Annotated in this window: 54 protein-coding genes and 2 pseudogenes (2 of these 56 only partly in view); 36 read left to right on the top strand and 20 right to left on the bottom strand. The window is 44.7% G+C overall.

Annotated features, from left to right (window positions below; translation table 11 throughout):
* Positions 1 to 393: the final stretch of a coniferyl aldehyde dehydrogenase gene (locus ACZ5ZC_RS08095; RefSeq protein WP_464931589.1), read on the top strand. The gene continues 1,020 nt to the left of window position 1, outside the view; only the last 393 of its 1,413 coding nucleotides appear in the window; its start codon lies beyond the left edge, outside the window; it ends in the stop codon at positions 391 to 393.
* A 169-nt stretch (positions 394 to 562) separates the two neighbouring features.
* On the opposite strand, the gene ACZ5ZC_RS08090 is transcribed toward ACZ5ZC_RS08095, so the two are convergent.
* Complete coding sequence (locus tag ACZ5ZC_RS08090; RefSeq protein ID WP_006742302.1) at positions 563 to 1,042, bottom strand: aminoacyl-tRNA deacylase; 480 nt, start codon at positions 1,040 to 1,042, stop codon at positions 563 to 565.
* Positions 1,043 to 1,199: 157 nt separating this feature from the next.
* Between ACZ5ZC_RS08090 and ACZ5ZC_RS08085 the strand changes: the two genes are divergently transcribed.
* The 4 genes from ACZ5ZC_RS08085 (at position 1,200) to ACZ5ZC_RS08070 (ending at position 6,188) form a co-directional block, all read left to right on the top strand.
* Positions 1,200 to 2,741, top strand: coding sequence for a glutamate synthase-related protein (locus tag ACZ5ZC_RS08085; protein WP_464931588.1), 1,542 nt, complete (start codon positions 1,200 to 1,202; stop codon positions 2,739 to 2,741).
* Positions 2,742 to 2,926: 185 nt separating this feature from the next.
* Positions 2,927 to 5,098 (top strand): catalase/peroxidase HPI, encoded by a 2,172-nt coding sequence (katG, locus tag ACZ5ZC_RS08080; RefSeq protein ID WP_464931587.1) that lies wholly within the window; start codon positions 2,927 to 2,929, stop codon positions 5,096 to 5,098.
* A gap of 165 nt (positions 5,099 to 5,263) precedes the next feature.
* On the top strand, positions 5,264 to 5,716 hold the full coding sequence (gene parS / locus ACZ5ZC_RS08075; protein ID WP_006742299.1) for a type II RES/Xre toxin-antitoxin system antitoxin: 453 nt from the start codon (positions 5,264 to 5,266) through the stop codon (positions 5,714 to 5,716).
* 1 nt (position 5,717) lies between these two features.
* Complete coding sequence (locus ACZ5ZC_RS08070; protein WP_005376497.1) at positions 5,718 to 6,188, top strand: RES family NAD+ phosphorylase; 471 nt, start codon at positions 5,718 to 5,720, stop codon at positions 6,186 to 6,188.
* Between the two features lie 80 nt (positions 6,189 to 6,268).
* Here the strand turns inward: ACZ5ZC_RS08070 and ACZ5ZC_RS08065 are convergent, their stop codons facing one another.
* A complete protein-coding gene (locus ACZ5ZC_RS08065; RefSeq protein WP_464931586.1) occupies positions 6,269 to 8,119 on the bottom strand; it encodes an acyltransferase family protein in 1,851 nt (616 codons plus the stop codon).
* Positions 8,120 to 8,360: 241 nt separating this feature from the next.
* Here ACZ5ZC_RS08065 and nifW point away from each other — a divergent pair, with 241 nt between their 5' ends.
* Positions 8,361 to 8,636, top strand: coding sequence for a nitrogenase-stabilizing/protective NifW family protein (gene nifW / locus ACZ5ZC_RS08060; RefSeq protein ID WP_203342543.1), 276 nt, complete (start codon positions 8,361 to 8,363; stop codon positions 8,634 to 8,636).
* Between the two features lie 118 nt (positions 8,637 to 8,754).
* On the opposite strand, the gene ACZ5ZC_RS08055 is transcribed toward nifW, so the two are convergent.
* The gene (locus ACZ5ZC_RS08055; protein ID WP_054867398.1) at positions 8,755 to 9,855 is read right to left on the bottom strand and encodes an alkene reductase; all 1,101 of its coding nucleotides are present in this window, start codon (positions 9,853 to 9,855) and stop codon (positions 8,755 to 8,757) included.
* Positions 9,856 to 9,866: 11 nt separating this feature from the next.
* Positions 9,867 to 10,253, bottom strand: a complete 387-nt coding sequence (gloA, locus tag ACZ5ZC_RS08050) for a lactoylglutathione lyase (protein ID WP_464931585.1) — start codon at positions 10,251 to 10,253, stop codon at positions 9,867 to 9,869.
* Between the two features lie 210 nt (positions 10,254 to 10,463).
* Here gloA and ACZ5ZC_RS08045 point away from each other — a divergent pair, with 210 nt between their 5' ends.
* A complete protein-coding gene (locus ACZ5ZC_RS08045; RefSeq protein WP_140339621.1) occupies positions 10,464 to 10,892 on the top strand; it encodes a PaaI family thioesterase in 429 nt (142 codons plus the stop codon).
* Between the two features lie 26 nt (positions 10,893 to 10,918).
* Positions 10,919 to 11,308 carry a MazG nucleotide pyrophosphohydrolase domain-containing protein gene (locus ACZ5ZC_RS08040; protein ID WP_005395204.1) on the top strand — a complete coding sequence of 130 codons (390 nt, stop codon included), beginning with the start codon at positions 10,919 to 10,921 and terminating at the stop codon, positions 11,306 to 11,308.
* A 45-nt stretch (positions 11,309 to 11,353) separates the two neighbouring features.
* On the opposite strand, the gene ACZ5ZC_RS08035 is transcribed toward ACZ5ZC_RS08040, so the two are convergent.
* Positions 11,354 to 12,229, bottom strand: a complete 876-nt coding sequence (locus ACZ5ZC_RS08035) for a universal stress protein (RefSeq protein ID WP_140323690.1) — start codon at positions 12,227 to 12,229, stop codon at positions 11,354 to 11,356.
* A gap of 211 nt (positions 12,230 to 12,440) precedes the next feature.
* On the opposite strand from ACZ5ZC_RS08035, the gene ACZ5ZC_RS08030 reads away from it, so the two are divergent.
* The 7 genes from ACZ5ZC_RS08030 (at position 12,441) to def (ending at position 18,392) form a co-directional block, all read left to right on the top strand.
* Positions 12,441 to 13,787 carry a magnesium transporter gene (locus tag ACZ5ZC_RS08030; RefSeq protein WP_180760761.1) on the top strand — a complete coding sequence of 449 codons (1,347 nt, stop codon included), beginning with the start codon at positions 12,441 to 12,443 and terminating at the stop codon, positions 13,785 to 13,787.
* Between the two features lie 294 nt (positions 13,788 to 14,081).
* Positions 14,082 to 14,618, top strand: coding sequence for an AAA family ATPase (locus ACZ5ZC_RS08025; protein ID WP_054867395.1), 537 nt, complete (start codon positions 14,082 to 14,084; stop codon positions 14,616 to 14,618).
* 113 nt (positions 14,619 to 14,731) lie between these two features.
* Positions 14,732 to 16,177, top strand: coding sequence for an AGE family epimerase/isomerase (locus tag ACZ5ZC_RS08020; RefSeq protein WP_464931584.1), 1,446 nt, complete (start codon positions 14,732 to 14,734; stop codon positions 16,175 to 16,177).
* A 100-nt stretch (positions 16,178 to 16,277) separates the two neighbouring features.
* Positions 16,278 to 16,529, top strand: coding sequence for a DUF2999 family protein (locus tag ACZ5ZC_RS08015; protein WP_005395194.1), 252 nt, complete (start codon positions 16,278 to 16,280; stop codon positions 16,527 to 16,529).
* A gap of 316 nt (positions 16,530 to 16,845) precedes the next feature.
* Positions 16,846 to 17,175, top strand: coding sequence for a YceK/YidQ family lipoprotein (locus tag ACZ5ZC_RS08010; RefSeq protein WP_080253353.1), 330 nt, complete (start codon positions 16,846 to 16,848; stop codon positions 17,173 to 17,175).
* Positions 17,176 to 17,206: 31 nt separating this feature from the next.
* Positions 17,207 to 17,665: an ABZJ_00895 family protein gene (locus ACZ5ZC_RS08005; protein ID WP_054867394.1), complete on the top strand. Its 459-nt coding sequence runs from the start codon at positions 17,207 to 17,209 to the stop codon at positions 17,663 to 17,665.
* 220 nt (positions 17,666 to 17,885) lie between these two features.
* The gene (def, locus tag ACZ5ZC_RS08000; protein WP_005395192.1) at positions 17,886 to 18,392 is read left to right on the top strand and encodes a peptide deformylase; all 507 of its coding nucleotides are present in this window, start codon (positions 17,886 to 17,888) and stop codon (positions 18,390 to 18,392) included.
* A gap of 64 nt (positions 18,393 to 18,456) precedes the next feature.
* On the opposite strand, the gene ACZ5ZC_RS07995 is transcribed toward def, so the two are convergent.
* Positions 18,457 to 18,864 (bottom strand): helix-turn-helix domain-containing protein, encoded by a 408-nt coding sequence (locus tag ACZ5ZC_RS07995; RefSeq protein ID WP_024701298.1) that lies wholly within the window; start codon positions 18,862 to 18,864, stop codon positions 18,457 to 18,459.
* An 84-nt stretch (positions 18,865 to 18,948) separates the two neighbouring features.
* Here ACZ5ZC_RS07995 and ACZ5ZC_RS07990 point away from each other — a divergent pair, with 84 nt between their 5' ends.
* The 4 genes from ACZ5ZC_RS07990 to ACZ5ZC_RS07975 all read left to right on the top strand — a co-directional run bounded on the left by ACZ5ZC_RS07990 (position 18,949) and on the right by ACZ5ZC_RS07975 (position 22,604).
* Entirely contained in the window at positions 18,949 to 19,452 is a 504-nt protein-coding gene (locus ACZ5ZC_RS07990; protein ID WP_258587379.1) for a DUF2938 domain-containing protein, read from the top strand.
* 232 nt (positions 19,453 to 19,684) lie between these two features.
* The gene (locus ACZ5ZC_RS07985) at positions 19,685 to 20,713 is read left to right on the top strand and encodes a phospholipase A (RefSeq protein ID WP_006742284.1); all 1,029 of its coding nucleotides are present in this window, start codon (positions 19,685 to 19,687) and stop codon (positions 20,711 to 20,713) included.
* A 94-nt stretch (positions 20,714 to 20,807) separates the two neighbouring features.
* On the top strand, positions 20,808 to 21,266 hold the full coding sequence (locus ACZ5ZC_RS07980; protein WP_054867392.1) for a hypothetical protein: 459 nt from the start codon (positions 20,808 to 20,810) through the stop codon (positions 21,264 to 21,266).
* A gap of 333 nt (positions 21,267 to 21,599) precedes the next feature.
* Positions 21,600 to 22,604, top strand: coding sequence for a metal-dependent hydrolase (locus ACZ5ZC_RS07975; protein ID WP_395207962.1), 1,005 nt, complete (start codon positions 21,600 to 21,602; stop codon positions 22,602 to 22,604).
* 39 nt (positions 22,605 to 22,643) lie between these two features.
* On the opposite strand, the gene ACZ5ZC_RS07970 is transcribed toward ACZ5ZC_RS07975, so the two are convergent.
* The 3 genes from ACZ5ZC_RS07970 to ACZ5ZC_RS07960 all read right to left on the bottom strand — a co-directional run bounded on the left by ACZ5ZC_RS07970 (position 22,644) and on the right by ACZ5ZC_RS07960 (position 26,085).
* On the bottom strand, positions 22,644 to 23,036 hold the full coding sequence (locus tag ACZ5ZC_RS07970) for a hypothetical protein (RefSeq protein WP_395207961.1): 393 nt from the start codon (positions 23,034 to 23,036) through the stop codon (positions 22,644 to 22,646).
* Between the two features lie 500 nt (positions 23,037 to 23,536).
* Positions 23,537 to 25,297 (bottom strand): ABC transporter ATP-binding protein/permease, encoded by a 1,761-nt coding sequence (locus ACZ5ZC_RS07965; protein WP_054867390.1) that lies wholly within the window; start codon positions 25,295 to 25,297, stop codon positions 23,537 to 23,539.
* Between the two features lie 173 nt (positions 25,298 to 25,470).
* Positions 25,471 to 26,085, bottom strand: a complete 615-nt coding sequence (locus ACZ5ZC_RS07960) for a 3'-5' exonuclease (RefSeq protein ID WP_054867389.1) — start codon at positions 26,083 to 26,085, stop codon at positions 25,471 to 25,473.
* Between the two features lie 356 nt (positions 26,086 to 26,441).
* On the opposite strand from ACZ5ZC_RS07960, the gene ACZ5ZC_RS07955 reads away from it, so the two are divergent.
* From ACZ5ZC_RS07955 to ACZ5ZC_RS07925, 7 genes and pseudogenes are all read left to right on the top strand, one after another.
* Positions 26,442 to 27,302, top strand: coding sequence for an immunity 49 family protein (locus ACZ5ZC_RS07955; RefSeq protein WP_432584127.1), 861 nt, complete (start codon positions 26,442 to 26,444; stop codon positions 27,300 to 27,302).
* Positions 27,303 to 27,410 (top strand): annotated as a pseudogene (locus ACZ5ZC_RS07950) (threonine aldolase); the annotation flags it as partial.
* A 283-nt stretch (positions 27,411 to 27,693) separates the two neighbouring features.
* A complete protein-coding gene (locus ACZ5ZC_RS07945) occupies positions 27,694 to 28,554 on the top strand; it encodes an immunity 49 family protein (protein WP_432584128.1) in 861 nt (286 codons plus the stop codon).
* Positions 28,555 to 28,662: pseudogene (locus ACZ5ZC_RS07940) on the top strand (threonine aldolase); the annotation flags it as partial.
* A gap of 283 nt (positions 28,663 to 28,945) precedes the next feature.
* Positions 28,946 to 29,806 carry an immunity 49 family protein gene (locus tag ACZ5ZC_RS07935; RefSeq protein ID WP_464931583.1) on the top strand — a complete coding sequence of 287 codons (861 nt, stop codon included), beginning with the start codon at positions 28,946 to 28,948 and terminating at the stop codon, positions 29,804 to 29,806.
* A gap of 194 nt (positions 29,807 to 30,000) precedes the next feature.
* Positions 30,001 to 30,261: a DUF5062 family protein gene (locus tag ACZ5ZC_RS07930; protein ID WP_005376453.1), complete on the top strand. Its 261-nt coding sequence runs from the start codon at positions 30,001 to 30,003 to the stop codon at positions 30,259 to 30,261.
* A gap of 240 nt (positions 30,262 to 30,501) precedes the next feature.
* The gene (locus ACZ5ZC_RS07925) at positions 30,502 to 30,996 is read left to right on the top strand and encodes a YcxB family protein (protein WP_268853379.1); all 495 of its coding nucleotides are present in this window, start codon (positions 30,502 to 30,504) and stop codon (positions 30,994 to 30,996) included.
* A gap of 119 nt (positions 30,997 to 31,115) precedes the next feature.
* Here the strand turns inward: ACZ5ZC_RS07925 and ACZ5ZC_RS07920 are convergent, their stop codons facing one another.
* The 3 genes from ACZ5ZC_RS07920 to ACZ5ZC_RS07910 all read right to left on the bottom strand — a co-directional run bounded on the left by ACZ5ZC_RS07920 (position 31,116) and on the right by ACZ5ZC_RS07910 (position 33,530).
* Positions 31,116 to 31,856: a helix-turn-helix domain-containing protein gene (locus ACZ5ZC_RS07920; protein WP_170901721.1), complete on the bottom strand. Its 741-nt coding sequence runs from the start codon at positions 31,854 to 31,856 to the stop codon at positions 31,116 to 31,118.
* Positions 31,857 to 31,961: 105 nt separating this feature from the next.
* Positions 31,962 to 32,423 (bottom strand): carboxymuconolactone decarboxylase family protein, encoded by a 462-nt coding sequence (locus ACZ5ZC_RS07915; RefSeq protein ID WP_054867575.1) that lies wholly within the window; start codon positions 32,421 to 32,423, stop codon positions 31,962 to 31,964.
* Positions 32,424 to 32,618: 195 nt separating this feature from the next.
* On the bottom strand, positions 32,619 to 33,530 hold the full coding sequence (locus ACZ5ZC_RS07910; RefSeq protein WP_432584130.1) for a DMT family transporter: 912 nt from the start codon (positions 33,528 to 33,530) through the stop codon (positions 32,619 to 32,621).
* A gap of 93 nt (positions 33,531 to 33,623) precedes the next feature.
* Between ACZ5ZC_RS07910 and ACZ5ZC_RS07905 the strand changes: the two genes are divergently transcribed.
* From ACZ5ZC_RS07905 to ACZ5ZC_RS07895, 3 genes are all read left to right on the top strand, one after another.
* Entirely contained in the window at positions 33,624 to 34,529 is a 906-nt protein-coding gene (locus ACZ5ZC_RS07905; protein WP_005376440.1) for a LysR family transcriptional regulator, read from the top strand.
* 266 nt (positions 34,530 to 34,795) lie between these two features.
* Positions 34,796 to 35,623 carry an MBL fold metallo-hydrolase gene (locus tag ACZ5ZC_RS07900; protein WP_225452537.1) on the top strand — a complete coding sequence of 276 codons (828 nt, stop codon included), beginning with the start codon at positions 34,796 to 34,798 and terminating at the stop codon, positions 35,621 to 35,623.
* A 250-nt stretch (positions 35,624 to 35,873) separates the two neighbouring features.
* Positions 35,874 to 36,275 (top strand): VOC family protein, encoded by a 402-nt coding sequence (locus tag ACZ5ZC_RS07895; RefSeq protein ID WP_006742276.1) that lies wholly within the window; start codon positions 35,874 to 35,876, stop codon positions 36,273 to 36,275.
* A 242-nt stretch (positions 36,276 to 36,517) separates the two neighbouring features.
* On the opposite strand, the gene gcvP is transcribed toward ACZ5ZC_RS07895, so the two are convergent.
* From gcvP to ACZ5ZC_RS07880, 3 genes are all read right to left on the bottom strand, one after another.
* Positions 36,518 to 39,382, bottom strand: a complete 2,865-nt coding sequence (gene gcvP / locus ACZ5ZC_RS07890; protein ID WP_464931582.1) for an aminomethyl-transferring glycine dehydrogenase — start codon at positions 39,380 to 39,382, stop codon at positions 36,518 to 36,520.
* Between the two features lie 128 nt (positions 39,383 to 39,510).
* Entirely contained in the window at positions 39,511 to 39,891 is a 381-nt protein-coding gene (gene gcvH, locus ACZ5ZC_RS07885) for a glycine cleavage system protein GcvH (protein ID WP_046876056.1), read from the bottom strand.
* A gap of 53 nt (positions 39,892 to 39,944) precedes the next feature.
* The gene (locus tag ACZ5ZC_RS07880) at positions 39,945 to 41,240 is read right to left on the bottom strand and encodes a serine hydroxymethyltransferase (RefSeq protein WP_005395177.1); all 1,296 of its coding nucleotides are present in this window, start codon (positions 41,238 to 41,240) and stop codon (positions 39,945 to 39,947) included.
* A 377-nt stretch (positions 41,241 to 41,617) separates the two neighbouring features.
* Between ACZ5ZC_RS07880 and ACZ5ZC_RS07875 the strand changes: the two genes are divergently transcribed.
* Together ACZ5ZC_RS07875 and gcvT are read left to right on the top strand one after the other, a co-directional pair.
* Positions 41,618 to 42,241 (top strand): helix-turn-helix domain-containing protein, encoded by a 624-nt coding sequence (locus ACZ5ZC_RS07875; RefSeq protein WP_005395176.1) that lies wholly within the window; start codon positions 41,618 to 41,620, stop codon positions 42,239 to 42,241.
* 260 nt (positions 42,242 to 42,501) lie between these two features.
* Positions 42,502 to 43,620 (top strand): glycine cleavage system aminomethyltransferase GcvT, encoded by a 1,119-nt coding sequence (gcvT, locus tag ACZ5ZC_RS07870; protein ID WP_167427466.1) that lies wholly within the window; start codon positions 42,502 to 42,504, stop codon positions 43,618 to 43,620.
* A 133-nt stretch (positions 43,621 to 43,753) separates the two neighbouring features.
* On the opposite strand, the gene vdeR is transcribed toward gcvT, so the two are convergent.
* The gene (gene vdeR / locus ACZ5ZC_RS07865; protein WP_006742273.1) at positions 43,754 to 44,482 is read right to left on the bottom strand and encodes an efflux transporter transcriptional repressor VdeR; all 729 of its coding nucleotides are present in this window, start codon (positions 44,480 to 44,482) and stop codon (positions 43,754 to 43,756) included.
* Positions 44,483 to 44,643: 161 nt separating this feature from the next.
* On the opposite strand from vdeR, the gene ACZ5ZC_RS07860 reads away from it, so the two are divergent.
* The 4 genes from ACZ5ZC_RS07860 (at position 44,644) to ACZ5ZC_RS07845 (ending at position 50,726) form a co-directional block, all read left to right on the top strand.
* Positions 44,644 to 45,717 (top strand): efflux RND transporter periplasmic adaptor subunit, encoded by a 1,074-nt coding sequence (locus tag ACZ5ZC_RS07860; RefSeq protein ID WP_167427467.1) that lies wholly within the window; start codon positions 44,644 to 44,646, stop codon positions 45,715 to 45,717.
* Entirely contained in the window at positions 45,717 to 46,778 is a 1,062-nt protein-coding gene (locus tag ACZ5ZC_RS07855) for an efflux RND transporter periplasmic adaptor subunit (protein ID WP_167427468.1), read from the top strand. The genes ACZ5ZC_RS07860 and ACZ5ZC_RS07855 overlap by 1 nt, the downstream gene beginning before the upstream one ends.
* Entirely contained in the window at positions 46,778 to 49,837 is a 3,060-nt protein-coding gene (locus ACZ5ZC_RS07850) for an efflux RND transporter permease subunit (protein WP_167427469.1), read from the top strand. Before ACZ5ZC_RS07855 ends, ACZ5ZC_RS07850 begins: the two co-directional genes overlap by 1 nt.
* 175 nt (positions 49,838 to 50,012) lie before the next feature.
* Complete coding sequence (locus ACZ5ZC_RS07845) at positions 50,013 to 50,726, top strand: hypothetical protein (RefSeq protein WP_464931817.1); 714 nt, start codon at positions 50,013 to 50,015, stop codon at positions 50,724 to 50,726.
* An 82-nt stretch (positions 50,727 to 50,808) separates the two neighbouring features.
* Here ACZ5ZC_RS07845 and fruA read toward each other — a convergent pair whose 3' ends face one another.
* From fruA to fruB, 3 genes are read right to left on the bottom strand one after another with little or no spacing between them, the layout of a single operon-like run.
* On the bottom strand, positions 50,809 to 52,548 hold the full coding sequence (gene fruA / locus ACZ5ZC_RS07840) for a PTS fructose transporter subunit IIBC (protein ID WP_395215382.1): 1,740 nt from the start codon (positions 52,546 to 52,548) through the stop codon (positions 50,809 to 50,811).
* 18 nt (positions 52,549 to 52,566) lie between these two features.
* Positions 52,567 to 53,538, bottom strand: coding sequence for a 1-phosphofructokinase (pfkB, locus tag ACZ5ZC_RS07835; RefSeq protein WP_464931581.1), 972 nt, complete (start codon positions 53,536 to 53,538; stop codon positions 52,567 to 52,569).
* Between the two features lie 9 nt (positions 53,539 to 53,547).
* Complete coding sequence (gene fruB, locus ACZ5ZC_RS07830) at positions 53,548 to 54,681, bottom strand: fused PTS fructose transporter subunit IIA/HPr protein (RefSeq protein WP_464931580.1); 1,134 nt, start codon at positions 54,679 to 54,681, stop codon at positions 53,548 to 53,550.
* Between the two features lie 374 nt (positions 54,682 to 55,055).
* On the opposite strand from fruB, the gene cra reads away from it, so the two are divergent.
* Positions 55,056 to 56,036, top strand: a complete 981-nt coding sequence (gene cra / locus ACZ5ZC_RS07825) for a catabolite repressor/activator (RefSeq protein ID WP_054867579.1) — start codon at positions 55,056 to 55,058, stop codon at positions 56,034 to 56,036.
* 9 nt (positions 56,037 to 56,045) lie between these two features.
* On the opposite strand, the gene ACZ5ZC_RS07820 is transcribed toward cra, so the two are convergent.
* Positions 56,046 to 56,903, bottom strand: partial view of an endonuclease/exonuclease/phosphatase family protein gene (locus tag ACZ5ZC_RS07820; protein ID WP_464931579.1) — the 3' portion only. It continues 96 nt past the right edge of the window; the window shows 858 of its 954 coding nt (coding positions 97–954); the start codon falls outside the window, past its right edge — the gene reads right to left on this strand; its stop codon occupies positions 56,046 to 56,048.

Genomic DNA, 56,903 nt, shown 5'->3' with positions numbered 1-56,903 from the left:
CGCATCATGCAAGAGGAAATATTTGGGCCATTTCTACCCATCAAGCCTTACAAAGCGGTAGATGAAGCGATTGACTACATTAATCAGCACCAGCGACCTCTTGCGCTGTATGTTATGTCGGACAACAAATCGAGCATCAGACATATTGTACGCAACACACACAGTGGCGGCGTCGGCATTAACGACACGGTATTACACGTTGGCGCTGAGGATGCGCCTTTCGGTGGCGTTGGTGAATCAGGCATTGGTCATTATCACGGAGTGGAAGGATTCAGAACCTTTAGCCACGCGAAAACCGTACTCCACACGCCGAAATGGCTACCAAGGACGGGGGCATTAATGCGTCGCAGAGCTATGGCGATAAAAGCGATTCAAAAGATTTTTGTTCGATAGTGGTTGGATTGAAAAAAAACGCCCAAACGGGCGGTTTTTTTGGTTTCTATGCGTTCTAAATTGCGGATTACTAAAAGCCGAGAAGCTTCCGACATGCACCGCCAATAGAAAAAGAAAGGCTCTTTTTGAAAGAGCCTTTTTCACGAAATGTCGACAGATTTTTGGAAGTTTAATGCAGAACTTCACTGCTGAATCTTAAGTATTTGCAGTCGTTCATTAGCTCTTTAAATGCCTTTCTATCTAGCTTAATCAGAGTTTCATGATCGCCGGCTTCAAGATAGACATGTTCCAAGTTTGCTAATCTTTCATCACAAACGGTCGACATGTGGTAAGGACTACCAATCGGTGGAATTGCGCCGTGCTCACAATCAGTGAAGAGTCGGTAAACCATACGCTCTTTCACCAAGTGGAAAGTAGCGTTAAATTCATCGTTTAATCTCGACAAACTGATTTTGTTGTTGGCAGGTAAGACCGCCATCATATGATGCCCTTCATGATCCTCAAGAATGACGCCTTTTGCGATATTCATTAAAGGCACACCTGCGGCAACACCACTTTGTAGCGAGCTATGACTGTGACTGTGATTCACGGTTTGAAAGTGAATGTTATGCTCAGTCAAATATTCATCTAATCGGGTTGCAATCGTCATATAGCCTCCACGTGTATGAGACCCATAAAGAGTATAGGTGAGGCAAGCGACAATCGCGTATTTTACTCTGGTTTCGCTGACGCTCTTTCCGCTCCTGTTCTACGCTTATTGCAAGCCAGCGAGAAAGCGTGGTTAACAATAATAAACAGGGGGCAACATGAGCAAGCCAATCATCGCCGATAATAAGCCGATTAAAGTGAATCTAACCGAAGGGCAAGAATATTACTTTTGCCGATGTGGACGTTCTAAAAATCAACCTTATTGCGATGGGTCGCATTCGGGAACAGGCTTAAAGCCAATGAGCTTTACTGCGGAAAAAGATGAAGAAGCGTATCTCTGCCAGTGCAAGCATACCTCTAATGCCCCATTTTGTGATGGAACACATAAGCGTTTTTCTTCTGAGCAAGTCGGCAAAGAAGGCCCTGAGAAAAAACGAGAGAAAAGTGACAAACCGACTGCGTCCGCTACTCAAGAAGAACCAACCCTAGAGTTTATCCACCAATTAGCGAGAGAAGGGCTCTCTAAACTCGGTCATCATGGTCCGATGGCTGCAATGGGGGTTCCTAGGCATTTGCTACCACATTGGGATGCTATACAAATCATGGTGGCGCAAATGGCGACACAACCGTTGTTAGAAGACGTTCCCGTGTCTACCGAGTTGATTGTGGGGCCAAACGCGCGTAAGCCGCTCAAGCTCGCTATTCCTTTGTTGGTGTCGGACATGAGTTTTGGCGCACTTTCGGAAGAGGCGAAAATTGCGCTAGCAAAAGGTGCTGAGTTGGCAGGGACTGGGATTTGCTCCGGTGAAGGGGGGATGTTACCTGAAGAACAAGCTGCAAATTCGCGGTATTTCTATGAGCTTGCCAGTGCTCAGTTTGGCTACGATGAATCTAAGCTTCTTAATGTTCAGGCTTTTCATTTTAAAGGTGGGCAGGGCGCCAAAACAGGCACGGGTGGTCATCTTCCAGCAAATAAAAATGTGGGTAAGATCTCTCAGGTGAGAGGTATCCCCGAAGGCCAACCAGCAATCTCACCGCCAACATTTAAAGATCTTCATACTACTCACGATTTCAGAAAGTTTGCTGACAGAGTCCGTGGCATCACTGGCGGCATTCCAATTGGCTTTAAACTCAGTGCAAACCATATTGAGCAAGACATACAATTTGCGCTCGATGCGGGTGCCGATTACATCATCTTAGATGGTCGCGGTGGTGGCACGGGCGCGGCGCCAACTATGTTCCGTGATCATATTAGCGTGCCAACCATTCCTGCGTTAGCTCGTGCGCGTAAGTACTTAGATGAAAAAGGCGCAAGTGACCGCGTCACATTAATCATCACTGGTGGGTTGCGAGTTCCTATGGATTTTGTCAAAGCGTTGGCACTTGGGGCAGACGGAGTGGCGATAGCAAACAGTGCGATGCAATCGATCGGTTGCGTCGCGGCCCGGATTTGTAACACCAATAATTGCCCTGCGGGAATCGCAACGCAAAATGCCGATTTGAGGCAGCGTCTCGATATCGAAAAATCATCTCAGCAACTGAAAAATTTCTTCGAATCCTCGGTCGAGCTCATGCAAGTTATGGCAAGGGCATGTGGTCACCACGCTCTGAATGAATTTAGTCGCCATGATTTAGCTACATGGGATCACAACATGGCGAGGCTGTCTGGGATCAAGTATTCAGGTATAGACTTAAACTGATCTCTATCCATATTTTCTGCATATAGGTACATGTTTGATAACAATTATTTATTAGCCAAGATATGGAAATTTTGACTTGGCGTTAACTAAAAATTCAGTGTATGAACTACGCTGTTTGAGGTGGATATTCGATTTATTGAATAACAAAGAGTGGTTACCACAACCACGATACGAAGGAGCATTATATGAGCAACACAAACGGCGGCTCGGTAGGTAAATGTCCAGTTATGCATGGTGGGCAAACATCTACAGATAAGTCGGTGATGGATTGGTGGCCGAATGCCTTAAACTTAGACATCCTGCATCAACACGACTCCAAAACCAACCCATTTGGCCAGGACTTTAATTACAAAGAAGAACTGAAAAAGCTAGATGTCGAAGCACTTAAAAAAGACTTAAAAGACTTAATGACTGATAGCCAAGACTGGTGGCCTGCCGACTGGGGACATTACGGCGGTTTAATGATCCGAATGGCATGGCACGCAGCGGGTAGTTATCGTATCGCGGATGGACGTGGCGGCGCTGCGACAGGCAACCAGCGTTTTGCTCCTCTCAACTCTTGGCCAGATAACGCAAACCTCGACAAGGCTCGCCGCCTTTTATGGCCCATCAAGAAAAAATATGGCAACAAATTAAGTTGGGCCGATCTGATTGTCCTTGCCGGTAACATGGCGTATGAATCCATGGGCTTTAAGACCTTTGGTTTTGGCTTTGGGCGAGAAGACATTTGGCATCCCGAAAAAGACACCTACTGGGGTTCCGAGCAAGAATGGTTAGCCACAAGTGACGCTGATAACAGCCGCTATTCTGGTGAGCGAGATTTAGAAAATCCACTTGCCGCAGTAATGATGGGGCTTATCTACGTGAACCCAGAAGGGGTGGACGGGAACCCAGATCCTCTCAAAACAGCACATGACATGCGTGTGACCTTTGCGCGAATGGCAATGAACGATGAAGAAACTGTCGCGCTCACAGCGGGTGGTCACACGGTCGGTAAGTGTCATGGTAACGGTGATGCCGCAAACCTTGGTCCAGAGCCCGAAGCAGCAGACGTTCATGAACAAGGTCTTGGCTGGATTAACCACAAAACACGTGGTATTGGCCGTGACACGGTAACGAGTGGCATTGAAGGTGCTTGGACGACACACCCTACACAATGGGACTACGGATACTTCCACCTACTATTTAAGTACGATTGGGAACTGAAGAAGAGCCCAGCAGGTGCGTGGCAGTGGGAGCCAATCGACATTGAAGAAGAAGACAAGCCTGTCGATGTTGAAGACGGCTCTAAGCGCTACAATCCAATCATGACTGACGCCGATATGGCGCTCAAAATGGACCCTGAATATCGCAAGATTGCAGAAAAGTTCCAAAATGACCCAGCGTACTTTGATGATGTTTTTGCTCGTGCCTGGTTTAAGTTGACACACCGCGATCTAGGACCAAAATCATGTTATTTCGGACCTGATGTGCCAAGCGAAGATCTTATTTGGCAAGACCCAACGCCTGCAGGTAAGACAGACTACGATGTCGATTTAGTGAAAACAAAAATCGAAGCAAGTGGCCTATCCATTAGTGAGCTAGTAAGCACGGCTTGGGATAGTGCGCGTACTTACCGTGGCTCTGACCGCCGAGGTGGCGCAAATGGTGCGAGAATTCGTTTGTCTCCGCAAAAAGATTGGCAAGGAAACGAGCCAGAGCGTCTAAGTCGTGTTCTTGCTGTGCTAGAAAAAATAGCAGCAGAAGAGGACTGTAGTGTTGCGGACGCTATCGTGCTTGCTGGTAACGTAGGTATTGAACTGGCTGCGCGTGCCGCAGGTCATGATGTATCTGTGCCATTCGCGCCAGGCCGAGGTGATGCCACCCAAGAGATGACGGATGTTGAATCATTCGAAGTTCTTGAGCCTGTGGCTGACGGTTTCCGAAATTGGTTGAAGAAAGACTACGCGGTTAAGCCGGAAGAGCTTTTATTAGATCGTGCTCAGCTTATGGGGCTAACGGCGCCAGAAATGACGGTACTTATCGGTGGTATGCGCGTTTTAGGCAGTAACTACGGCGGTGGAAAAGAGGGCGTATTTACTGACCGAGTCGGCACTTTGTCGAATGATTTCTTCGTGAATCTTACTGACATGTCATATACGTGGCAACCGGTAAGTGCTAATCAGTACGAAATACGTGATCGTAAAACAGACCAAGTGAAATGGACGGCAACTCGAGTGGATCTTGTCTTTGGCTCAAACTCGATTCTACGTTCGTACGCGGAAGTGTATGCGCAAGATGATAATCAGGAAAAATTCATCCACGACTTCATCGCTGCATGGACGAAAGTCATGAACGCCGACCGTTTTGACTTGTAATAAGTCAAACGATGCAAATCGGTAGATGCGTAAGCAAAGTTGATGAATAAGTAAGAGAGGCGGGCGCAAAGCTCGCCTTTTTCTTTACCTGTCTTTTTACTTTGATTGAAATTTGAGCTCATTTGAACCATAATGACTAGACCATATGAACCATAGGAGCTTGATATGGCAACTGCAGCATTAAAAAGCTTTAAGCCGAAACAATCTCATAAAGCCAATTTCTGGCTTATGCTAGGTATTGAAGATGCTGAAACGGGTCGTATTGATGCGGTTCACAAAGGCTTTGAGCCCAAGGTATACCGGAACATTGTTGATCGAGTAAAGCTTTCTCAAAGTGAATTCCAACATGTGACACTGATTCCTGTTAGTACAATTAAGCGTCGTCTTAAAAATGATGAGCGTTTTAATACTCAAGAGAGTGATGCAATCTATCGATTAGCGATGTTATTGAAACTCGCGACAGAGTTGTTTGACGACGAAGAGCGCGCGTTAAAATGGATGAGAGAGAATGTGTACGGCTTAGGTGGAAAAAGGCCGCTAGACATGGTCTCGACCACGGTGGATTTTGAAATCGTCAAAGATTTGATCGGCCGTTTAGAGCACGGGGTGTTCTCGTAATATGAAGCTCTATCGTCTCACACAAAAGAAATTCGCTGACACGCCATTCAGCCCCGTTGGCGCAAAGTTGTTTGGAGGGCGATGGAACTCAAAAGGAACCGAAGCCCTCTACTTCTCTGAATCGGAATCCCTTTGCTCGTTGGAAGTGTTTGTTCACGTAAATAACGATCCAGCTATCACCAAACTGTACGATTTATATCGTATTGAAATGCCCGAATATCTCATCGCCACCTTAGATGAAGAAGATCTCCCTGTGACGTGGCGAGCAATACCGGCGAGCGAGTCTACACAGTACATTGGTGACCAGTTTCTCAATGACCCTCATCCCGAGTTTGCCGCACTGCAAGTGCCTTCAACGATTTCACCTCGTGATAAAAACTACGTGGTGAATCCAAATCATCCCAAAATGAAAGAGATCATCAAGAAAGCCGAAAAGCTCGATTTCGCGTTTGATCCACGTATTTTCAAATAAACGCGCTGGCTTTCTCTCGCTTTAAAATATTCAGCGCTTACCTGAGATAAGCGCTGAAGCATAAAAGTTTATTCTCTTGGTTATTGTCGGTCGTAAGTGAACTGTTGAGCTTCATTCGTACTGCTGTGGTAATGCCCAAGCACCAACTCAGCACCTTTGTAAGATAAATGGCTGTCATCGGTATACATGGCGTTGTTCGCACCAACTTTCATTCGACATACACCATTTCTGCAAATGGCCTCGGTCAAGTCGACAAACTCAACATGCTCAAATTGCTCAAAGTAGTTCACTAACTTCGCCACGTTTTGAGGGTGATGTCGCTTGGGAGAAAAATCGCATGCGGACTCTTCTGTCTCGCCAAACAAACGCGCTTTCCAAAGGCATTCTCCTACCGCAAAAGGTGCGGAAGGGGTTGGGCCGAAAACGACCACTTCTTTCCCTTCCAGTTCATTCAACAATCCAGTTAATGATGCCTCATAATCGGCTTGTGAAAGCTCTTTATTGAAATTAGAAGAGATAACGACGCGACGAATAGAAGGGGTACGCAAAATGGTATCGACTGCCTGTTTGAAGAACTGTCGGCAAGAAATTGATCCAGCATCTTTGATGATGTCGACATAACCTACTGCACAGGAATCTTGAGTAAGTTGCACCACGCCAGTTGGTGTTACTTCGGACAGACGCTTCACGTAAACCATGCTGTGACTATTGCCTAACACAGCGATGGTGGGCTGCGGCGCAGACGAGCACACATCGTTAACGTCAGTGTTGCCGTTGCAATTTAAACCGTAACCGTTATTAACGCGCATGGCTTCGAAAAATGCGCTTCTTTCTGGAAAACCACCGTTTTGATGACCGATAACGCCGAACGTTAGCAAGGGCAACGTCAACAACACAATAACCGCGGACACAGTGCGCATGCTCATGGCTTTTCGGCTACGGAACGGCTTTTCAATAAAGCGCCAAGTGAAGTAAGAAAGTACGAACAGAGTGACAACGTAAAGTGGGATATTGACGTCTTGTGTTGCGTCCAACACGTAGCGGTAAAAGACAAATAATGGAATGTGCCACAAGTATAAGCTGTAGCTGATTAAGCCGACGAACACGACCCATTTTAGGCTCAGCAATTTACCGCAGACATTGTCTTTAGAGGCAAACAAAATCACTAACGCGCTACCGATGACTGGCACCAACAAAGTGATACCCGCGCCATCTTGCGATTTTTCAAACAAAAGTGCAGAGGCCAATATCAAAACGATGCCAATGGTTGCCAGCGTATCGTTGGATTGAACTTGGGTTTTTCTCATTACTAATGCGAGTAATGAACCGGTTGCCAGCTCCCAAGCACGAGAGAAGATCATGTAGAAGGCGAAATCAGGATCGTTGCTCGCATAGACAATAGTCATCAAACTCAGCGCAAATACCGCGACAAAAAAAGTCAGGAAAAACGCGTTTTTGCCACGAGCGAGTAGCATGAGTAGCAAAGGAATGACAATGTAGTATTGTTCTTCAACGCCCAAGCTCCAAGTGTGAAACAGCGGATTGGCTTGATCTTCTAAACCGAAGTAATTGTGGCCTTTTAAATACAGAAGAATGTTGGATGAAGAAAGAATAGAAGACACTGCGAACTGACCAACGTCTTTGTGCGCTTGTGGCAAAAATAACCACCAAGACATCAAATAGCTTACGGCAATCACCACCAGTAGCAGGGGAAGTATGCGGCGAATGCGTCGCTCATAAAAATCACCGAGGCTGAACTTCTGGTTTTCCAAATCGTTAATCACGATGGTGGTGATCAAATAGCCGCTGATAACAAAAAATACGTCGACGCCAATAAAGCCACCAGCGAACTGCTCAACTCCTGCATGAAACAAAATCACCAACGTGACAGCAATCGCCCTTAATCCGTCTACTTCCGCTCTGTAAGTCATATCGTGTCCCTCCAACATTCCGTTTAACGAAGTAGAGCAAAATATGAACCAGAAATAATATTGTTTTAAATCAGTTTCTTAAGGTGATTGTCAAAATGAAAAGGCTGGGGGAAATAGCGAATTCCCAAATTGAATTTCAATATGGAAATTCCAGAAAGAGTGATGTTAAGACGCGCCAAATCAAAGAACGTAAAGCGTCAGGCTCTTAGACTTCATTGAAAATGATAACGCTAAAGAAACAATGACAGAGAATACGATTCAGGAAAAAATTGCCAGCTTTACTTGTATCGAAGAAGCGTTGGATTACTTCGAAATCGAGTTTGATTGCCGATTTATCGAAAACAACCGAACCGAGTTGGTTAAGAGATTTAATGGCTACTTAATCCTCACTAAACCGGATGATTGGTTTTCAGGCCGCCGCGCACTGAAAAATGCCTACTGTAAAGTACAACGCAGTTTACTAAGTAAAACGACACGTTCTGCGTGCCGAGGTTGTACATCTTGTCAAAGACGTTAATTCTTGGTGGCTTGCCTAAAAAGAACCCTGCATCTTGGCGTCACAGGGGGAAGAGCAAGGTTCTTTTGGGTTAGCTATTGGTTTGTCGCGAGTTGCGAATCAGCTTTACGTAGATGAATTAACCCACGTGATACGCAGGGTAGTCCACTAAGCCTTTTTCACCGCCGCCGAACAATGTGGCAGGGTCATGTTCTGCCAGTGGATAGCCATGCTTGATGCGGCTTGGTAAGTCTGGGTTTGCAACAAACGGACGACCAAAACCGATCATGTCGGCTAAACCACTTTCAATCGCGTGTTGCGCCTTTTCTGCGTTGTAACGACCGGCATAGATCAGTTTGCCTTTATACGCCTCACGAACTGCGGTTTTAAAGTCGTGCGGAGTGTCTGGTGCGTCGTCCCAATCCACTTCTGCAATGTGAATGTAAACCACATTGAGTTTATCAAGCAGCGCAGCAGCAGCGGTGTAGGTATCGACAGGTGTGCTATCAACGGTGCCGTTTAACGAAGTGAATGGTGCAAGGCGAACACCAACACGCTCTGCGCCAATGGCTTGCGTCATTGCTTCGACCACTTCACCAAGAAAACGCAGACGGTTTTCAATTGAGCCGCCGTATTCATCGGTGCGGTTGTTCGCTTCAGAATCGATAAACTGGTTAACCAAGTAGCCATTTGCTGCGTGAAGTTCGACACCATCAAACCCAGCTTCTATCGCGTTTAATGCGGCTTGGCGGTATTCTTCAATAACATTATTGATGTCTTGCTTGGTCATTTCACGTGGCTCAACCACGTCGACAAAGCCAGGTTCGTCTGTGCCATTGTCGATAAATACTTTCACGTTTTCTGCTTTAAGCGCAGAAGAAGAAATAGGTTGCTCGCCGCCGATGTTGTCAGGATGAGTAACACGACCTACGTGCCATAATTGCGCGAAGATAACGCCGCCTTTCTCGTGCACTGCATCAGTTACTTTTTTCCAGCCAGCAATTTGCTCTAGGCTATAAATACCCGGAGTCCACGCATAGCCTTGACCCATTGGTGAAATTTGCGTGCCTTCAGCAACGATTAATCCCGCTTCGGCGCGTTGAGCGTAGTAGGTGGCCATCATGTCGTTGGCAACATTACCCGGTTGAGAGGCTCGAGAGCGCGTCATCGGAGGCATGACGATGCGGTTTTTTAATGAGAGAGAGCCAAGTTGAATCGGTTGAAATAATGCGTCTGTCATAGAAAACCTCGTTATTGTTTAGTTTGAATCAGTTCGATTGGGTAGCCGTCGGGATCTTTAATGAAGGCGATGTGCGTTTCCCCTCCTTTCATTGGACCGGGTTCGCGAGTGACGTTACCACCAAGCGCTTTGATTTTTTCGCAAGCTGCGTAAATGTCTTCACACCCAAGCGCTATGTGCCCGAATGCGTTACCTAAGTCGTAACTGCCGGTATCCCAGTTATAAGTTAGCTCGATGGTCGCGCCATCTGGTTGATCAGGGCTACCAACAAACACCAGTGAGTAACGGTATTCTTGGTTTTCAAAACGCTCCAAAACGCTCACTCCCAGAACGTTTGTATAAAATTCGATAGATTTGTCTAGGTCAACAACACGGATCATCGTGTGGAGAAACTTCATAAGTCGCCTTTCATAACGTTGCGTAATCACGATGCAAACCTTATCGCCACTCTAAATAAACTGGAAATTATCGTTAATTATGAAAATGATTATTTAACGTTATGGATAATGAGGTTGTTGGCCCTACAACGTGCAAACAAAGATTACTCGCCGTTTCTTTTTGATAATTGGCATATGCTAATTACTCTTTTTACAAGCTGAGTACTTAACATGTCCGCAAACAGTAACTTTCATTCCACTCACGAATCTCATTATCAATGTGCGGTTTGTTCTTCAATCGATGCAAATCCTAACTCTTTGGCTGTGAACTACCAGTGCCTAGCCGATGGTTCTGTTGTCGGAGAGTTTCACGTTTTACCGCGTCATCAAGGTTACACCGACCTGTTGCATGGTGGTATTGCGAGTTCGCTGCTCGATGGTGCAATGACGCACTGTTTGTTATTTAGAGACATTCAAGCCCTTACCGCGCAGTTGGATGTGCGCTACCATGCACCTATTGAGCTAGATGAGCACGTCATGATTACTGCACACTGTGAAGGTGAACGCCGCGGTATATATCAACTGGTGGCTCAATTACTGGTCAATAATGAAGTTAGAGTGACGGCAAAAGGGAAGTTTATTCGTCCTAAAGAGGCATAAATAAAAACTCGTTCTACGGAGAGATAATGAAGAAATTTGATGAGCTGTACGCAATTGCGACGAGAAAATCTCAATATGACCAAACCAACACTTGGTTTAAAGGCGTAGAGACTTATCTGGAGGCCATTGGCAAAGAAGTGGATGAAGTCCGTGAAGAGATTCGTGAGGATCGCCTTTGTCATTTGGAAGACGAGTTAGGCGATGTGTTGTGGAACTATCTTAACGTATTAAAAGCGTTGGAAAGAGAAAAGGGCATAGATCCTGAGAAAGTACTCGAAAGAGCCTGCACTAAATACGAGCAGCGTGTATCTGCGATTGAATCGGGACGCAGTTGGGATGAGGTTAAACAGCAGCAGAAACAAGCCTTGAACGCGGAACATGAAGCCGCGCAGTTAGAGACCATGAAGAGCCAATAACTGCGCGTGATATTATTTAAGATGCGGCGGAATGGGGAAGCCTGATCAATCCTTCGTGCTATTGACCAACAGCAGGTCACAAGGCGGTTGATCAAGTAACGTGTCTACAGTGCTGCCAGACCAAAATTGGGATGACATGCTTCGTTTACACGCGCCCATAATCAGAATTGCCGCTTGTGATTGCTTAACTGCTTTTGGTAACGCTGTTTCAGGGTTTCCTTCTGGCAGCAGTAGTGGTACTCGTGTTAACTTTTGCGCAGTAATAAAGTCCGTAATGCCTGCTTTTTGGTTGCTCAAAATCTCTGCACGATAACGAGACAGATAAGGCGCAACGTAGCGGCAGTAAACTAACGTCATTTTTCCGCTCAAGGTTTTTTCTAGCTTTGAGCCTCGCGACACGATGGCTTTATCTACGACTGATTTTGCATCTCCGCGATGAAGCGGATCTATCGCGCAAAGCATGTTGGCGTGAGAAGGCCATGAACGCTCAATTAATAGCAATAAATCACAATCGTTTTTTGCTAGCTCGGTGAGTAAGGTTTGAATGTCGTGCTTGTTAAAATGCCCCACGAGCAGTAAATCTGTGTGGTCGACAAGCCGTTTCGCGACTTGAGCGATCCAATGACTCCCTTTGAAATGCTCATAAGAGAGTGTTGGCGTTTCAACTTCCTCTTCTTCACAAAGTTCGATAACGAAGTCTTTAAATTTTGATGTCCAAGCTTCAAACTCAGCTTGTCTCTTTTCTATATGGTCAGAGTTGAAACTAAGGAAATGCGCGAACGCGTGATCTTCACTCCGGCGGTGATCTTCCACCAATACCACGATGGGTTGGGCCAGCGCTGTCGCAAACTGAATCACTTTACGAAGCACCTTACGACTTGGTAAGGCGGCTTGCTGAGTCAGAAAAAATACTGGTGCCATTGATTACTCCATTATCAAACGAGGCAAATGCGCCTGATGCACACTAAAAGTTTATACCATCCCCTTATGCAAAGACGTTCTGTTTCTGCGAGCAAAATATAAATTCCGAAATTGTGCGCGCCATTGCCTAGAATTTTAACATCAGGATCTCATGCCTTTAGGTAATAGACATCGTGTGACACTAACGTGATGCCCAAGGAAATCGGTGACAATGATGATAGATTCCAGCCAATTACAAATTAATCGCAAAGTGCCTCATTTGCTTGCCGAGATCATTAAAGCGATAGAGTCGACCGAAGACCTCAGTTTTTTGAAAGACTATCAGGAAGCACAAATCGCGAACATTTTGGAGTCGGTCAACATTGCTTATCGTAAACGCGTGATAGAAGCAGTGCCGCCAGAGAAGTACTGGACGGTATTAAATTTGCTGCGATACGACACCGCCAAGCACATTCATCAATCACTCAACAAAGAGCTGCAACATGAACGCTTAGCGTACATCACGGATTCGGAACTGATCATCTTTGCAGACTTTCTGCCGACCGAGTTTGTGGATGAGTACCTTATCGACCAAAGTGAAGAGTCGGTCGCGCACATTCAACAAGCGCTGTCGTATGAAGATAATAAAGTGGGGAGATATGCCGAGCCGCTTTTTTTAGTCGCAAATCCTAAAAACAGCGTAGGAGGCATCAAAACCGAGTTGTTAAAACGCGGACAAAGCCCGGTGCGATTGATCATCGTGCGTGATGTCGGAGGCGTTATTGGGACGATAGAACCTCAAACCCTGTTGCTGCATGAGAACCATACCAAACTCACAGACTTGACCGTAGTCACGCCAATTCTGGAAGATATCCAAACGATTCAAAGCGTCAGTAAACAGGTCTCGATTGATGGTGGAGCGCATTGGTTTCCTATCATGGCTGGTGGCAAAATTATGGGCGTTTTGTCGATGGCGACCATCGCGATTACCTTGCGTGAACTCAGCCTACAAGCTGTAGTGGCAGAAAACGTACGAAGTGAAGAAGATTTGTTCACACCATTAACTGTGGCGACAAGGCTAAGAGCACTTTGGTTGGTGATTAACTTGCTGACCGCTTTTGTTGCCTCTGCCATCATTGGTATTTTTGATAATGTGGTCGAGCAAGTCGTTGCGCTTGCTATCTTAATGCCCGTTGTGGCGAGTATGGGCGGCATCGCAGGTAGCCAAACCTTAGCGGTGGCCATTCGGGGTATCGCACTAAACCACTTGCACCAAAGTAACTTGAAGCTATTGGTGAATAAGGAATTAAAAATCGCCACCATTAATGGCTTGATCATGGGATTAGTCATCGCGGGTGTCGTCTACATGGTGTTTGACTCTTGGCCATTGGCGCTTATTATCTGCTGCGCAATTTTCCTCAATAGTTTGGCGGCCGCGGCATCGGGTACGTTGATACCATTCACGTTGAAGAAGTTTAACATTGACCCCGCCGTGGCTGGCTCGGTAGTATTGACAACCGTTACCGATGTCGTCGGTTTCTTTGCGTTCTTAGGCTTAGGTGCCATCTTCTTGATATAGAAAGCCAATTGACGCGTTAACCTGATGATCCAATCTCTTCATTTCCCAACCCAATATTTTGGGCAAGTTTGGTTCGCTCAAAATTCCTCCGTTTTTCATAAACGCTGAACACGCCGTTTAAGCTTTCATTTCATCAATATTTTTCACTGATCATTTCTATCCCAAAGCTTTCTACTGCCGATCTCGCTGAACGCTGGCGTGCCAAATGCCAATTTCAAACGCCAGATGATGCCAATTTTTTTGGCTGTACACGCATTACTTCACTCAAACAAAAAATAAAATAAGGAAAAGATTTTGAACAAACTCATCGTATTCACTGGTGGTCCCGGTGCAGGAAAAACCTCGGTTATCGAACAACTAAAAACACAAGGCTTTATCTGCGCGCCAGAAACAGGTCGTCACGTGATACAAATGCAGGTTGCGAATCACGGTTCAGCATTACCTTGGAATGACAAACAAGCCTTTAGAGACGAAATGACAAAAGAAGAAGTGAGCAACTACCGATCTTTCAATGTCCGCCAAGGGGACGTATTTTTTGATCGCAGTATTGTGGACGTATATGGCTACAGCAAGTTGGAACAACTGCCAATCTCGCATGAGCTCATCACGCATTGCCAGACGCTTCGTTATCATCCTCAAGTATTCATTTTTCCACCGTGGGCATCGATATTCAGTAACGATGAAGAGCGAAAACAAGATTTTTCTGAAGCGGTCGCCACATATCAACAGATGGTCAACGCTTATCACAAGTTTGGATATCAATTGATCGAAGTGCCCAAAATGTCAGTCGAAGACAGAGTGGCGTTTATTCTCGGCTCAGTCATCGAATAAGGCAGACAGATGAATAATGCAAACAAATGCTTAAGGCGATTGTGACTACGACGACAATATGCGTAAAGGGAGTTATTTATACTGGATAAAATTCAATAACTTAATTGAGTATTATGTCTTTTAAATATCTTACCATATTGCTCGCAACGACGAGCATGAACAGCTTTGCTGATGTGGAGCTGCCTTCGGGGGATGATTGGTTAAACCATGTGACGAATGGCCTAGCCCCATATTGGATGATGGAAAGCGCGCATGGGCAACCTGCGGGGAATTTTCCGACATTTCGTTGTGATAACGGTGTCATTCTCGACCCACAAAAGCCGTGTGAAGAATTAAACAAAGGGTGGATTAGCCCGCACTTCGATCGCGAATACACACGCATGAAATCGCGCCAAACTTACGCTTATGGCGTGCTTTTTCATCTTACGGGTGACAAACAAGCATTAGAGCTGGCAAAGAAAGGGACTTATTACCTGATTGATCATCTACAAGATGAGAAAAACGGCGGCTTTGTGAGCTTTACGCGTAGTGGAAAACCGGGGATGGAGTGGCAACAGCGAACTTCTCAAGACCAAGCTTACGCCTTGGTGGGCTTGGCGATTTACTACTACTTGACGCAAGATCCAAAGGTTGAACAAGCACTTATCGACCAGCAAGCGTTTATATTTAAACAATACCGACGAAGCGATGATCGCGGTCTGGCGTGGGTTTTGAAAGATGGTGATGGGGAAAGTGAGAAGCAGCAAGAGTTAGTCGCTCAACTTGACCAAATTAATGGCTATCTGTTGCTAACGGCGCCACTTTTACCAGAGCCAGCGCAAGCCAAGTGGAAGCAAGATCTGCAATGGCTGACGCAAGTGATGCTGGATAACTACCACTCCGACAAAGAGCAGCGCTTTTATGGCGCGATACACCACAAAGCGGTAATGATGCCAGATGCGAAACACAATGATTTTGGACACACCATCAAAGCGTATTGGATGACGTATCTCACTGGTCAGTTGTTGGAGAATTCCAATTGGACAGAGTTTGGTTTCAAAGGAATGAAACACACGCTTAAACAAGCGCAATACCAGCAAAACTTTGAGCAAGTCAAAGCGCTCTTCTCTCCAGAATGGCAGGGTAAATGGACGCAAGAGAGCATTCTTGCTTGGCAATCAAGACCGCATAAGCATTACAGCTCGTCTTGGGAATGGGCAGAACTCGATCAAGCGGCGATGACGGTTTCTCTTGTCGATGGTTCGATGAAAGAAACGTTGCAATACACGTTACCCACCTTTATGGACGTGTGGGTGGATCATCAATACGGAGGTGTTGGTCTGAATCCTAAATCAACCAAAGCGTTCCATTGGGGAAATGGTTACCACCAGTTTGAACATGCGTTGGTCGGGTATTTGTACGCGCAACAAATGGCAAAACAGCCCGCTAAGCTTTACTACGCGCGACCAGTCGAGAGTAAAATACCACTTAATCCATATTACTTTAACGCGGATATAAAAGCGCTTTCATCGCAAAGTGATGGAGTCACTACCGCAACGTTCACCAATATTCGACCATAACTTGGTCGATGGTGGTGTGGTGGTTAAAGTCTGCGTGCAAACTAACAAAACCCAATGGTAAACTGCGGGTCTGTTTTACATAGTATTTAAAGGTAATTTGATGAACCCGATTCTTGCGATGTTGAAAGAAAACAATATTAGCGACGAGCAAATCAACGAGCTATTTCAGGCGTTAACTCAAAACCCTCTGGCTGCAATGGCAACTATCAGCCAACTAGGTCTGCCACAAGATCAGCTTCAAGCGTTAATGGCGCAGGTAATGCAAAACCCTGTACTGATTAAAGAAGCAGTGGAAGAGCTGGGCCTAGACTTCTCCAAAGTAGTAGAAGCCAAAGCGAAGCTACAGCAGTAATCGAGTTTTCGATAAAAACAAAAGCCGCCAGAGCCAAACGGTTCTGGCGGCTTTTTTACATCAGATGAAAGGTACGCGACTCCAACGGGAAAAAGAATAGGTTGAGCTTAACTTGGTGCTTGCATAAAAAATTAAGTGCGATTCTAGTCACGTCGCATGAACTCACGGGTGCTATTGGCAATAAATGAATTGTTTCTAATACATAGAACGTATTAACATGGTTGCACTAGACCTATATGAGTAAATTCATTGAATATACAATTTGAGAGAGAGGGTTTAGTTTTAAAAAATAATAGTTAGTTGGAATCTAGGTTAAATGAAAATAAATATATTTAAAAAGCTACAAGTTGTATTTCTTGTGGTGTCAGCATCTTTAATGGTGGGGTGTTCATCTATAGATGCGCATGCTGGTGGCGGATACGGAAAGCCGTTTTCAGGCACCGCGTTATCAGTCGCACGACAACCTTGCTATTTAAGATCTGATATTACTTCCATCGCGTTATATCCACTTTCATTGATTGACATCCCTTTGTCGTTAGCAACGGACGTTGTGTTTCTTCCTGTTGATTTAGTCATGGTAGCTACACCCACAACGAGTTATGGCGGCGTTGTTTCTCTAGGTTGTCCAAGCGGCAGCATGATCTAAAATCTGATTTTATTGAAATAAATGCAAGGAAATGAAAGTGGAATCGAAAAATAATTACTCAACAGAAAACAACGCTCCCTCGGTGCTCTTTGTAACGTCGCTTTTGTGTTTGGCATCAGTTTGTTTGGCCATACTGCTATTTATTATTGAGTACATTTCTGGCATGGAAATGAACGGTGTCGGCTTTCTTGGGACGTTAATACCAGCGATGAGTGTAGGATATTATTTTGGCTATAAAACAGGGAATATAATGCCTTCGACAACGAGATGGTATTCAGTGCTGCTTTGGAATTTATCGAGCTTAGTGGTGTTTTCTCTCATCTTAATGTTTTTGGGCATCTCTATATTTGAAGTGATAGCGGAACTAGGCTGGTTCAGTATTATTATCGTTGTATTAACGTTAATAACCGTTTGTCTCGGGTACTTTATTTTCAAGAGTGGTGAAAAAATGGCGATTAAGGTTTTGCTAAAAGCGCAAAAGAGTGCGTAACTCACATATAACGAACGCTTAAAGATAGATACGTAAAAAAGACGCCAGCCATATCGCGCTGGCGTTATTGTTTTCTCTTCCTAGGTGCCTCTTTGGTCTCTAGCAAAATCGAATGTTTTAGACGAAACGGTATTTCTACGAAAACTCAACATGTTTATGTCTGCCCAAACGTGTGTATAATTCGCCGGAAATTACGATTTACAGATAACGAAAGGTAAGTATGGCAGTCCTCGAAATTCTCTCCATTCCAGACCCAAGGCTTAAAGTAAAAGCAGAAAAAGTCACTGACGTATCGACAATACAAACGTTGATCGACGATATGCTAGAAACACTTTACGCAACGGGCAATGGCATCGGTTTAGCTTCAACCCAAGTGGGTAGAAAAGAGGCGGTTGTTGTCATCGATATCTCTGACGAACGCAATGATCCTTTAATCTTAGTCAACCCAGAAGTGGTGAGCGGAGAAAACAAAGCGCTTGGTCAAGAAGGGTGCCTATCTGTTCCCGAATACTACGCCGATGTAGAGCGTTACACATCAGTTGTTGTGTCTGCATTGGACCGCGATGGCAACCCGATTACAATCGAGAGCGATGAGTTCTTGGCGATTGTGATGCAGCATGAAATTGATCACCTATCTGGTAACTTGTTCATTGATTACCTTTCACCGTTAAAGCAAAAAATGGCGATGAAAAAAGTGAAGAAGTACGTAAAGGCGCAAGCTAAGTAATATGAGAGGAAGTAACTCACAACCGCGAGTTGTTTCCTTTTAAATCAAGGATAAGTAGAGTGGTTTATCTCGGTTTTTTGGGGACATAACGCTTTACGACCTTCATAAGCCTCTGAAATGAAGAGCAGTCCATATGTGACTCATGAGGGCAGGAGGCAACATGGTTTAGGCTGTCTCGCACCGCTTTCAAACGTGTTATTTGCTCATCAATCTCAAGCGCCTTTTTCGCCAGTAAGTCACGATCAATGTATGGTTTTGAACCTTCTGAGTGATTCAACATTTCCGCCATTTCGTTAAGTGATATTCCAGCGATACGCCCTAAACTAATTAAGTTGAGTTTATTGAGTACCTCTGGCGAATATTGACGTCTCAATCCATTCCTTCCTATCGAGCGAATTAACCCCAACTGTTCGTAGTATCTGAGCGTTGAGGTCGGCAATCCTGATTTTTTAACCACTTCTGCAATATCCATATTATTCCTCATTGACTTCAAGTTGGCTTTAAGTTGTAGCATGCAACTAAGACCTTAACAAATCAAAAACTTGAGGAGCGAAAAATGCTGTTTTTAATAGGATTACAAGCGGCGCTACTAGGGATTGGTGCGACTTTGGTAATGGATTTATGGGCTTGGCTACAAAGGAGAGTGTTTGGTATTCCCTCACTAAACTATGCATTGGTTGCGCGCTGGGTTTTATATATGCCCAAAGGAAAGCTTATGCATGCGCCAATTATGGCAACAGACCCGATGTCGGGAGAAAAAGCACTCGGTTGGTTTTTACACTATGCCATTGGTGTTGTTTTCGCTTTGGCTCACATTGCTGCTTTTGGGCATCATTGGTTGGTAGAGCCTAGTCTAGTGCCCGGCTTAGCCACTGGTGTGGTCACGTTGGTGTTCCCATTTTTTGTCATTCAACCTTGTCTAGGATTTGGTTTTGCTGCCAGTAAAACCCCAACACCTTGGAAAGCCCGTTTTCTAAGCACATTGGCGCATTTGGCTTACGGCTTGGGTTTATTCATAGCCGGGTTTGCAATCAAAGTGGCGAGCCAGTATTTTGCATAGGGAATATGAGCATCATGCAAACGAGTCTTTTTTGTTGTTATTTATGATGCTCAACTCTTGGTCGTTTTTGGCGCGTTGCTCATAGTGGGCCGATATGTTTGAGGTCTGTCGTATTTATCCAAGACGTAAAGTCAGCGAACATTTAACATTGCCTTAACGCCAGAATGGCAAGCGGTTTACCAAGAAAAATTAAAATTATCTGGTTTGAGATAAAGAATATTAAGGGTTTCAGATGGCTTCAAAAGTGGCAGGGATATCAATACTGAGCTTATTGGCAGCGCCAGTTGCGATGGGAGAAACAGCCAGTGCTTATGATTTATGTTTGCTAGACAAAATCAAGCAAAGCAAAGGTGAGGAAACCATAAAGAGCATTCGCGCGCAGTGTGAGCTCGATGCAGTAACAAGTACAGTGCCCGCTGATCCAGAAATTGAAGAACCTGAGGAGCTTCAGGAAAGCTTGGTCGACAAACGTTTGGAATCAGAACGAGAAAACGCCTTTGAACCATTTAGTTTGGTGGCGCATCGTGTTAACTACATCTTGCCGTTCACTTACAGTGATCGCGTAAATAAGCGTGCTTATGCGGACACTAAGTACGGAGATGAGCTGCGTAAGGAAGAAGCGGAGTTCCAAATTAGTTTTAAAGTGCCAATGAACTACGACGATTTGTTGTTTGATGGGGATGGTTTGTTCTTTGGTATGACGCTAAAGTCATTTTGGCAGGTGTATACAGGAGCAGCATCGCGTCCATTTCGTGAAACCAATTATCGTCCTGAGCTTTTTTATTATACCCCGACAGACTGGAAGCCACTTGATGGTTCGACTTGGTTAGGTTTTGGTATTGAACATGAGTCGAATGGGCAGAGACAAGAGTTATCGCGCAGTTGGAATCGTGTTTACGCCAACTTAACCTTTGCGAAAGACAATTTTGCGGTTTCTCTTCAACCGTGGTGGCGTATACCTGAGGATGAAAAAACATCTCCGAATGATCCTAAAGGTGATGATAACCCGGATATCGAAGATTACATGGGGCACTTTGAGCTATCGAGTGCGTACAAATGGAATGGTTATGAGTTTACCTTCTTAGGCCGCCAGAACTTCCAAACGCATAAAGGCTTTGCCGAATTAGGGGTGTCATTTCCGATCTGGGGCAAACTTCAGGGATACGCACAGTACTCGACGGGGTATGGTAAGAGCTTGATTGACTATGATCATAATCAGCAGCGTATTGGTGTTGGTATCGCGATCAACGGTGTTCTGTAGTTTTTCGGTAGCTCAATAGAAATAAACGCTGGCAATTGAGATTTCAGTATTTAGAATGCGTGGCTGAAATTGATTTCCAACCTAGAGTGATTTTATGCTTCGTGATTACACCTTCGATTGTCTTGTAACCATGCCTCGTCATGAACTGGAAGAGTTTAGTGCTCGCATGATCAGTAAAATGGTGCCAGAAGACGTGATGAATGAGCTGTTTACTTTCGATCAAGAAGAAGTGGCTAGCGAAGACCGTATGTTGTCTGCACGTCTTGATGCCATGTTACGCATGACAGCAATCGCACTGAGCGAAATTCAACAAGCGTTTGATGACTCAGACAATGCGAAGCAAAATAGCGAGCGAATGACGCGACTGGTTCTTTGGCATTTCTATGCGATTTCATTCCATTTGGAAGAGGCGATCACGTTAGAAACACACTGTGCACTAGTGGAAAAACTACTTGAAAATACACCTTCGGATGTTTTTGTTTGGGTGAAAACTCTGACAGAGCTTCTGCACACTTACGCTGAAATCAACGCGAAAGAAAACCCTCAAGACTAAGGTTTTTGTCGTTAATCGTTCAGTAAACAAGGCGAGCCATTCGGTTCGCCTTGTTTTATTTTTGCATCTGTAAAATCCGCAGTTTTGGACTTTTGACGTACACCATGAGCCTCGCTTTAGGTTCGCTTCTCACTAGCGAATAGGGCGATTTCTTCTTACACTAAAATCAAAGTATTTGTTTTCGAACACTTTAATACGTCATTAAGGTGTGTCTTCCAATCCACTTAAATACGGATAATTTATGTCGGAGAGCGTTCTGGTTTTTAAATTTGAGTCTATTTTGAAGCGCATATGCTTTCTATCTCGGCTACATTTTCGTTGCGGGCGTAAATAATGGACCCGTTAACGCAAGGTTTACTGGGCGCTGCTTTGCCACAGTCTGCGAGTAACAAGCGGCACATTGTGGCTGCTGGCGTGTTAGGCGTGGTTTCAGGGATGGCGCCGGATTTGGACGTACTTATCCGTTCATCAACTGACCCATTGCTGTTTTTGGAATATCACCGACACTTTACCCATTCATTGTTGTTTATCCCTTTTGGCAGCTTTCTCTGTGCTTTAGTGTTGTATCCGTTGTTTGCAAAAAGACGAGGGCTAAACTTCCGACAGAGTTGGTTTTATTGTGCCCTTGGTTATAGCACCCATGCGCTGTTAGATGCTTGCACCAGCTATGGGACTCAGCTTTTTTGGCCGATAAGCAACACACGCTATGCTTGGAACACAATCTCGGTTATCGACCCCGCTTTCACATTTCCTATTTTGATCCTGCTTTTGTTTGCCGCACTGAAGCGAAATCGAAATTACGCGCGTGTCGCATTTCTATGGTCTCTGGCTTATCTGACTCTTGGGGTTATTCAACGAGATAGAGCAGAAGCGGCCGGATGGAAAATCGTCCAAGAGCGACAGCACAGCGCTGTGCAGCTAAAAGCAAAACCAACCTTCGGGAACCTTTTGGTCTGGAAAGTGATTTATGAAACGGAAGATAACTACTATGTGGATGCGGTAAGAGTGGGGCGTTCAATAAAAATCTACCCAGGCGAATCCACACCAAAGCTCAATGTGAAGACTCAATTTCCATGGCTCGATCCGCAATCGCAGCAAGCGAAAGACATCGAACGTTTCCGTTGGTTTTCAAATGGTTTTGTAGCGCAAGACCCGAATAACGAAATGCGAATTGTTGACGTGCGTTACTCCATCGTTCCAAACCAAATTAACGCGCTGTGGGGCATCAATTTATCACCCAACGCTAGCCCGAATGTGCACGTCGAATACACTGCCCATCGAGGTAGTACAACGGAAGACCGCCAAACTTTTCTCAATATGCTTACGGACTTTGATTGAGCGTTTACTTGGGTTACATGGGGAGCGACTCGGTGACTATCAAGCCGATTGAAAGTCCTTCACCAGCGTCGGCTTATTAGCAAAGAAGATTTTGCTAAACAGAGATTTGTACTTCCAGCCAAGAGACAAAAGTCGTTTAGCTAAGTTCTTGTTTTCAATGATTGCAACCTCAACCCCTTGGTAATGATATGGATGGCTTTTAATGTAGTCGATAAATGCAGTAAGCACACCTTGCCCGCGAACGGAGGGCGCAAAGTTGACTGCAACAATGGAAAAGCGCTGACTGCCAACAGGGCAACGGACAAAGCAGTGTCCAAGCGGATGAGTGATGGTCTCGGAAAACTCAGGAAACGCGCGAGACTCTAGTTCTTGAGAGAGCACATCGTATTGCTTACATAGATAAGAAAATAGTTGTTTCGCTTCGCTGTTCATATCGGTGCCGCTTACTTGTAACTTGGTTTAAAGGCATGGATTTCAAAAACATTGTAACCATAGGCAGCAAGATAAAATGCGGTGAACTTTTACAGTGGTGATTTCCTATTTTTGAAAGCTAATTTGTTACAAATGAAGTTGATTGGTTTTATATGGTACGTGGAGATGAGTGTTTCTAGTTGAGGGGAGAGTACGCTGGTTACTGGATTCTTACCTGAGTTCCTGTATTAAAAGGAGAACCACTTGGTTTAATGCCGCTCGTTTAACTACGAGTGGCATCTTTTTATATTTCGTCATCTTGTACAGCGACGAAGGTGCGTGATATAGGATCTTCTATCCTAGCTCTTTATGGTCAAAATTGTCTCTTTAACCACTCAGCACGTTGCTATTAGATTCCTAGTCTCGCCAAGGCTCGCTTGAATGACACAAAAACATCGTTAAGCTGTTGGCATTAAGTCACTTGGTCCGTTTTTGCTTATTCTTGAGGGCTTAACTAGGCATTACTCTAAGTGCTTAAATTGCAATGCCACAAGTCGCTGATACAACTCACAGCTTTGCATTAATGATTGGTGGTTACCAACATCGACTAACTCGCCATTGTCGAGCACCGCAATTTTATCCGCATGCTGGATAGTTGAAAGACGATGAGCAATGATCAGAGTTGTGCGTCCTTTCATCAGTGCTTCAAGTGCTTGCTGAACGTGATGTTCACTTTCGCTATCAAGGGCGCTGGTAGCTTCGTCTAGCAGTAAGATTTTTGGATCTTTTAGAATTGCACGAGCAATCGCAATACGCTGCTTTTGTCCGCCCGATAGCCTAACGCCGCGCTCGCCTAAAAAGCTGTGATAGCCTTCGGGAAGCTTCTCAATAAACTCATGGGCATGGGCTTTTTTCGCAGCCTCGACGACTTGTTCATCCGTTGCTTCAGGATTACCGTAGCGAATATTATGGAAAACATCATGGCTAAACAGCGCTGGCTGTTGTGGTACGAGTGCCATTTGGCGTCGAAGCTCGTTTGGATCGAACTGTCGAATATCTTCACCACCAAACAACACTTGCCCTTTTTGCGGATCATAAAAGCGTTGCAGCAGTTCGAATAGTGTTGTTTTACCTGCACCAGAAGGGCCAACCAACGCCAATACTTTGCCTTGTTCAGCGGTTAGATTTAACTCTTTGATAGCTGGTTGATTTGGGCGAGAAGGGTAGTTGAAACTCACCGATTTAAAGTTAACCTCAGCAGGCATGTCGGGACGGATAGGCAAATGGTTGCTTGGCGCTTTGATATCGCTGTCTACTTGAAGGATCTCAATCAGCCGTTCGGTAGCGCCTGCGGCTCTTTGCAGTTCACCCATCACTTCAGAAATGGTTGCAGTTGATGAGGCAACCATAATGGCATAAAACACAAACGCTGCTAGGTCTCCCGCAGACATCTTTCCGTGAATCACATCGCTGCCGCCAACCCAAAGCATGCCTGCAATCGCGCTGAACACAATCACAATAACGCCAGAGATTAGGATCGCGCGCTGTTTTACTCTCTGTCTGCCCACTTCATACGCTTTTTCCACCTCGACAGCGAAAGCCGCTCGTTCGTACGGCTCTGAGCTAAAACTTTGCACGGTTTTAATATGTTCTATCGCTTCACCTGCGTAGCTGCCGACATCGGCCATTGAGTCCTGACTTTGGCGAGAGAGCGCACGCACGCGTCGTCCATAAAACAAAATCGGAACCAGAACCAAAGGCACAGAAGCAAGTACGATCAACGTGAGCTTAACGTTGGTAGCGAATAACATAATGATGGCACCAAAGCACATCAAAGCGCTACGCATCGCCATCGAGAACGATGAACCAATAATGCTTTGCAGCAACGTGGTATCGGTAGTCAGGCGCGACATAATATCGCCGCTACTGTTGGTCTCAAAATAGCTCGGATGCAGCGTAATCACATGGTTAAACACTGAAAGGCGAATATCCGCACTGACGCGCTCACCTACGGAAGAGACAAGGTAAAAGCGAAAGAAGGTCCCAATGGCAATACACAATGTGACACCGACAATAAACTGAATCGCATTGGTAAGCTCTTGCAATGATTGCTGAGCAAAGCCTTGGTCGATAAGAATACGTACTCCATAGCCAACGGATAACGTCAAACTTGCCGTCGCGACAAGGGCAACCAAAGCCGCCGCAACCCGCCATTTATAAGGTGCAATAAAGGTGTTGAGTTTAAGAAGAATGCTGAGATTTTTGTTATTTTTTCTGCTCATGAGTGGCTCACAAAGCGTTTTAGGTAACTGGCATAGTAAGCCAGTTTTGTAGGGGAGACCAGCGAACTGCCGCTTTCGGAGTAGGAAGTTCACTGGGATGCACAATATCTTATGTATATCGAAACTTGCTTAAATGTCTAAGAGTCAAAAATGAACTTTGAGTGAGGAGGGAGTTAAGCACGGCTTTTGGCGAGTAGCAGGTCGACCTTTCCTTTTGCTGTTTTACTAACCGTTTGCATCAACTGAAAACTTGGCTTAACGATACCTGAGTTTTCTAATCCTTCGACCATTAAGAGCCAAAGCTTGGCCGTCATTTGCGCATCGGCTAGTGCGCGGTGAAAAACACCGTCGTTGTCGATATTTTTATAGCGAACAAGTTCTCCTAGTTTGTGCGATGAGGCATCTTGAATGAGCCGTCTTGCCACCAGTAAGGAGCAAGCAAACTCACCTGAATAACCACAGTTGATTCGCTCAAGTTCTGCATCTAAAAATCGTTTATCGAATGAAGCGTTATGAGCGATAAGGTTCTCGCCAGCAATGAACTCACTAAATGACGCCATGACCTCTTCGCAGCTTGGTGCCGATCGCAACATATTGTTGGTAATGCCGGTGTAGTTCTCAATGAAAGAACTCACTCTGAAACCGGGATTCATGAGTTGCTGAAAACTATCGACAACCTCGCCATTGACTAACTTTACTGCACCAATTTCTATTGCGCGATCACCTAAAGTAGGAGAGAGACCTGTGGTTTCAAAGTCGAGTACGACCACAGAGTTTGCTTGAGGCATAAAATTTTCCAGCTGAGTAATATTGCGCAAGAGTATTATCGAAAGCGACAGAAAAAGAAAGGCGAACGCAATGGTGAATATCTGTTTATCTTTACTCCACAAAGTCAGTGTTCGTCGTCCACTGTTTATGGACAGGTACGTTCTGGCTTACCCATCGTGGCTTGCGCGTTAGCCTTATATCTCAAATGTTTTTCGGCCTTTTGACTCATTTCAATTGAGCATTAAATTTCGATATAAAATACTGATTATAAATTGATTTTATAAATCCACTTCGGCATCATTCACGGCTTGATTTTGAAGGTGAATGTCATCACGGCAAAAAATTAGAACAACTTATAATGCGAGGCTAGGGAACGATGGAACAAATGAAAAATCACTATTTAGAGATACCTGAAGAAAGAAAATTGCGTATTTTTCGTGAAGAAGACGAACGTTTCTACAGCTTTTGGGAAAAAATGCTTGATGAAAAGCAGTCCTTTTATCAACAACCTCTCAAAAGAATGAAAGGCGACGCTTGGTATTCGCTTGATGCATTCTTCACTGCTTCAGAATACGGACAACATCAGGCCTCGCCAGCTTATATAAAAAGAGCACTCGAGTTACTGAATAACGTGTACTTGCTGGCCAATCATTCAGACCAAGTTGTTGAGTTCTCCGTTGGGCACCGACATTTTTCGGAAGTGGGTAACCGTTCTGTTGCAGGAGGAACAATGGATGCTTGGTTGGATGAAATCTGTTTAGCGATGGCTGCGAGAGATTGGCGCTGCGTAGAGCTGATGACCATCATGGATGAGTCATTAGTGTCTATAAAGACGCCGTTTAATGTTGCGCTGGTCGAATTCGTTAGCGGTGTATTTGGTAATTCATCATCGTTGCCTGAGCTATTGCAAACTGTGATGGAGAAATCCTCCCCGCAATACTTAGAGTCAACCAGAGTGCCATATGTCCATTCTTTGTTTATTCCATTTGTGAATGTGTTTGTTGCCATTATCGATGGCGATGAGGAACACTATCAAAAAGCACTAAGAGATGCGTTAGAGGCGCATTACCAGTTCTACATGAATGAAGATGTTCGTTATTCGCCAAAAGGGAATGTTTCTTTGAAACTGATTGGTCTTGCTGCATTGGCATACGATAAGTATGGCTGGACAATTCCAGAAGCCGCATATTTACCGAAATGGCTCGTTTACGGTGAACAGGATCTTTGTTCTAAATAAATCATTAATAGAACACCTTATGTAGTGTCTGCAGCAATGCCGTTCGATGAAAGGTTGGCGCAGCTGCGGGCTCTGTTTGAGCGAACAAAACAAATCTACAAGATCATTGGGCTTTGTTGCGTAATTCGATGGAACTAAATCAGGAAGTTACGATCTGATCGGCTACATCAGTTAATCATCGTAGCCTTATGCCGAAACCTTGTTACAAAACAACTAACTGGAAACAGGCGGCTTTTCGATTCATTTCAATTAAGTATTACTTTTCGATATAAGATACTGATTATAAATTGATTTCATAAAACAACTTCGGCATCATTCACTGCTTGATTTTGAGGATGATTATCATCACGGCAAAAAATTAGAACAACTTATAATGCGAGGCTAGGGAACGATGGAACCAATGAAAAATCACTATTTAGAGATACCTGAAGAAAGAAAATTGCGTATTTTTCGTGAAGAAGATGAAGATTTCTACAGCTTCTGGGAAAGAATGCTTGATGAAAAACAATCTTTTTATAAGCAACCTCTTAAAAGAATGAAAGGCGATGCTTGGGATTCGCTTCAGGCATTTTTTACTGCTTCAAAATATGGACAACATCAGGCCTCGCCAGCTTATATAAAAAGAGCGCTTGAGTTACTGAATAACGTGTACTTACTGGCCAATCATTCAGATCAAGTTGTTGAATTCTCCGTTGGGCACCGACATTTTTCGGAAGTAGGTAACCGTTCTGTTGCAGGGGGAACGATGGATGCATGGTTGGATGAAATCTGTTTAGCGATGGCTGCGAGAGATTGGCGCTGCGTAGAGCTGATGACCATCATGGATGAGTCGTTAGTTTCTATAAAGACGCCGTTTAATGTTGCGCTAGTCGAGTTCGTTAGCGGTGTATTTAGCAATTCATCAGCGTTACCTGAGTTATTGCAAACTGTGATGGAGAAATCCTCCCCGCAATATTTAGAATCAACCAGACTGCCCTATGTACATTCTTTGTTTATTCCATTTGTGAATGTGTTTGTTGCCATTATCGATGGCGATGAGGCGCATTATCAAGAAGCACTGAGAGATGCGTTAGAGGCGCATTACCAGTTCTACATGAATGAAGATGTTCGTTATTCGCCAAAAGGGAATGTTTCTTTGAAACTGACTGGTCTTGCTGCATTGGCATACGATAAGTATGGCTGGACAATTCCAGAAGCCGCATATTTACCGAAATGGCTCGTTTACGGTGAGCATGATCTCTGTTCTAAATAAATCATTAATAGAACACCTTATGCAGTGTCTGCAGCAATGCCGTTCGATGAAAGGTTGGCTCAGCTGCGGGCTCTGTTTGAGCGAACAAAACAAATCTACAAGATCATTGGGCTTTGTTGCGTAATTCGATGGAACTAAATCAGGAAGTTACGATCTGATCGGCTACATCAGTTAATCATCGTAGCCTTATGCCGAAACCTTGTTACAAAACAACTAACTGGAAACAGGCGGCTTTTCGATTCATTTCAATTAAGTATTACTTTTCGATATAAGATACTGATTATAAATTGATTTCATAAAACAACTTCGGCATCATTCACTGCTTGATTTTGAGGATGATTATCATCACGGCAAAAAATCAGAACAACTTATAATGCGAGGCTAGGGAACGATGGAACCAATAAAAAATCACTATTTAGATATACCTGAAGAAAGAAAATTGCGTATTTTTCGTGAAGAAGACGAACGTTTCTACAGCTTTTGGGAAGAAATGCTTGATGAAAAGCAGTCCTTTTATCAACAACCTCTGAAAAGAATGAAAGGCGATGCTTGGCATTCGCTCCACTCATTCTTCACTGCTTCAAAATACGGACAACATCAGGCCTCGCCAGCTTATATAAAAAGAGCGCTTGAGTTACTGAATAACGTCTACTTACTGGCCAATCATTCAGACCAAGTTGTTGAATTCTCCGTTGGGCACCGACATTTTTCGGAAGTAGGTAACCGTTCTGTTGCAGGAGGAACAATGGATGCATGGTTGGATGAAATCTGTTTAACGATGGCCGCGAGAGATTGGCGCTGCGTAGAGCTGATGACCATCATGGATGAGTCGTTAGTGCGTTTAAAAGATCCATTCGATGTTGCGCTAGTCGAGTTCGTTAACGGTGTATTTAGCAATTCATCAGCGTTACCTGAGTTATTGCAAACTGTGATGGAGAAATCTTCTCCGCAATACTTAGAATCAACCAGAGTGCCCTATGTACATTCTTTGTTTATTCCATTTGTGAATGTGTTTGTTGCCATTATCGATGGTGATGAGGAACATTGTCAAAAAGCACTGAGAGATGCGTTAGAGGCGCATTACCAGTTCTATATGAATGAAGATGTTCGTTATTCGCCAAAAGGGAATGTTTCTCTGAAACTGACTGGTCTTGCTGCATTGGCATACGATAAGTATGGCTGGACAATTCCAGAAGCCGCATATTTGCCGAAGTGGCTCGTTTACGGTGAACATGATCTTTGTCCTAAATAAATCATTCGGAGTCTGCGCCCAAGCCCATTCGGATGTTCTGCACGGAAGCATACACAGAAAACATGCCGCGAAAAGGTTGTTTTTTAATCGACCACTCGGTAGTAAGGCATAAACTTATCAATATGCGAGCTTACTAACACGCCATACGTGACACTTCATGTATTCTTAGCCGAAGCGAAGAAGAGGATTTATCAATGTCAAAAAGCTCCAAGCTTCACAATGAAGACAAACTGGTCAAGAAGGCACTAGAGATTGGTGGGAAGATGGCGAAACTACAAGGTTTTGACCTTCCACAGTCACCACAACCTCTGAGAGTAAAAGCGATTTACCTATTCTTGGTCGATGCAAAACAGATAACGCCACTACCGGAAAGTAAGCTAGACGGCGCAAGCATCAAACACCGACTGGCAGTATGGATACACAGTGCATTGCCAGACAACGACCCTCTAAAGTAGAAAACTCAAGAAGTCACATAGGTTATTACTTAACACAGGCCATTAATTAACAAGGCGAGCCAAGTGGTTCGCCTTGTTTGATCTTGGCGAGTGCACCGAGGTCTTTTTGCGTGGCGGTATCATTGATTTACAAAACAGAATCAAAAGGACTAAAGATAAATCCCGAGAAGCGCTACAATGCAGGCGTTGCGAGAGTGCAACCAAGATTACTCATTTACAGAAGCCTTGAAGTAACCATACATGTCTAAAGATTTCGAATTCACTACAGAATACATACTCGACAAACCTTTCTTTGCTGAGTGTTATGATCAAACTAGCCAACCAACGAAGTTTCCACAGGAGTACCTAAAAGGGATGCTGTTTCTTATCTTTGGTGTGGTTTTATTGGAGTTTGAACTGCTACCTAACGGTTATGTCGGTTGGTTCTTTATCGTATTGAGTGTGATTGAAGCGTGCAGCGTTTACTTCAAAAGAACTTGGTGGCTGTGGCGTCAAACCATCAGCTCAAGTCGCGGCAGTAAAGTGGCTTTTGAAGTGAATGCAGATGGCGTGCGCTACAAAAGTGGTAAAGTTGACCGCAGCCTCGCTTGGAATGATATCGACCAACTCGAACAAACTGATTTGGGCTTTATCCTTCACCTTGGTAAACAACGCCAATACATCAGCAAATCTTGCTTAAACGAAGAAGTGATCGCGTTTATGGTAGAGCAGCACGCGGCATCAAAAGCGAGCTAACAAATTCACATCAAGCTGGAGTGAGCGATCTAAAAAGTAGGTGATATATGATCGAACATCATAACAAGTGCTTGGTTGATTCTGAATCAACTGGGTTTGATGTACAAAACTAATAGGGTTTAGAGATTTCTCTTTCGGACAAACTGCTTCGGTGTCATGCGCGCAATCTGCTTACACTCTCTAGTCATGTGTGCTTGATCGGAAAAACCTTGCTCCAGCGCCAACTCCGATAAAGTAAGATCGGGTTGCGCTCGGAGTTGCTCTAAAGTGTGCTTCACTCGTTTAATGCGTTGGTAATGTTTAGGAGTAATCCCCAACCATTTCTGAAAATTGCGCTCTCTCTGGCGCTGACTGATGGTCCCTGTAGGTTGGTCAATAATGTGGCCGACGTACTGCGGTTCATATTCCTCAATCAGTGTTTGAACCCAGCGATATAACGTAGAAATCCTTGCAGATGACGAACGCGCTGTTTGCAGAGACTCAAATGTTGCTAGCGCAGAAGAAGCCAAAGGGTGGTCGTCTTGAATCCGCAATAGCTGTTCTAGACGTTTACCAAATAGTTGATAACCAACAGCAGGATGAAAGCGTACGCCAGTCATCACCGCGCCTGGCGGTAGGCAGACTTGATGTGCCAGAATGCTCACAGGTAGTAGGACAACCCCTGGCGTTTGCCACTCACCATCCATTTGTACTTCATTCTGTAAAATGAATACCACACCTGTACCAGCATCACTGAGTAATTGTTTACGTACGGTTTGCGTCGTATCAGGTTTGACGGATGCTGACCAAATGGCTTGAACATAGCCAGCTAAAGCCTTTTGAGGTTTTAAAATATCAAATTCTAAGTTCAAATGAATCATCCTATTTAACCTCAACTTAAAATGAGATAGTGATACACATGTACTTTTCATCATATTAAGTTGAGGTATAAGCAGTGACTTATAAGTAAAAACTGTCAGATAGAATTATCTAGGCTTATAGTCTCCAACCTTTGGCTTAAATGCCTTAACTATTCGGTTCCAACTATTGATCGCGTTGATCGCAATTGTTAGGTTGACCATAGCTTCTTCTCCGAAGGTATTCAAGGTCAGCTGATAGGTATCATCATCTACTGGTAGGCCAGCAGTTAGTAATTCAGCCCAGCCTAGTGCAACGTGTTCTGCATCGCTGTAGAATGGCATATCTCTCCATGCACTAAGCCCCCATATGCGTTCCGACTTTTCACCTAACTTAAGCGCATCTTTACTATGCATGTCGATACAAAATGCACATTGATTGATTTGCGATATGCGTAACTTAACCAGTTCCCATATGATCATGTTCATGGTTTCTGATTGGCTAAATTGTTCATGGAAGTAAGCTTCCTGAGCGTACAGGATTTCTATTGCCTTTGGCGCTACTTCAATATAGTTGAGTCGTTTTTTCATGGTCATTCTCCTCTGTTTTTCACATAATAAAAAACGCTCTTAGCAAAAGATTGAAGATTTTCGACATGCACTCAATAAAGTTAGATAAAAGAGTGAACGACGAAAGCGAAAAGTGTACCTATTGGAAACCAAGAAAACTTATGCCAATTAACAAAGTATTGCGCTAAATAATGGACTTAAGGTTGGCGTCTATTTTTACTCCACCACCTTCCGTAAACGAGCAAAGGGTGCTGAGTTACCTATATACACACCAGCCGCAACGATAAAGACGCCTAAAACATTTTCCCATTGAGCCTGCTCACCAGAAATGAACGAAATCAGTAGAGTGAATACTGGCATAATATTAAATAATGGAGACATTTTATCTGGACCAAGAACGATAGCGCCTTTCATCCAAAAGTAATAAGCAATCAAAGTTCCAAACAGGCTCATGTAAGCTATTAATGCTAGGTCTTTAAATGTTATGGCATTTAAGCTACGGCTAAAGTCGCCGTGGTACATCGCTATAGCGACCATTTGAATGGCACCAATACTTAACACCCAGCGTAACTGCTGAGTTACTGGGATATGAGATGTTAAACGCTTCGCTAGAATTGTGTATAAACACCCACTAATTAAAGCAAATAACATGTATAGATCACCAATATTACTATTGCTGCTAATAGAATGAATATTTCCCCCTGTAATGACGATTACCACTCCACAAAAACTGATTAGTGCACCTAAAATAGTTTTAACCGAAATGGAAGTTTTGAGAATAAAGCCCGAGAACAAGATAGTGACAAGTGGTAGATTTGCCTGAACAACCGCTGCGTTAACTGGGGTAGTAAAGCTCATTGCAGAGAAAATAGAGAAGTTTTGGATAGTTACACCCACGGTTGCTATAACAAACAACGACAACATACTTTTTCGTGTGAGCTTGGCTCCATATGGAGAGCGTTTAGTACCTCTTATCAGTAAGAGTATTAAAGCTGCAACGGAAAACCGTAACGTCGCTGAAACTAAAGGAGAGACATCGCTATTAATAGCCTTTATTACGTTAAAGTTACTAGACCAAAAAAAGATAGCGACAACAACACCGCACCAAATTGATAAATGCTTAGACATAGATCTTCCTGATAAAAATTAACTTGACGCGATAATGCTATATATTTCATATTTGATTTTTAATAGCCAAATTTAAGAGGGTTAATCCCAAATATGGAACGTCACTCTTTGGATGACCTTTTGTTATTCGTTTCTGTTGCTCGCTATCAAAGCCTAACACAAGCATCTGAGCGTCTTAATGTCCCGTTAGCCACGCTAAGCCGGAAGTTAAAAAGGCTGGAAACAAACTTAAATTGCAGACTATTTAACCGCAGTGCACACCACTTTGCGCTAACAACTGATGGCGAAAAATATTATCAACTCTGTGAGCCGTTACTTCTTAGCTTAAATAATGTGACATCGAGAATTGCGACTGAGCGTCAGTCTTTAAGCGGAACGATCAAAATATCAGCGCCAATTAACATGACACAGATGTGGTTAAAGCGGTGCGTTTATGAATTTGCAGAGCAACATCCGAAGATATGTATTGATTTAGATGTACAGAATGAAAAAATCAATCTTGTATCTAACCGTGTCGATGTTAGTTTTCGTCTTGGTGATCTTATTGAACAAGACTGGATTGCTCAGAAATTATGGTCGATTCCATTTGCGCTTTGTGCATCACGAAGCTATTTAGAACAACACCAACCGATTACCCATCCAGAACAACTTGTTCATCATCGCCTAATTACGGTAAACAACGACAGCCAATGGAAATTAGTTAATCAAATCACCAATGAAACATTTGATCATCCGCTAAAGTTTCAATTCACTTCAAATGATGTACTGCTAGTTAGAGACGCCGTCATCCATGGTTTAGGAATTGCGTGGATTCCAACCTATTACTTTCATGAGCTAAATCATGATCAACATAACCTGCTGCCTTTGTTGCCAGAATGGCAATGCTCGGGTAAAGAAGTATTCATTATGTATCGAGACCGCGATAAAAGGCCTGCAAGAGTTGATGCATTTATTGAACATGTCTTAAATTGGAAAAATCGCATTCAAATGTTTGCTTGAAAGAGGTTTATCACATTGTGCTGTGCCGGTAACCTCAAGTGAAGCTTCATGACTCTGCTTCAATTGAGTTCATTTATTTAACCTCTAAAAGAATCATGAATACATAGGCAGTTAATGGGATTCGAGTTTACAAGTGATTCGGTCAGCTAAAACTCAAGCTAAGTAGAAAGTATTTGCAGTTGTATTTGCCTCTGAAAATCGTTTAGAGCTTTCTCATCCGCGAGGTTCTATAAGAAATTATTAAGGATATATTTGTGTGTGATTTCGTGAAAAAAATTATTGTAGGTTTACTTTTCAGTGCTTCGTCTTTTGCTTCCTTAAGTCAATATGTTCCAGCAATGAATGATAAGAACGGTTATGTAGAACCATTTCAGATGTTTGATAATGTCTATTATGTAGGAGACAAGTGGGTCTCATCATATGCCATTGCTACAGACGACGGACTTGTTATCATTGATACGCTTGACTTCCCTTACTCTGAGTGGATACCTATCAACCTAGAGAAGCTAGGGCTAAAAGATAAGCCAATAACGCACATATTGGTAACTCATGGGCATTCTGACCACGTTGGAGGCGCGCAGTTACTTCAAGAGAAGTATGGTTCCAAAGTCGTGATGACTAAAAGCGCTCATGAACTATCTATACAGCAATCAAACAAAAGCGAAGGTGAGAACAAGTTCCTTCCTCCAAATTTAGACATAGAGATAAAAAGCGATAGCTCTATGGCTATTGGTGGACATGAGTTTAAGTTCTATCTCACACCTGGCCACACGGAAGGTGATTATTCCTTAGACTTCACTGTTGAAGATAATGGCGAACAATATCGTGCTTTTATCGTTGGTGGGCATAGCGTAAGTAGCAATGATCCAGAAGTTATTGGCCAGTTCCTGACTAGCATGGAGAAAATTAGAAAAATTTCACTACAGGCACCTATTGTGAACGTTAACCTTTCGAACCATCCACATAAAAATTTCCTTTTTGAAAATAGGAAGAAGCTCGGCACAAGCGGTAACCCGTTTATCAGTGAGGCAAACTTCTTCATGTTCCTTAAGCAACAAGAAGATTTAGCTAAGGGAAAACTAGAAGAACTATAATACCGTGGTATACGAGCAGCCTTCTTTATTAGGTTAGAGATTTGCTCTTGAGTTATAGCTAAGGCTTTAATAAGTTGCTCAATCAAGATTCGACACTTGTGGCAGCTATATTGTTTGTAGGTTCTAGTGACAATATAGCTGTGCGTAAGCATTCGTATTCTGTGCCTTACACATTTGCAAGGCGTTACGTGCTTTCTAGAAAAGTCTCAAAATAGCGTACAATTAGCGTTTTGACACAGCGGAAATCATCATGTCCAAAACTGTTCAGCAGCAAATCGGAAACATTGCTCTAGTCGTTGAAAATTACGACGATGCTATCGAATTTTATACTCAAAAACTTCAATTCACTCTGGTTGAAGATACCAACCTAGGAGGTGGTAAACGCTGGGTTCAAGTTTCTCCTCCAAACTCCAATGGTACAAACCTACTTTTAGCTCAGGCAAGTACACCGGAGCAAACGCATGCAGTAGGAAATCAAACAGGTGGTCGTGTTTTCCTGTTTCTGCAAACTAATGATTTTTGGCGTGACTACGAGTTGATGAAGAAAAATGGTGTTGTATTTAATGAAGAGCCTCGTGTGGAAGAATACGGGACAGTGGTGGTGTTCCAAGATCTCTATGGTAATAAATGGGACTTACTGCAACTGAACTGAGAAACTACACATTACCTGCATAACATAGTGTTCATGAGGAGTTTCCAACAAGCTTTTAAGGTTCTGAGATATTAGTGCTAATTCAAAGGTTCTCAGAAGTCACAATATTTCTAAATCACTTTTGTGCAAACAATAACTAGCCATCATTCCTCTACGATGTATCAACAAATGTTAGGGCGGCACACCAAAAACAAAAAGGCGAACCAAACGGTTCGCCTTTGTCGATTTAGAGACTACAAAAATTAATCTTCGTAGTTATCGATGCTTGGGCATGAGCAGATTAGGTTACGGTCGCCGTATACGTTATCTACGCGGTTTACTGTTGGCCAGTACTTCCAAGATTTGGTCGCTTTAGAAGGGAAGCAACCAAGCTCTCGAGAGTAAGGACGGTCCCACTCTTCAGCAGAAAGGTCAACTTGCGTGTGTGGCGCATTAACGAGAGGGTTGTTCTCTAGTGGCCATTCACCGTTTTTCACTTTTTCCATTTCTTCGCGGATAGCGATCATCGCATCACAGAAGCGGTCTAGCTCTTCTAGATCTTCCGATTCCGTTGGCTCAACCATTAGCGTGCCCGCTACAGGGAACGACATAGTTGGTGCGTGGAAACCGTAGTCCATTAGACGCTTCGCAATGTCTTCTTCGCTGATGCCTGTTTCTTCTTTCAGTGGACGAATGTCGATAATACATTCGTGCGCTACACGACCATTTTTGCCACGATAAAGAACAGGGTAGTGTTGGCGAAGTGTTTCCATCACGTAGTTTGCGTTCAGAATTGCTACTTTTGTTGCATCTGTTAGGCCTGCTTCGCCCATCATTGCGATGTAAGCCCAAGAGATCGGTAGGATAGAAGCGCTACCCATATCTGCTGCTGATACTGCAAAATCTTCGCCTTCTACGCCGTCTTCAATATGGCCTGGTAGGAAAGGCGCCAGGTGAGATTTCACACCGATAGGACCCATACCCGGACCGCCACCACCGTGCGGGATGCAGAAGGTTTTGTGTAGGTTTAGGTGAGAAACGTCTGAACCGATGAAGCCTGGTGATGTTAGACCAACCTGCGCGTTCATGTTAGCGCCGTCTAGGTAAACCTGACCGCCAGCGGCATGAACCATTTCACACACTTCTTTCACTTTCTCTTCGTAAACGCCGTGCGTAGAAGGGTAAGTGATCATAATGCTTGATAGGTTGTCTTTGTGTTTCTCGATTTTCGCTGCTAGGTCGTCGATGTCGATGTTGCCTTCTTCATCACACTTAACCACGACAACTTTCATTGACACCATAGATGCTGTCGCAGGGTTAGTACCGTGCGCAGAGCTTGGGATCAAACATACGTTGCGGTGACCTTCGCCGCGGCTTTCGTGGTAGCGTTGAATCGCGATAAGACCTGCATACTCACCCGATGCACCAGAGTTTGGCTGAAGTGAGAATGCGTCGTAGCCTGTGATCTCACAAAGCTTCTCTTTTAGATCTTTCGCTAGTGCTGCATAGCCCGCCGCTTGTTCTGCTGGCGCGAATGGGTGGATAGAACCAAACTCAGGCCAAGTGATTGGGATCATCTCTGCTGCTGCGTTCAGCTTCATCGTACAGCTGCCTAGTGGGATCATGCCGTGCGTTAGCGAGAAGTCTTTGTTCTCTAGCTGTTTCAGGTAACGCATCATTTGCGTTTCGCTATGGTGCGTATTGAATACAGGGTGAGTCAGGTATTCTGTTGTGCGGCGTAGCGCTTCTGGAATTGCCGCAAACTCATTGCCTGCGATTTCCGTCGATAGTGCAGCTACGTCTTCTTTTACACCAAAGACTGCAAATAGTGCTTCTACATCAGCGACCGTGGTTGTTTCGTCACAGCTAATACCTAGCTTGCCAGGTAGTAGACGTAGGTTGATGTCTGCTGAAAGTGCTTTTGCGTAAAGCTCTTCTGTTTTTGAACCTGTGTTGATGGTGATGGTATCGAAGAAGCTGTTATGAGCAAGTTCAAAGCCGCCTTTGGTTAGGCCAGCGGCGATAATCGCAGTCATATGGTGTGTACGGCGAGCAATAGTGCGTAGACCTTCTGCGCCGTGGTAAACCGCGTAGAAAGACGCCATGTTCGCTAGCAATGCTTGAGCGGTACAGATGTTCGATGTCGCTTTTTCGCGGCGGATATGCTGCTCACGGGTTTGCATTGCCATACGCAGTGCTTGGTTGCCGTTAGTATCGATAGAAACACCGATCACACGACCTGGCATGGTGCGCTTGTGTTTGTCACGCGTTGCCATGAATGCCGCGTGTGGACCGCCGTAACCCATAGGAACGCCAAAACGTTGTGCAGAACCGATTGCTACGTCTGCGCCCATTTCACCAGCAGGCTTCAATAGGGTAGAAGCAAGCAGGTCAGTCGCAATAGTGACAAGCGTTTTATTTGCTTGCGCTTTTGCGATAATGTCCGTTAGGTCACGAACTTCACCTGTTGTGCTTGGGTATTGAACTAATGCGCCGAACACGTCTTGCTCTGGTAGAGATTCTAGCGAACCAACCAGAACTTCAAAGCCGATGAATTTTGCACGAGTTTTTACTACTTCTAGCGTTTGTGGGTGAACATCGTCAGCCACAAAGAATACGTTGCTTTTGCTCTTACCTGCGCGCTTACACAGAGTCATTGCTTCTGCTGCCGCTGTTGCTTCGTCTAGCAATGAGGCGTTCGCGATTTCCATACCAGTTAGGTCGATGATCATTTGTTGGAAGTTTAAAAGGGCTTCCAAGCGACCTTGAGAAATTTCAGGTTGGTAAGGTGTGTAAGCGGTATACCAGCCAGGGTTTTCTAGCACGTTACGTAGAATGACGTTTGGAGTAAACGTGTTGTAGTAGCCCTGGCCAATGAATGTACGTTTAATTTGGTTTTGTTTAGCAAACTGCTTCATCGTCACTAGCATGTCTGCTTCGCTTTTCGCTTCTGCCAACGTCATTGGTTGTTCTAGGCGAATTTGTGCAGGCACGGTTTCTTCGATGAGGGCGTCAAGGCTTACCGCGTTGATGGCATCCAACATTTTTTGTTGGTCTGATTTGCTTGGTCCGTTGTGGCGTCCAACGAACTCATTTTGTGTGCTGAGGCTTTGAAGTAATTCAGTCATTGTCCTTTACCTACTCCTTGGCTCGGGTAACGGAAATGGTCGTTAGTGACACATTTAATTATACGCCCGAACCTAGAAAAAAAGCTGCTCTCTAAACAGGCTAGGGAACAGCTTTCGTCACATCCTAATTACTCTTCTTCGATAGAGTTTAGGTATTCTTCCGCGTCTTTTAAGTCATCCAACTCAGATGGGTTTGAAAGCTTCACTTTCACAATCCAACCACCTTCGTACGGTTCTTCGTTGATTAGCTCTGGGCTGTCTTCTAGTTCTTCGTTGATTTCTACGATTTCACCGGTAACAGGAGAGTAGATATCTGACGCTGCTTTTACAGACTCAACCAAAGAGAAGCTTTCACCTGCTTCTACTTCGTCTTCTACGTCTGGTAGGTCAACGAATACTACGTCACCCAACATTTCTTGCGCATGCTCAGAAATACCAAGTGTTACTGTGCCGTCACCGTTGTCACGTACCCACTCGTGGCTATCTGTAAACTTCAGTGTTTTGTCCATTGCTTAATCTCCAAATAACTTGTCAGGAATTATTGTGATTTTTAAAAAATCGTTTATTGGTAAAGAGGGAAGCGACTGCAAAGTTCTTTTACTTCTTTGCGAACGCGTTTTTCAACGTCTGCGTCACCTTCTGGGTTGTTCACCAAACCATCCAGTACGTCACCAATCCAATTACCGATGAGTTTGAATTCTTCAGCGCCAAAGCCGCGGCTTGTACCCGCAGGCGTTCCTAAACGGATGCCCGATGTAATCATAGGCTTCTCTGTATCGAATGGGATGCCATTTTTATTACATGTGATCCCAGCACGTTCTAGAGCTTCTTCTGCTTTGTTGCCTTTCAAGCCTTTAGGGCGAAGGTCAACCAGCATTAGGTGCGTGTCTGTGCCACCAGTTACGATGTCGCAACCGCGAGTTTGCAATACTTCCGCTAGGACTTTTGCGTTATTGATCACCGAATCAATATAAGTTTTAAATTCAGGACCAAGCGCTTCTCCAAATGCAACCGCTTTTGCTGCGATAACGTGCATTAGTGGGCCGCCTTGTAGGCCAGGGAATACGGCGGAGTTGATTTTCTTAATGATGTCTTCGTGGTTAGTCAGGATCATACCGCCGCGAGGGCCACGCAATGTTTTGTGTGTTGTGGTGGTCACAACATGTGCATGTGGCAATGGGCTAGGGTGTGCACCTGTTGCGATAAGGCCAGCAATGTGCGCCATATCGACCATAAGAATTGCGCCAACTTCGTCAGCGATTTCACGGAACTTAGCAAAATCGATAACGCGTGGAATAGCACTGCCACCCGCGATGATCATCTTTGGTTTGTGCTCTACTGCAAGTGCACGAACGTCGTCGTAGTTGATTTCTAGTGTTTCGCGATCAACGCCGTATTGAACTGCGTTAAACCATTTACCAGAAAGTGCAGGGCGTGCACCGTGTGTTAGGTGGCCCCCAGCGTCCAAAGACATGCCAAGAATGGTGTCGCCTGGTTGAAGAAGAGCCAGTTTCACCGCACCATTTGCTTGAGCGCCTGAGTGAGGTTGAACGTTTGCGTATTCGCAATTAAAAAGTTTTTTCGCGCGCTCGATGGCAATGGCTTCCACTGTATCTACGTGCTCACAACCACCGTAGTAACGACGACCTGGATAACCTTCAGCGTATTTGTTTGTTAGGCATGTGCCTTGAGCTTGCATTACCGCTTTAGAAACAATGTTCTCAGAAGCGATAAGTTCGATTTGTTCGTTTTGGCGAGCGGATTCCGCCTGAATTCCAGCAAAGACAGCATCATCTGTCGCAGAGAGGTTGGTAGAGAAAAAGTTTTCCAAGCTGTGGTTAGGGTAACTCTTATTCATGGTAGTTGACCTTCCAAATCTTAAAATGAACCCGCAATAGATGAATTATGATTTGCGGTTGTGGTTCATTTGTCCTCAAAACAGCTGAACTGCATAGCAGAACAGAGTGAACATCCGGCCCTAAATGTGGGCAAAAACTCCGTCGGATTGCGTGTTTCCTTTACCAATCTCTTACGGAAATATGCATCTCTACATCTAACAAGTTGGTAACATAGCGCCTGCAGCGGGAACAATCAACCAAAAATTTCCTATAGGAAACAAGATTTCAAAATTTGTTAACAAGAGCACGGTTTAATTCACTTGGTGGACTTTTATCCACTATGTGCTTCATGCACAATGCGAGTAGGACAAAAATAAGGATATCTATAGAGGGATTTATGGCAGAAAGTATTTACGATGAATACCCATCGATGACGTTAGCGAAAGAGCAAAATGATCAAAATATCGAGCCATTAAAGCTGGGGCAGCGTATCAAGGATATCCGCTCAAAACTTGGTATTACACTAGAAGAAGCCAGTCAGCGAACAGGGCTTGCTCGTTCTACACTGAGTAAAATAGAAAATGAGCAGATTTCTCCGACATTTCAAGCAATGCAAAAATTGGCGCTTGGCTTACAAATTGATATGCCGCAACTCTTTGAGCCACCAAGAAAAAAGGTTGCGACAGGGCGTAGGGATGTTACCAAGAAGAATGAAGGCAAACCACACCCAACGCAAACCTATGAACATGAACTGCTCGCTACTCAACTTTCCAATAAGAAAATGATGCCGTTTAAGAGCCAAATTCGTGCTCGCAGTTTTGATGAATACAAAGACTGGGTTCGTCATGATGGCGAAGAATTTCTGCTTATCTTATCTGGTGAGGTCATGTTCTATTCTGAGTTCTACGAACCTGTGGTTCTAAGCGAGGGCGACAGCGTCTATTACGATGCGAACATGGGACATATGTTGACCAGTGTTAGCGAGGAAGATGCGCACATTTTGTGGGTGACAGCCAAATAGTGATAAATAATTGTAAATTTCCTATAGTGAAAGCAAACGATTGCTGTCGGTGGTCGTTATAATGAAAAGGCGCTTTTTTGATGAGAACACACTCATTAAAGCGCTTTTTTTGTACGATTTGTTGTGATTAAAATGTTAAGAGTCACACTTTTGCAAGTCGATCTACGTCTTGTTCGTGCAAAATAGAATGAGCCGTGTTTATTATTGGAAACACATCGAATGCCGATAGCATTCTCGGGTCTATCTAAATGGAGACGAAAATGACTCAAGAACTACTGAAAACACCACTACACGCACTTCACGTTGAAGTTGGTGCCAAAATGGTCCCGTTCGCGGGTTACGATATGCCTGTTCAGTATCCTCTAGGCGTAAAAAAGGAACACTTACACACTCGTGATGCGGCAGGTCTGTTTGATGTTTCTCATATGGGACAACTTCGCCTAATTGGTGACGGTGCAGCTGCGTTCCTAGAAACATTAGTGCCAGTAGATATTGTGGATCTTGAGTCTGGTAAACAGCGTTATGCGTTCTTCACTAATGAAGAGGGCGGCATCATGGATGACTTGATGGTAGCGAACCTAGGCGATCATCTTTTTGTGGTTGTGAACGCGGCATGCAAAGAACAAGACATTGCACACCTACAATCGCATTTGCCATCTGGTGTTGAGTTAGAAATTATTGAAGACCGTGCTCTGCTTGCGATCCAAGGCCCTAAAGCGGCAGCTGTATTGGCGCGTTTTGCCCCAGAAGTTTCTGACATGCTGTTCATGGATATTCGTAAAGTCGATATTTTAGGCGCCGAATGCATTGTTTCTCGTAGTGGCTACACTGGCGAAGATGGTTACGAGATCTCGGTTCCTGCTGACAAGGCAGAAGAACTAGCACGTAAACTGACCGCAGAAGAGGAAGTTGAATGGATTGGCCTTGGTGCTCGTGATTCACTTCGTCTTGAGTGTGGTCTTTGCCTATACGGTCATGACTTAGATACAACAACTACGCCTGTAGAAGCGAGCTTGTTATGGGGCATCCAAAAGGTTCGTCGTATCGGCGGTGAACGTGAAGGTGGTTTCCCAGGTGCGGATATTATTCTTAAGCAGATCGAGACCAAAGATGTGGCGCGCAAGCGTGTCGGTTTGGTTGGCCAAACTAAAGCACCAGTCCGTGAAGGCGCGGAATTGTTTGATGCTGATGGCGTTAAAATTGGCGTTGTCACCAGCGGCACTGCGGGTCCAAATGCAGGTAAGCCTGTCTCAATGGGTTATGTGCGTGCTGATCTTGCTGCGATTGGTACCGAATTGTTCGCTGAAGTACGCGGAAAAATGCTACCAATGACGGTTGAGAAAATGCCGTTTGTACCGCAACGTTACTACCGCGGTTAGGTTACTCATTATTGTCATTCTTCGCGTATTCGCGAGGCAAGAAACAAGCAAAAATGCCGAGCTTTCTAGCTCGGCATTTTTATGTATATCGGCTTTATATATACGCTTGGAAGTTATCGTAGTTTCTGCAGCCTTATCCGACCGCTTTGTCGATTGTACAACACATGTCGATAACGATATCTTCAAGTTTTTCCGGATGAATCATGTCTTCTTTTGCAATCCCAAACTGAGACGCCATGATCGTATTGAACAGCTCCCAATGTTTGATCAGCATTTTTTCGCGATTATCAGCGATGTCAGGCCATGTCTCTTGCATCATCGGAGTAAGACTGATTGCACCATGTGCAAAAATCAACATCTGCCACTTTGATTCCCACTGATCAAATTGGGCGTTAGGGTTTTCACTGTTGTACTGCTCAAAAATTCCGGTAAATATCGCAGCAAACTCATCTTTTGACTTTAAGAAATACTGCAGCAGGGCACCATCATCGCCTTGGCGAATAGCATCAGCAATCATCTGTACTGGGTGAGGATTAACGAGCGCAAATGCCAGCATGCGAACCATGAACAGATAAATTTTTCTATTCGAAGGTGTGTTCTCAGGCATCTCATTGATTAATTCAGCCATATAGCACTGCATGAATTCATCCATCGCGTCGCTAACCGCTTGCCAAATCTTCTCTTTGCTGCCGAAGTGGTGACGGATCAAACTATGTGAAACACCAGCCTTTTCACTGATATTGCGCAGTGAGACACGCTCGTAACCAAGTTCACAAAACATATCTGCTGCCACCTTAAGGATCAGACACTTAGTTTGTTCTGCGGCTTCAGCACTTCTACGCCCCTGCTTTCTTTCATTCATAGTTCGAATTTTCCCGAATATTAATCAACGCGCTTACTTTTACCAGAAACCGGACGCTTTGACTAATTAATTTGCTTTCCACCTGGAAAATATGTTGATCAATTTCAAATTCTGCATATACTGCACGACTGTGTAATATATAAAGCCTACGGAGAAAGCGGGTGCGAAAACAATATTTAAAGCGCACTTTAGTTGGTGCTGTGGTGACATTAAGTCTCTCTGGCATGCTAACTGGGTGTAACAAAGCCATTTCCGAGCCGTCTGAACCTTTAATCAAACCTGTAAAATTACTGGCGGTGAAAGATCTAGAAGTTGAAGACTCGCATGCCTTTTTAGCGCGTATTGATGCGACACATCGCGCACAGCTTTCTTTTCAGGTTGGTGGTGAGGTCGATGAATTACTTGTTCGCATGGGCCAAGAGGTAAAAAAAGGTGAAGTGCTTGCAACGTTAGACCCTAAAGATCTTCAGCTTGCGTTAGACGCCTCTCAAGCCCAGTTCGCGTTAGCAAAAACGCAATGGGAGCGCGCGAAAAACCTTTATGGAAAAAAGCTGATTAGTACAGATGAGTACGACCAGAAAGAAACTCAATATAAAGCGGCATTGGCAAACTACGAACAAGCCAAAACAGATTTGAGTTATACCAAGATTCACGCACCTTTTGATGGCATCGTGTCATACACCTATGTCAACCCGTTTCAAGTGGTCGCAGAGAAGCAAGAGATCCTGAATCTTATCGATAACACGACCTTAGATGTGTCGTTCACACTGCCAGTCAGTTATGCGGAATCCGTATCACTTGAGTCACTGCAAAACTCCGATATGTGGGTGACGATGGATAGCGAGCCAGGAAAACGTATCCCTGGAAAATTTAAAGAAATTTCGACTCAGCCAAATATCGATACCAACAGTTATGAGGCGATCGTAACCATCACTCGACCAGAAGATCGCAATTTGCTAACAGGTATGACAGGGCAGGTGCACATAGCTAAACAACATCTATCGGACGCGATGACGTTGCCTCAATCTGCTTGGGTAAACAAAAAAGAGACGCAAGGCGAAGTGTGGGTAATGGACAGAAACACACAGCAAGTTAATAAAGTCACTGTGTCTTTTGATGCCTCTGGAGGTGTGAAAGCAGGGCTTGATAACAATGATTACGTTGTTGTTGCTGGCGTTGAACGACTGGTCGAAGGACAAGTCGTGAAAGCTTGGGTTCGTGAGGGAGGCATTTAATGAAACGATCTCTACTTACGATCTCTGCAATTGCGCTTGCAGTTTTAACGGGTTGCAAAAATGAAAACCAAGCTGTCGTCGAGCAGCCGCTTTTTGTGTCGACTATCTCTGTGGATGCGCCGGTACAAAGCCAATATCGAGCTTTTAAAGGAATAGTTGTACCAGCAGAGCAAACGCCTATGGCATTCCGCCGCGCGGGAGAAATTCAACACGTGTTGGTGAAAGCGGGCGACGTTGTTAAGCAAGGCCAAATGATTGCAAAGCTGGATGACAGCAAAGAAAAGCAAGCCGTAAATGACGCAGAAGCGCAATATACACTGGCGATTCGTCAGCTCAAACGCGGCGAAGACCTACACGCTCGTCAGATGATCTCAAAAGCCGAGCTTGATGAGCTAACAGCTAATAAAGAGTTGGCAGAGGCTAATTTCTATAACGCCACCAATCAATTGAACTACACCCGTTTATTCGCCCCGTTTGCCGGTAAAGTGTCGGGCGTTTTTAAAGAGCGTTTTGAACGTGTGGCAGTTGGGGAGCCGGTGTTGAACCTATATCAAAACGATTTGGTGTACGTGCGTATTGAGCTTTCCGACAATGTTCTCGCTATGGTGGACCCAAATTCAGACAACATGAGTTACAAGCCTAGAGCAACCTTCTCCGGCATTAGTGACACATTTGCTTTGGACTATTTAGAGCACACAAGTGAGCCTAACTCCGAAACTCAAACTTACGAAATGTATTTGACGATGCCACAGCCAAAAGCAGAGATTCTACCGGGAACCAGCGTCAGTGTTCTGGTCGATATGGTTAAGGCGGGGATTACCTCCATCGATGGTTACAGTATTCCAGTAACGGCGCTTCAAGCGGGCAGCGAAGAGAATGAGTTCTTTGTATGGAAAAAAGAGGGTGACGTTGTCACTCGGGTGCCTGTGATGATTTCCCAAGTGAATGGCAACGGAGCCATTGTGTCGTCAGGAGTTAAGCAAGGCGACGTTCTGATTAATTCAAACCTACGTAAATTACGTGAAGGTAAACATGTGGATGTTGTGGAGAATAAACAATAATGAACATTGCTGAGTACTCAATAAAAAATAAAGTCATCAGCTGGTTGTTCATTATTATCCTTGCTGTTGGTGGTCTAACGTCGTTTTTGGAGCTTGGGCGACTAGAAGACCCGGCATTTACGATTAAAGATGCCATGATCATTTCAACATACCCTGGCGCGACGTCGAAAGAGGTTGAAGAAGAGCTGACGTACCCTTTAGAAAAAGAGATTCGAAAACTCCCTTATATAGACAAAATTACCTCTACGTCTTCTGATGGTATGTCTCAAATCACGGTCAGTATGGAAATGGACTATGGTCCTGATGAACTGCCGCAAATTTGGGATGAAATGCGCCGTAAAATTAATGACTTGCGACCAACTTTGCCTCAGGGCGTACAATCTTTGCAGATCATTGATGATTTCGGTGACGTTTATGGCGTGATGCTGATGCTCACTGGCGATGACTACGATTATGTCGAGCTAAAACGCTATGCTGATTACCTGACTCGTGAAATCGAGCTGGTTGATGGCGTAGGAAAGGTGGATATCACGGGCGATCAGCAAGAAATGCTATTCGTTGAGATCTCACTTGATCGCCTTGCCGCGCTGAACTTAGACATGAATGTGGTTGCGAGCTTGTTGAACCAACAAAACAATGTGGTTTCAGCAGGGGAAGTGATGGTCAATGGCGAAAGCCTTGTCATTCGTCCAAGTGGTACCTTAAACACCGTAGAAGCGCTAGAAAACTTGATCATTCATGGTCGTGACACTGGGAACCTAATTCGTCTAAAAGACGTAGCAACGATTTCTCGTGGTATCCAAGAGAAGCCAAGCAACGTCGTACTCTTTAACGGTCAAAAAGCAATTAATATCGGTATCTCGTTTGCGTCAGGTGTGAACGTGGTTGAGGTTGGCGAACGTTTGGATGTGGAGCTTGCGAGCCTTGAGTCGATCAAGCCTGCTGGCATCGATATGAACTACTTTTACAACCAAGCCAATGAAGTGGATGAGTCCGTTAAAGCGTTTGTGATTAGCCTAGCAGAGGCTGTGGCGATCGTTATCATCGTTCTGCTTTTTACGATGGGCTTACGCAGTGGTGTCATCATTGGCGTCGTGCTGTTATTGACGGTGTTCGGTACCTTCATCTTGATGAATTACAACAATATCGAGCTGCACCGTATTTCTCTTGGCGCGTTAATTATTGCTCTGGGTATGCTGGTTGATAACGCGATTGTGGTCGTGGAAGGCATCTTGGTTGGCCTAAAAAAAGGGCGCACTAAAGTTCAAGCGGCCGTCGATATTGTAAAGCAAACACAGTGGCCTTTGCTTGGCGCAACCATCATTGCGATTACGGCTTTTGCACCTATCGGTTTGTCGCAAGATGCAACGGGTGAGTTCATGGGCTCTCTATTCTGGGTGCTGTGTTTCTCACTATTTTTGAGCTGGATTACCGCTATTACGCTGACGCCATTCCTCGCAGATCTATTGTTGAAAGAAGAGGACAAGGGCCAAGATACCAACGAAGAAGATCCCTATAAAGGTTGGCTGTTTGTTGTATTTGGCGCATCGCTGAAATTCGCACTGCGATTCCGTTGGCTCACGGTTGCTGGCATGGTCGCGCTATTAGTGGGTGCTGTCGTGGCATTTGGTAATGTAAAACAGCAGTTCTTCCCACCATCGAACACGCCGATGTTTTACGTTGATATGTGGATGCCAGAAGGTACGGACATCCGCGAAACGATCAAAAAAGCTGAAGAGGTAGAAAGCTACATTCGTCAGCAAGATGATATTGACTTTGTTTCTGCTTCAATTGGGCAGGGTTTGCAGCGTTTCGCTCTGACTTACCAGCCAGAGAAAAGCTACGAAGCGTACGCCCAGTTCCAAGTTCGCGCCACTGATCGTGAGAGCATGTTCGGTTTGTTGCACAAGTTAGACGCTAACCTTGCGAAGACGTTTGATGCACCGACATTTCAATTTAAATTGATGGAATTTGGCCCTTCACCAGCGTCTAAGATCGAAGCGCGTATTACTGGTCCCGATCCGCAAGTTTTACGTGATTTAGCGGTGCAAGTTGAAGACATCCTTCATACCGACCCTGGTGCCCGAAACATTCGTCACGATTGGCGAGAGCGTACTAAGGAGCTTGTGCCTGTTTTCAATGAGTCTAAAGCTCGTCGCTTGGGCATTTCGAAAGAAGATCTTTCAAGCACACTGCAAATGGCGTTTGGTGGTAGCACGTTGGGTTACTTACGTGATGGTACACACACGTTGCCAATTATGACGCGCCTTCCTGAAGAAGAACGCGTGGACTTTGAATCACTACAAAACGTGACCATTTGGAGCCCATCACTGCAAACGTATATTCCGGTCGACCAAGTGATTGATGGCGTTAAATTGGATTGGAGCGAGCCGCTAATTCAGCGTCGTGACCGCAAGCGCACGTTAACTGTGCTCGCTGACCACGATGTGTTGAGCGACGACACGGCGGCAAGCTTGTTTGCGCGTGTGCAGCCTAAAGTGATGGCACTGCATATTCCAGAAGGTTACGAAATCACATGGGGTGGTGAGTATGAATCATCGAAAGATGCGCAAGAAGGTCTGTTTGGTTCGTTGCCGATGGGTTACTTGTTGATGTTCATCATTACTATTTTGCTGTTTAACTCAATTAAAAAGCCGTTGGTCATTTGGTTCACCGTGCCGTTGGCGATCATTGGTGTTGCCTTTGGTTTGCTTACCACTAATATGCCGTTCAGCTTTACAGCATTCCTTGGTTTGCTGAGCCTAAGTGGCATGATTTTGAAAAACGGTATTGTGTTGCTTGATCAAATTAACCTTGAGTTGGAGTCAGGGAAAGAGCCTTACCTCGCGATTGTCGATAGTGCGATCAGTCGTGTTCGTCCGGTAAGTATGGCTGCTCTGACGACCATCTTGGGGATGATTCCACTCGTCTTCGATGCCTTCTTTGGATCGATGGCAATAACGATTATGGCAGGTCTTGGTTTTGCTACAGTACTGACACTGATTGTAGTGCCAGTAATGTTTGCGATTCTGTTTAGGGTAAAACCGACCACTGCATAGGGACTCCTGGCTATTTGCCAGCTTCCTGCCTAGCCCTGAAGGTTTTCTTCAGGGCTTTTTTGATCTTACCAATGTACACCAACCCATTCATTTACTTGATTCTAATGATTTTCTTACGAATGCAATGCAAATCATGCGTATACTGATGGAACGATACATCAAAGAGCGAGATAACATGAACAAGCGCGTATTACACGGACTCTTCTTCGTCGGTTCTTTCACCTTGGTCGGCTGTACTACGACAGACAGTATGACTACAGAAGAGGCTAAGCAAGCCGTTCCTAAAATCAACAGCGTTAGCACTGAAGTCATCTCCAACTGGATTGATAACAAGGTTTTAGCGCCTGAGGGGCTTTCACTCAAACAAGACAATCTACGTTATATATCGGGTAGCGCCGACTTAAACAGCGATGGCAATGCAGAACACATTGTATTGCTACAAGACCGTTATTTCTGTGGCAGCGGTGGTTGTGCAGCTTATATGTTTGATAATGAGGGGAACGTTATCAATCGAATGTCTGTCACTCGCACGCCTATTGTACTTGTAGATAGTTACAGCAATGGCTGGCAAGATTTCATCGTTTGGAGTAATGGCTCATATCGACTCATGAGTTACAACGGTGACTCTTACCCGAGTAACCCTTCTTTGGAGCCAAAGGTGGATCGTGACTCAAACCAGCAGGCGGCAATTGCGAATGTAATGGCGACAGAGCTTTATCAGCAAGATGGCTATGACATTATGCCCGCTGATTCGAAAACTTTGTGGACGCCGGCCAATGTATACCACTTCACCTTTAAACATTACGGTGATCCGCATAGTACTTATAAAGCGACGGTGGATATGAACAGTGGGGAAGTAGACATTGTTGCCGTTCCGGCTACGGAATAAAAAACACCTCCCTTAACCGGAATTAAAGGGAGGTGCTGAATGCCAAATTCGAGGGTGGCATTGTTAAGCGGAGTAATTCTGTTTATGCCGCGACTTCTTGTTTGGCTTCTGCTTTGCTTTTTAAGAAAGCGTAAGTAAAGCCAGTTACTGCTGTACCAGCTGCGATAGCCACTAAGTACATTAACACTGGTGAAATGGCGTTAGGGATTAACAGTACGAACAGACCGCCGTGTGGTGCCATTAATTTTGCACCGAACAGCATGGATAGGGCACCAGTAAGCGCGCCACCTGCCATACAAGATGGAATCACACGCATTGGATCTTTGGCGGCAAATGGAATTGCGCCTTCAGAGATGAAACACAGGCCCAATACAAATGATGCTTTACCAGCCTCACGTTCATTTTGTTCAAATTTGTTCTTCGCAATGAAGGTCGCTAAACCCATACCTAGCGCAGGAACCATACCAGCAGCCATGATTGCTGCCATTGGCGCGTAAGTTTGCGAAGCCAATAGACCGACGCCAAATGCGTAAGCGGCTTTGTTGACTGGGCCACCTAGGTCGAAACACATCATCGCACCAAGGATAATACCTAGCAGAACTGCACTGTCAGATCCCATGTTGTTTAGGAAGTCAGTCAGGCCGTTCATGATACCTGAAACTGGGCCACCTACGATGTAGATCATCACAAGGCCAGTGAACAGTGTTGCTACAAATGGAATGATCAGAATTGGTTTAAGCGCTTCCATCGATTGTGGGAGTTTTACTTTGTCCGCAAGGAGCTTCGCCGCGTAACCGGCAATGAAGCCAGCTGCGATACCTCCTAGGAAACCAGCACCCGTTGAACTTGCTAGCATACCGCCAACAAGACCAGGAGCCAGACCCGGACGGTCAGCAATTGAGAACGCGATGTAACCCGCAAGAACAGGAATCATCAATGCGAATGCAGAGCCACCACCAATGTTCATCAACGCTGCTGCTAGCGTGCCTTCTTCTTTAAATGCTTCAATACCAAACACGAACGATAGGGCGATGATCAAACCACCAGCGACAACCACAGGCAGCATGTGCGATACCCCTGTCATCAAGTGTTTGTAAGCGCCTTTCTTCTCGTCTGCTGCCGAAGCAGAATTTGCAGAACCTGAATGTTGGTAAATCGTGGCTTGCTCGAATGCTTTGTCCATCTCTTCGGCTGTTTTCTTCAGAGCTGGGCCTGTTTTCGTGCGGTACATCTTTTTGCCGTTGAAGCGATCAAGTGGCACTTCGATATCGGCAGCAATGATCACTAGATCAGCGTCTGCGATGTCTTGATCTGTCAGTTGGTTTTTTGCACCAACTGAACCACGAGTTTCCACCTTGATTTGATGGCCACGGCGTTTGCCTTCTTCTTCTAGCGCTTCTGCTGCCATAAAGGTATGCGCAACGCCAGTAGGACAAGCGGTGATTGCGACAATTTTCTTCGCTGCTGATGTTGCTTCAGGAGTGATAGGGGCTGCAAGTGTGGTTGCTTTTTCAAGTAAAGTGGCGTTTTCAACCGCTTGCTGGAGAAACGTAGTTGCGTCTTTTGCTACTTCGCTGATTTCCGCTTGGTAAACCTTTTTCCCTACGAAACGAGAAGTATCCACGCTAGTATTTGCCGCAATGATAATGACTTCTGCTTGTTCAACGTCAGCTTCCGTCAGCAGTGTAGGTTCAACCACACTTGATTGACATTCGATTTTTGCATTCCAGGTTAATTTTGCGGCTGCTTGTTCTAGTAACCCTGCCGCAAGGATGCTATTTGCAACACCGCTCGGACAGGCAGTAATAATGGCAATATTCATACGATAACCTTCTGTTCCTTAGTTTTGTTCTAAGTTTGTAATAGGGTAAAGCTCGCTAACTTCAGTTTGCTGCTTGATGTTCTCCAGTTCTTCCTGACTGGTTAGCCCTACGCCGACTTGACTAACTGCCAAGGCAGAAAGTGCTGTAGCGAAGCGCAATAAATCGTTTTTCGGCATCAGTTGCATGTGACCCCAACACAAGCCAGCAACTAGCGTATCGCCAGCGCCAACGGTGCTTACCACATTCATTCGAGGGGGTTGTGCTCGAAGCCATTCGCCTTGGTTTAGCCACATCACACCGTCAGCGCCCATGGAAACCACGATGTTCTCGATGCCTTTGTCACTGAGTGTTTGCGCGGCGGCTTGGCATTGTTCTGGCGTTTCTAGGTGTTCGCCAACAAAATCACCAAGTTCTTCATCGTTAGGCTTAATCAACCATGGGTGAGCCTCAATACCTGATTTCAATGCGGCTTTACTGCTGTCGAACAACATCTTTTTGCCTTGTTGATGCAGTGCTTTTATCCACGCAGCACATTGTTCGGCGGTTACGCCTCCAGGTAAGCTACCCGCAAGCACAAAGTAATCGTGAGTCTCTGCGAGACGGAATAGCGTCTCCTCAAAGCGAGCAATTTCGTCAGCCGTTACTTGAACACCAGGGAAGTTAATGTCACTAACGTTGCCATTAGCCTCAACGAGCTTGACGTTGATACGAGTGGCACCTTGTACTTCTACAAACTCATTCTTGACGCCGATGTCATTGAAAAGCTGATGAAATAGCTCTGGGTTATCTTTACCGAGAAAGCCGGTAACCGTGACATCTGCGCCTAAATCGCTCAATACTTTTGCTACGTTGACACCTTTACCTGCAGCATGGAGATTGCTTTGCTGCACTAGGCTCACGGAACCAACGTTTAGCTCATTTACTGAACCTGTTAAATCCAATGCCGGGTTGAGCGTAATAGTGACAACTTTACTTGTTTTGTTCGTCATATCGGCTCCTTAACCTTCACCAAGGCCAGAAGCGATAGCATTCCCGATAGACTCCAAGGCTTGTGGTGCATCTGGGCCTTCCGCAGTGAATTGAAGTTGATGACCGTGCTTAACGCCAAGCGCAATGACTTTCATTAGGCTCTTCGCGTTTACTGCTTTTCCATCTCCGTCTAGGTTGGCAACGCGAATGGTGGATTCAAATTTTTTCGCTTCCGCCACTAACATTGCACCCGGACGAGCATGTAAACCATGAGAGTTTTTGATTTTAAATACAGCGGTATTGCCTTCTTCTGAAGATGCGGCTGTGACTTCTTCACCTTTAAACAAAGCAAGAATCTGTTCTACTGATGCATCTAAAAGCTTGCCGTGCTCATTGTTAAACACAATATTAGAAAGCGTTTTTAGGATAGGCTGGTGAGCATTGTTACATGCCGCAAACGCGACAAGTGCACGCACTTTTTGACCTTCATATTCGCAGTCGTTTGCCGTCGAGACAAATGACACGCCTGTGCGAGTTACATGTTTGTCACTGCCAATTAACCAAAGGCCATTACCTAAGTGAGTTGGTGTTTTGGTAACGAGATCTGCGACGAACTCGTTATCAGCACAGCCCGTGTTTTTCAAAAGACCACCAGCAACAGCACTCATTTGTAGCATATCGCTCGCAGGGAACATAAGTTGAATTAAAGAGGCGTCAAAGTCTGCTTCAAGCTGAACATCACCGTGGAGCAGGGCAATAATCTCGTCTTCATTTTTTGCATTACGCAGGCGTTCTTCTACGCCGTCAGCGCCTAGCACTTTCGTTAGCTGTTTGAGAATGCCAAGGTGCTCATCAGATTTAGCTGCAATGCCGATAGCGACGAATACCGTGTTACCATCACCCCAGTCGACACCTTGTGGAAAGTGATGCACAGCAACACCCGTTGTTTTCACCATTGAGCGAGTGTCAGTCGTGCCGTGCGGGATGGCAATACCGTTCCCCAAAAACGTAGAGTTTTGGTTTTCACGGTTTAGCATGCCTTCCACGTAACCGTGCTCAACTAGGCCTTTATCAGTCAGACTCTGTGCAATACTTTTTATTGCTTCAAACTTATCTGTCGCTGATTGCGAGAGGGTAATGTCGTTCTTATTTAGCTTAAGCATGGTGCTTCTCCAGCCTTAAGGTATCAATTCAAAAATGTATTCTGTGTGAGAAGTTGAACGCTGCTTCTGCTGAGCGCTTATCACTCCTCAAACCTTTCTATCTTTCAAGCTAAATCGATTCAGCTTGTTGGCAAATTTTTTAAAAGACTCAGAAAAACTGTTTTAAAAACTGACGTTAACAAACGAGCCTTTGGCGCTGTCCTATAGCCTAGCCTACAAATTGGTTTGTTGTGTATTCAGGTGATTTACGTCAATTTTTAAGTTTTGCTGAATCCTTTCAGCTTTTATACTGAATCGGTTCAGCTTATAATTCAACTTATCGAAAGATCGCTGATGTATTAATATGATCGTGCGCACAGAATAAGGTTTAGAATATGACACTGGATGAAATAGCCAAATTAGCAGGCGTTTCTAAGACAACTGCAAGCTATGTGATTAACGGAAAAGCGCAGAAATACCGCATCAGCGAGAAGACTCAGAAGAAAGTGATGGCCGTTGTAGAAGAATACAATTATAAGCCAGATCATGCGGCGTCTTCTTTGCGAGCAGGTAATTCACGCTCATTTGGGCTTATCATCCCAGACTTAGAAAACACCAGTTATGCGCGTCTTGCAAAACTGATTGAGCAAAACTCGCGTAAAGCAGGGTACCAAATTTTAATTGGCTGCTCTGATGATGATCCTGATACAGAGCAAAAGGTGGCGGAAGCGTTAGTCAGTCGTCGCATTGATGCGTTATTTGTGGCAAGTGGTATGCCCACTGCAAACGAGTATTATCTTAAGTTGCAAAATTCTGGTACGCCAGTTATCGCGCTAGACCGCCCAATGGATGATGAGCACTTTTGTTGTGTCATCAGCGAAGATTTTGACGCCGCACTTGAACTCACTCAGTCAGTACTGTCCGAGGGTATAAAATCCATTGGCTTAATCGGTGCATTGCAAGACCTTCAAGTTTCAAAAGAGCGTGAGCTCGGTTTTCGATCCGCTTCTCAACAAGGTGGCAAAACGGCAACAGTGGGTTATGGGCAGCACTTTTCTCGAGAAGAAGGCAAGAAAGTCTTAGAGAGATGGCTAGCAGAGAACGAGCTGCCAGATGCCATTGTCACAACGTCATACACACTGTTAGAAGGTGTGTTGGATGTGATGCTCGAAAAGCCAGAACTCATGAGCAAAGTTCGCCTAGCGACGTTTGGTGATAATCGACTGCTGGACTTCTTGCCAGTGAAAATCAACTCTTTACCTCAACAATTTGAGTTGATCGCGGACAGCGCAATGGAGTTAGCGCTCAACGCTTCCGCCAAACGTTATAAACCGGGTGTTGAGTTGATTCCACGTAAAATTGTTAAACGTCACTAAACAGGTTACTCAAAGCTCTACTTCAGCCGTCAGCGCCACAAATGCGTGGTCGCTGGCGTTTTTATCTCTGTCATAAATCGGGTTGATCAGATGTTGGTTAGACACCTGATAATCAACAACCTCGGCAACCGATATATCTGATAAGGTGTCAAACTCTTGAGAGAGCAAGATATAGTCGAGCACATTCCCAGTGGAAAAATGATAATGCGTAGCGGGGCGTTCATCCTTCAGAGCGTCACTTTGTAATGACCATCCATCTTTGAGTTGCAATTCAGTGACGCTGTCACCAGTATTGGATACCAATGCGCTATTAACACTGGTTGGAGTGATAGGTTGATTCATATCACCCATTAACACCGTTGGCATTGGCTCCTTTCTATACCTTTTTTGCATCGCGTCTCTTAACATCGCAGCTTCCCAACCTCTTTGCTGGGTGGATAACCAGCGCCCAATAATCGTGCTAGAGGTTTCTGGTTGTTCTGAGTCGGCTGGGCGTTGAGATTTTAAGTGCGTTACGTAAACGGCGATATGGCCGAGTACAGGATGTATCACTTGCGCATAGATAGGTTTGCGACTGAACTCTGGAGCAACATTCACTCCAAAAGGCTCAAGCGTTGCTAAGTCAAATTCTACCGCTTGTACTTTTTCGATTGGAAATCGAGATGCGATTGCCACAACAGGGCTTGAGTAAATGTACTCATCCTCAACATGTGGGGTGTCAACGGTCGCAAAGTAGGGGTAGCCGAAGGTTGAAAAGAATGCGCGAGTTTGCTCAATACTGAACACCTCTTGTAAGCCAATCACGTCAGCTTCGAGTTTTTCAATTTGGCGTTGCGTCCAAGCAAGTTTGTCTTGCCATTGCTCTAA

Source organism: Vibrio sp. JCM 18905 (assembly GCF_055393305.1).
The sequence above is the reverse complement of the archived record's forward strand: the minus strand, read 5'-3'. Positions and strand labels throughout refer to the sequence as shown.

Excerpts from the sequence above, each read along its gene's own strand:
- ACZ5ZC_RS08090 (WP_006742302.1), bottom strand. The coding sequence starts at position 1,042 with ATGACGATTGCAACCCGATTAGATGAATATTTGACTGAGCATAACATT.
- ACZ5ZC_RS08085 (WP_464931588.1), top strand. The coding sequence starts at position 1,200 with ATGAGCAAGCCAATCATCGCCGATAATAAGCCGATTAAAGTGAATCTA.
- katG (WP_464931587.1), top strand. The coding sequence starts at position 2,927 with ATGAGCAACACAAACGGCGGCTCGGTAGGTAAATGTCCAGTTATGCAT.
- parS (WP_006742299.1), top strand. The coding sequence starts at position 5,264 with ATGGCAACTGCAGCATTAAAAAGCTTTAAGCCGAAACAATCTCATAAA.
- ACZ5ZC_RS08070 (WP_005376497.1), top strand. The coding sequence starts at position 5,718 with ATGAAGCTCTATCGTCTCACACAAAAGAAATTCGCTGACACGCCATTC.
- ACZ5ZC_RS08065 (WP_464931586.1), bottom strand. The coding sequence starts at position 8,119 with ATGACTTACAGAGCGGAAGTAGACGGATTAAGGGCGATTGCTGTCACG.
- nifW (WP_203342543.1), top strand. The coding sequence starts at position 8,361 with ATGACAGAGAATACGATTCAGGAAAAAATTGCCAGCTTTACTTGTATC.
- ACZ5ZC_RS08055 (WP_054867398.1), bottom strand. The coding sequence starts at position 9,855 with ATGACAGACGCATTATTTCAACCGATTCAACTTGGCTCTCTCTCATTA.
- gloA (WP_464931585.1), bottom strand. The coding sequence starts at position 10,253 with ATGAAGTTTCTCCACACGATGATCCGTGTTGTTGACCTAGACAAATCT.
- ACZ5ZC_RS08045 (WP_140339621.1), top strand. The coding sequence starts at position 10,464 with ATGTCCGCAAACAGTAACTTTCATTCCACTCACGAATCTCATTATCAA.
- ACZ5ZC_RS08040 (WP_005395204.1), top strand. The coding sequence starts at position 10,919 with ATGAAGAAATTTGATGAGCTGTACGCAATTGCGACGAGAAAATCTCAA.
- ACZ5ZC_RS08035 (WP_140323690.1), bottom strand. The coding sequence starts at position 12,229 with ATGGCACCAGTATTTTTTCTGACTCAGCAAGCCGCCTTACCAAGTCGT.
- ACZ5ZC_RS08030 (WP_180760761.1), top strand. The coding sequence starts at position 12,441 with ATGATGATAGATTCCAGCCAATTACAAATTAATCGCAAAGTGCCTCAT.
- ACZ5ZC_RS08020 (WP_464931584.1), top strand. The coding sequence starts at position 14,732 with ATGTCTTTTAAATATCTTACCATATTGCTCGCAACGACGAGCATGAAC.
- ACZ5ZC_RS08015 (WP_005395194.1), top strand. The coding sequence starts at position 16,278 with ATGAACCCGATTCTTGCGATGTTGAAAGAAAACAATATTAGCGACGAG.
- ACZ5ZC_RS08010 (WP_080253353.1), top strand. The coding sequence starts at position 16,846 with ATGAAAATAAATATATTTAAAAAGCTACAAGTTGTATTTCTTGTGGTG.
- ACZ5ZC_RS08005 (WP_054867394.1), top strand. The coding sequence starts at position 17,207 with ATGAAAGTGGAATCGAAAAATAATTACTCAACAGAAAACAACGCTCCC.
- def (WP_005395192.1), top strand. The coding sequence starts at position 17,886 with ATGGCAGTCCTCGAAATTCTCTCCATTCCAGACCCAAGGCTTAAAGTA.
- ACZ5ZC_RS07995 (WP_024701298.1), bottom strand. The coding sequence starts at position 18,864 with ATGGATATTGCAGAAGTGGTTAAAAAATCAGGATTGCCGACCTCAACG.
- ACZ5ZC_RS07990 (WP_258587379.1), top strand. The coding sequence starts at position 18,949 with ATGCTGTTTTTAATAGGATTACAAGCGGCGCTACTAGGGATTGGTGCG.
- ACZ5ZC_RS07985 (WP_006742284.1), top strand. The coding sequence starts at position 19,685 with ATGGCTTCAAAAGTGGCAGGGATATCAATACTGAGCTTATTGGCAGCG.
- ACZ5ZC_RS07980 (WP_054867392.1), top strand. The coding sequence starts at position 20,808 with ATGCTTCGTGATTACACCTTCGATTGTCTTGTAACCATGCCTCGTCAT.
- ACZ5ZC_RS07975 (WP_395207962.1), top strand. The coding sequence starts at position 21,600 with ATGGACCCGTTAACGCAAGGTTTACTGGGCGCTGCTTTGCCACAGTCT.
- ACZ5ZC_RS07970 (WP_395207961.1), bottom strand. The coding sequence starts at position 23,036 with ATGAACAGCGAAGCGAAACAACTATTTTCTTATCTATGTAAGCAATAC.
- ACZ5ZC_RS07965 (WP_054867390.1), bottom strand. The coding sequence starts at position 25,297 with ATGAGCAGAAAAAATAACAAAAATCTCAGCATTCTTCTTAAACTCAAC.
- ACZ5ZC_RS07960 (WP_054867389.1), bottom strand. The coding sequence starts at position 26,085 with ATGCCTCAAGCAAACTCTGTGGTCGTACTCGACTTTGAAACCACAGGT.
- ACZ5ZC_RS07955 (WP_432584127.1), top strand. The coding sequence starts at position 26,442 with ATGGAACAAATGAAAAATCACTATTTAGAGATACCTGAAGAAAGAAAA.
- ACZ5ZC_RS07945 (WP_432584128.1), top strand. The coding sequence starts at position 27,694 with ATGGAACCAATGAAAAATCACTATTTAGAGATACCTGAAGAAAGAAAA.
- ACZ5ZC_RS07935 (WP_464931583.1), top strand. The coding sequence starts at position 28,946 with ATGGAACCAATAAAAAATCACTATTTAGATATACCTGAAGAAAGAAAA.
- ACZ5ZC_RS07930 (WP_005376453.1), top strand. The coding sequence starts at position 30,001 with ATGTCAAAAAGCTCCAAGCTTCACAATGAAGACAAACTGGTCAAGAAG.
- ACZ5ZC_RS07925 (WP_268853379.1), top strand. The coding sequence starts at position 30,502 with ATGTCTAAAGATTTCGAATTCACTACAGAATACATACTCGACAAACCT.
- ACZ5ZC_RS07920 (WP_170901721.1), bottom strand. The coding sequence starts at position 31,856 with ATGATTCATTTGAACTTAGAATTTGATATTTTAAAACCTCAAAAGGCT.
- ACZ5ZC_RS07915 (WP_054867575.1), bottom strand. The coding sequence starts at position 32,423 with ATGAAAAAACGACTCAACTATATTGAAGTAGCGCCAAAGGCAATAGAA.
- ACZ5ZC_RS07910 (WP_432584130.1), bottom strand. The coding sequence starts at position 33,530 with ATGTCTAAGCATTTATCAATTTGGTGCGGTGTTGTTGTCGCTATCTTT.
- ACZ5ZC_RS07905 (WP_005376440.1), top strand. The coding sequence starts at position 33,624 with ATGGAACGTCACTCTTTGGATGACCTTTTGTTATTCGTTTCTGTTGCT.
- ACZ5ZC_RS07895 (WP_006742276.1), top strand. The coding sequence starts at position 35,874 with ATGTCCAAAACTGTTCAGCAGCAAATCGGAAACATTGCTCTAGTCGTT.
- gcvP (WP_464931582.1), bottom strand. The coding sequence starts at position 39,382 with ATGACTGAATTACTTCAAAGCCTCAGCACACAAAATGAGTTCGTTGGA.
- gcvH (WP_046876056.1), bottom strand. The coding sequence starts at position 39,891 with ATGGACAAAACACTGAAGTTTACAGATAGCCACGAGTGGGTACGTGAC.
- ACZ5ZC_RS07880 (WP_005395177.1), bottom strand. The coding sequence starts at position 41,240 with ATGAATAAGAGTTACCCTAACCACAGCTTGGAAAACTTTTTCTCTACC.
- ACZ5ZC_RS07875 (WP_005395176.1), top strand. The coding sequence starts at position 41,618 with ATGGCAGAAAGTATTTACGATGAATACCCATCGATGACGTTAGCGAAA.
- gcvT (WP_167427466.1), top strand. The coding sequence starts at position 42,502 with ATGACTCAAGAACTACTGAAAACACCACTACACGCACTTCACGTTGAA.
- vdeR (WP_006742273.1), bottom strand. The coding sequence starts at position 44,482 with ATGAATGAAAGAAAGCAGGGGCGTAGAAGTGCTGAAGCCGCAGAACAA.
- ACZ5ZC_RS07855 (WP_167427468.1), top strand. The coding sequence starts at position 45,717 with ATGAAACGATCTCTACTTACGATCTCTGCAATTGCGCTTGCAGTTTTA.
- ACZ5ZC_RS07850 (WP_167427469.1), top strand. The coding sequence starts at position 46,778 with ATGAACATTGCTGAGTACTCAATAAAAAATAAAGTCATCAGCTGGTTG.
- ACZ5ZC_RS07845 (WP_464931817.1), top strand. The coding sequence starts at position 50,013 with ATGAACAAGCGCGTATTACACGGACTCTTCTTCGTCGGTTCTTTCACC.
- fruA (WP_395215382.1), bottom strand. The coding sequence starts at position 52,548 with ATGAATATTGCCATTATTACTGCCTGTCCGAGCGGTGTTGCAAATAGC.
- pfkB (WP_464931581.1), bottom strand. The coding sequence starts at position 53,538 with ATGACGAACAAAACAAGTAAAGTTGTCACTATTACGCTCAACCCGGCA.
- fruB (WP_464931580.1), bottom strand. The coding sequence starts at position 54,681 with ATGCTTAAGCTAAATAAGAACGACATTACCCTCTCGCAATCAGCGACA.
- cra (WP_054867579.1), top strand. The coding sequence starts at position 55,056 with ATGACACTGGATGAAATAGCCAAATTAGCAGGCGTTTCTAAGACAACT.